General features: G+C 45.0%; 51 protein-coding genes and 1 riboswitch (2 of these 52 cut by a window edge). Of the genes, 30 read left to right on the top strand and 21 right to left on the bottom strand.

What is annotated here, in order from left to right:
- Both AC58UX_RS13070 and AC58UX_RS13065 read left to right on the top strand, forming a co-directional pair.
- Positions 1 to 391, top strand: partial view of a glycoside hydrolase family 2 protein gene (locus tag AC58UX_RS13070; protein ID WP_497253199.1) — the final stretch only. It extends 2,873 nt beyond the left edge of the window; the window shows 391 of its 3,264 coding nt (coding positions 2,874-3,264); its start codon lies beyond the left edge, outside the window; the stop codon is at positions 389 to 391.
- A complete protein-coding gene (locus AC58UX_RS13065) occupies positions 388 to 2,487 on the top strand; it encodes a glycosyl hydrolase 115 family protein (RefSeq protein WP_497253197.1) in 2,100 nt (699 codons plus the stop codon). The genes AC58UX_RS13070 and AC58UX_RS13065 overlap by 4 nt, the downstream gene beginning before the upstream one ends.
- Positions 2,488 to 2,759: 272 nt before the next feature.
- Here AC58UX_RS13065 and AC58UX_RS13060 read toward each other — a convergent pair whose 3' ends face one another.
- On the bottom strand, positions 2,760 to 3,962 hold the full coding sequence (locus tag AC58UX_RS13060) for an IS110 family RNA-guided transposase (protein WP_497253195.1): 1,203 nt from the start codon (positions 3,960 to 3,962) through the stop codon (positions 2,760 to 2,762).
- An 844-nt stretch (positions 3,963 to 4,806) separates the two neighbouring features.
- Here AC58UX_RS13060 and AC58UX_RS13055 point away from each other — a divergent pair.
- From AC58UX_RS13055 to AC58UX_RS13045, 3 genes are all read left to right on the top strand, one after another.
- Positions 4,807 to 6,093 (top strand): IS110 family RNA-guided transposase, encoded by a 1,287-nt coding sequence (locus tag AC58UX_RS13055; protein WP_497253193.1) that lies wholly within the window; start codon positions 4,807 to 4,809, stop codon positions 6,091 to 6,093.
- 475 nt (positions 6,094 to 6,568) lie between these two features.
- Positions 6,569 to 6,781: a bacteriocin immunity protein gene (locus tag AC58UX_RS13050; RefSeq protein ID WP_497253191.1), complete on the top strand. Its 213-nt coding sequence runs from the start codon at positions 6,569 to 6,571 to the stop codon at positions 6,779 to 6,781.
- 178 nt (positions 6,782 to 6,959) lie between these two features.
- Positions 6,960 to 7,229, top strand: a complete 270-nt coding sequence (locus AC58UX_RS13045) for a hypothetical protein (RefSeq protein ID WP_497253189.1) — start codon at positions 6,960 to 6,962, stop codon at positions 7,227 to 7,229.
- 162 nt (positions 7,230 to 7,391) lie between these two features.
- Here AC58UX_RS13045 and AC58UX_RS13040 read toward each other — a convergent pair whose 3' ends face one another.
- Together AC58UX_RS13040 and AC58UX_RS13035 are read right to left on the bottom strand one after the other, a co-directional pair.
- Positions 7,392 to 7,943: a hypothetical protein gene (locus tag AC58UX_RS13040; RefSeq protein ID WP_497253187.1), complete on the bottom strand. Its 552-nt coding sequence runs from the start codon at positions 7,941 to 7,943 to the stop codon at positions 7,392 to 7,394.
- A 298-nt stretch (positions 7,944 to 8,241) separates the two neighbouring features.
- The gene (locus tag AC58UX_RS13035) at positions 8,242 to 8,430 is read right to left on the bottom strand and encodes a hypothetical protein (RefSeq protein ID WP_497253185.1); all 189 of its coding nucleotides are present in this window, start codon (positions 8,428 to 8,430) and stop codon (positions 8,242 to 8,244) included.
- A gap of 393 nt (positions 8,431 to 8,823) precedes the next feature.
- Between AC58UX_RS13035 and AC58UX_RS13030 the strand changes: the two genes are divergently transcribed.
- Positions 8,824 to 12,429 (top strand): CBM96 family carbohydrate-binding protein, encoded by a 3,606-nt coding sequence (locus AC58UX_RS13030; RefSeq protein WP_497253183.1) that lies wholly within the window; start codon positions 8,824 to 8,826, stop codon positions 12,427 to 12,429.
- Positions 12,430 to 12,547: 118 nt separating this feature from the next.
- Entirely contained in the window at positions 12,548 to 14,371 is a 1,824-nt protein-coding gene (locus AC58UX_RS13025; RefSeq protein WP_497253660.1) for an RICIN domain-containing protein, read from the top strand.
- Between the two features lie 381 nt (positions 14,372 to 14,752).
- Here AC58UX_RS13025 and AC58UX_RS13020 read toward each other — a convergent pair whose 3' ends face one another.
- From AC58UX_RS13020 to AC58UX_RS13010, 3 genes are all read right to left on the bottom strand, one after another.
- Positions 14,753 to 15,466: a hypothetical protein gene (locus tag AC58UX_RS13020; protein ID WP_497253181.1), complete on the bottom strand. Its 714-nt coding sequence runs from the start codon at positions 15,464 to 15,466 to the stop codon at positions 14,753 to 14,755.
- A gap of 5 nt (positions 15,467 to 15,471) precedes the next feature.
- Entirely contained in the window at positions 15,472 to 15,804 is a 333-nt protein-coding gene (locus tag AC58UX_RS13015; protein WP_497253179.1) for a hypothetical protein, read from the bottom strand.
- Positions 15,805 to 15,922: 118 nt separating this feature from the next.
- Entirely contained in the window at positions 15,923 to 16,123 is a 201-nt protein-coding gene (locus AC58UX_RS13010) for a hypothetical protein (RefSeq protein ID WP_497253177.1), read from the bottom strand.
- 150 nt (positions 16,124 to 16,273) lie between these two features.
- On the opposite strand from AC58UX_RS13010, the gene AC58UX_RS13005 reads away from it, so the two are divergent.
- The 5 genes from AC58UX_RS13005 (at position 16,274) to AC58UX_RS12985 (ending at position 21,919) form a co-directional block, all read left to right on the top strand.
- Positions 16,274 to 16,882, top strand: coding sequence for a TetR/AcrR family transcriptional regulator (locus AC58UX_RS13005; RefSeq protein ID WP_497253175.1), 609 nt, complete (start codon positions 16,274 to 16,276; stop codon positions 16,880 to 16,882).
- Positions 16,883 to 16,894: 12 nt separating this feature from the next.
- Positions 16,895 to 17,731 carry a hypothetical protein gene (locus tag AC58UX_RS13000; protein ID WP_497253173.1) on the top strand — a complete coding sequence of 279 codons (837 nt, stop codon included), beginning with the start codon at positions 16,895 to 16,897 and terminating at the stop codon, positions 17,729 to 17,731.
- 459 nt (positions 17,732 to 18,190) lie between these two features.
- Entirely contained in the window at positions 18,191 to 19,651 is a 1,461-nt protein-coding gene (locus tag AC58UX_RS12995) for a hypothetical protein (RefSeq protein WP_497253171.1), read from the top strand.
- A 372-nt stretch (positions 19,652 to 20,023) separates the two neighbouring features.
- Positions 20,024 to 20,647 (top strand): TetR/AcrR family transcriptional regulator, encoded by a 624-nt coding sequence (locus AC58UX_RS12990; protein WP_497253169.1) that lies wholly within the window; start codon positions 20,024 to 20,026, stop codon positions 20,645 to 20,647.
- Positions 20,648 to 20,713: 66 nt separating this feature from the next.
- Complete coding sequence (locus tag AC58UX_RS12985) at positions 20,714 to 21,919, top strand: YhgE/Pip domain-containing protein (RefSeq protein ID WP_497253167.1); 1,206 nt, start codon at positions 20,714 to 20,716, stop codon at positions 21,917 to 21,919.
- Positions 21,920 to 22,162: 243 nt separating this feature from the next.
- Here AC58UX_RS12985 and AC58UX_RS12980 read toward each other — a convergent pair whose 3' ends face one another.
- The gene (locus tag AC58UX_RS12980) at positions 22,163 to 23,197 is read right to left on the bottom strand and encodes a sensor histidine kinase (RefSeq protein ID WP_497253165.1); all 1,035 of its coding nucleotides are present in this window, start codon (positions 23,195 to 23,197) and stop codon (positions 22,163 to 22,165) included.
- Positions 23,194 to 23,865: a response regulator transcription factor gene (locus AC58UX_RS12975; protein WP_497253163.1), complete on the bottom strand. Its 672-nt coding sequence runs from the start codon at positions 23,863 to 23,865 to the stop codon at positions 23,194 to 23,196. Before AC58UX_RS12975 ends, AC58UX_RS12980 begins: the two co-directional genes overlap by 4 nt.
- Before the next feature lie 168 nt (positions 23,866 to 24,033).
- Here AC58UX_RS12975 and AC58UX_RS12970 point away from each other — a divergent pair, with 168 nt between their 5' ends.
- A complete protein-coding gene (locus AC58UX_RS12970) occupies positions 24,034 to 24,801 on the top strand; it encodes an ABC transporter ATP-binding protein (protein ID WP_497253161.1) in 768 nt (255 codons plus the stop codon).
- Complete coding sequence (locus AC58UX_RS12965; protein ID WP_497253159.1) at positions 24,788 to 26,713, top strand: ABC transporter permease; 1,926 nt, start codon at positions 24,788 to 24,790, stop codon at positions 26,711 to 26,713. Before AC58UX_RS12970 ends, AC58UX_RS12965 begins: the two co-directional genes overlap by 14 nt.
- Here the strand turns inward: AC58UX_RS12965 and AC58UX_RS12960 are convergent.
- The 3 genes from AC58UX_RS12960 to AC58UX_RS12950 form a co-directional block, all read right to left on the bottom strand.
- The gene (locus AC58UX_RS12960; RefSeq protein ID WP_497253157.1) at positions 26,675 to 28,243 is read right to left on the bottom strand and encodes a sensor histidine kinase; all 1,569 of its coding nucleotides are present in this window, start codon (positions 28,241 to 28,243) and stop codon (positions 26,675 to 26,677) included. The genes AC58UX_RS12965 and AC58UX_RS12960 overlap by 39 nt on opposite strands.
- The gene (locus tag AC58UX_RS12955; protein ID WP_497253155.1) at positions 28,240 to 28,941 is read right to left on the bottom strand and encodes a response regulator transcription factor; all 702 of its coding nucleotides are present in this window, start codon (positions 28,939 to 28,941) and stop codon (positions 28,240 to 28,242) included. Before AC58UX_RS12955 ends, AC58UX_RS12960 begins: the two co-directional genes overlap by 4 nt.
- Before the next feature lie 85 nt (positions 28,942 to 29,026).
- On the bottom strand, positions 29,027 to 29,827 hold the full coding sequence (locus tag AC58UX_RS12950; protein WP_497253153.1) for a hypothetical protein: 801 nt from the start codon (positions 29,825 to 29,827) through the stop codon (positions 29,027 to 29,029).
- Between the two features lie 340 nt (positions 29,828 to 30,167).
- Here AC58UX_RS12950 and AC58UX_RS12945 point away from each other — a divergent pair, with 340 nt between their 5' ends.
- Positions 30,168 to 32,372: a sensor histidine kinase gene (locus AC58UX_RS12945; RefSeq protein WP_497253151.1), complete on the top strand. Its 2,205-nt coding sequence runs from the start codon at positions 30,168 to 30,170 to the stop codon at positions 32,370 to 32,372.
- Position 32,373: 1 nt separating this feature from the next.
- On the top strand, positions 32,374 to 33,069 hold the full coding sequence (locus AC58UX_RS12940) for a response regulator transcription factor (RefSeq protein ID WP_497253149.1): 696 nt from the start codon (positions 32,374 to 32,376) through the stop codon (positions 33,067 to 33,069).
- Here AC58UX_RS12940 and AC58UX_RS12935 read toward each other — a convergent pair.
- From AC58UX_RS12935 to AC58UX_RS12925, 3 genes are all read right to left on the bottom strand, one after another.
- Entirely contained in the window at positions 33,066 to 34,232 is a 1,167-nt protein-coding gene (locus AC58UX_RS12935; protein ID WP_497253147.1) for a beta-propeller fold lactonase family protein, read from the bottom strand. The two genes, AC58UX_RS12940 and AC58UX_RS12935, sit on opposite strands and share 4 nt — an antisense overlap.
- A gap of 449 nt (positions 34,233 to 34,681) precedes the next feature.
- Positions 34,682 to 36,157, bottom strand: coding sequence for an S-layer homology domain-containing protein (locus AC58UX_RS12930; RefSeq protein WP_497253145.1), 1,476 nt, complete (start codon positions 36,155 to 36,157; stop codon positions 34,682 to 34,684).
- Between the two features lie 223 nt (positions 36,158 to 36,380).
- Positions 36,381 to 36,986, bottom strand: coding sequence for a biotin transporter BioY (locus tag AC58UX_RS12925; RefSeq protein WP_497253143.1), 606 nt, complete (start codon positions 36,984 to 36,986; stop codon positions 36,381 to 36,383).
- 141 nt (positions 36,987 to 37,127) lie between these two features.
- Here AC58UX_RS12925 and AC58UX_RS12920 point away from each other — a divergent pair, with 141 nt between their 5' ends.
- Both AC58UX_RS12920 and AC58UX_RS12915 read left to right on the top strand, forming a co-directional pair.
- Positions 37,128 to 37,946 carry an ATP-binding cassette domain-containing protein gene (locus AC58UX_RS12920; protein WP_497253141.1) on the top strand — a complete coding sequence of 273 codons (819 nt, stop codon included), beginning with the start codon at positions 37,128 to 37,130 and terminating at the stop codon, positions 37,944 to 37,946.
- Positions 37,937 to 39,631 carry an ATP-binding cassette domain-containing protein gene (locus AC58UX_RS12915; protein WP_497253139.1) on the top strand — a complete coding sequence of 565 codons (1,695 nt, stop codon included), beginning with the start codon at positions 37,937 to 37,939 and terminating at the stop codon, positions 39,629 to 39,631. The genes AC58UX_RS12920 and AC58UX_RS12915 overlap by 10 nt, the downstream gene beginning before the upstream one ends.
- 695 nt (positions 39,632 to 40,326) lie before the next feature.
- On the opposite strand, the gene AC58UX_RS12910 is transcribed toward AC58UX_RS12915, so the two are convergent.
- A complete protein-coding gene (locus tag AC58UX_RS12910) occupies positions 40,327 to 40,605 on the bottom strand; it encodes a hypothetical protein (protein WP_497253137.1) in 279 nt (92 codons plus the stop codon).
- 43 nt (positions 40,606 to 40,648) lie between these two features.
- Here AC58UX_RS12910 and AC58UX_RS12905 point away from each other — a divergent pair, with 43 nt between their 5' ends.
- Positions 40,649 to 41,254, top strand: coding sequence for a polysaccharide deacetylase family protein (locus AC58UX_RS12905; RefSeq protein WP_497253135.1), 606 nt, complete (start codon positions 40,649 to 40,651; stop codon positions 41,252 to 41,254).
- Positions 41,255 to 41,321: 67 nt separating this feature from the next.
- Here the strand turns inward: AC58UX_RS12905 and AC58UX_RS12900 are convergent, their stop codons facing one another.
- The 3 genes from AC58UX_RS12900 to AC58UX_RS12890 all read right to left on the bottom strand — a co-directional run bounded on the left by AC58UX_RS12900 (position 41,322) and on the right by AC58UX_RS12890 (position 44,717).
- Positions 41,322 to 41,837, bottom strand: coding sequence for a hypothetical protein (locus AC58UX_RS12900; protein ID WP_497253133.1), 516 nt, complete (start codon positions 41,835 to 41,837; stop codon positions 41,322 to 41,324).
- 144 nt (positions 41,838 to 41,981) lie between these two features.
- Entirely contained in the window at positions 41,982 to 42,497 is a 516-nt protein-coding gene (locus AC58UX_RS12895) for a hypothetical protein (RefSeq protein ID WP_497253131.1), read from the bottom strand.
- 33 nt (positions 42,498 to 42,530) lie between these two features.
- Positions 42,531 to 44,717: an ABC transporter transmembrane domain-containing protein gene (locus AC58UX_RS12890; RefSeq protein ID WP_497253658.1), complete on the bottom strand. Its 2,187-nt coding sequence runs from the start codon at positions 44,715 to 44,717 to the stop codon at positions 42,531 to 42,533.
- Between the two features lie 75 nt (positions 44,718 to 44,792).
- Here AC58UX_RS12890 and AC58UX_RS12885 point away from each other — a divergent pair, with 75 nt between their 5' ends.
- The 3 genes from AC58UX_RS12885 (at position 44,793) to AC58UX_RS12875 (ending at position 47,408) form a co-directional block, all read left to right on the top strand.
- A complete protein-coding gene (locus AC58UX_RS12885; RefSeq protein ID WP_497253129.1) occupies positions 44,793 to 45,182 on the top strand; it encodes an iron chaperone in 390 nt (129 codons plus the stop codon).
- A gap of 33 nt (positions 45,183 to 45,215) precedes the next feature.
- Positions 45,216 to 45,992: an EcsC family protein gene (locus AC58UX_RS12880; protein ID WP_497253127.1), complete on the top strand. Its 777-nt coding sequence runs from the start codon at positions 45,216 to 45,218 to the stop codon at positions 45,990 to 45,992.
- A 186-nt stretch (positions 45,993 to 46,178) separates the two neighbouring features.
- On the top strand, positions 46,179 to 47,408 hold the full coding sequence (locus AC58UX_RS12875; protein ID WP_497253125.1) for an NAD(P)/FAD-dependent oxidoreductase: 1,230 nt from the start codon (positions 46,179 to 46,181) through the stop codon (positions 47,406 to 47,408).
- A gap of 73 nt (positions 47,409 to 47,481) precedes the next feature.
- On the opposite strand, the gene AC58UX_RS12870 is transcribed toward AC58UX_RS12875, so the two are convergent.
- Positions 47,482 to 48,924, bottom strand: coding sequence for an MFS transporter (locus tag AC58UX_RS12870; protein WP_497253123.1), 1,443 nt, complete (start codon positions 48,922 to 48,924; stop codon positions 47,482 to 47,484).
- 155 nt (positions 48,925 to 49,079) lie between these two features.
- Here AC58UX_RS12870 and AC58UX_RS12865 point away from each other — a divergent pair, with 155 nt between their 5' ends.
- The 5 genes from AC58UX_RS12865 to AC58UX_RS12845 all read left to right on the top strand — a co-directional run bounded on the left by AC58UX_RS12865 (position 49,080) and on the right by AC58UX_RS12845 (position 54,280).
- Positions 49,080 to 49,526 carry a GNAT family N-acetyltransferase gene (locus AC58UX_RS12865; protein ID WP_497253121.1) on the top strand — a complete coding sequence of 149 codons (447 nt, stop codon included), beginning with the start codon at positions 49,080 to 49,082 and terminating at the stop codon, positions 49,524 to 49,526.
- A 234-nt stretch (positions 49,527 to 49,760) separates the two neighbouring features.
- Positions 49,761 to 49,914, top strand: a riboswitch (cyclic di-AMP (ydaO/yuaA leader).
- A gap of 100 nt (positions 49,915 to 50,014) precedes the next feature.
- Positions 50,015 to 51,850, top strand: coding sequence for an APC family permease (locus AC58UX_RS12860; RefSeq protein ID WP_497253119.1), 1,836 nt, complete (start codon positions 50,015 to 50,017; stop codon positions 51,848 to 51,850).
- Between the two features lie 45 nt (positions 51,851 to 51,895).
- On the top strand, positions 51,896 to 52,156 hold the full coding sequence (locus tag AC58UX_RS12855) for a YqkE family protein (protein ID WP_497253117.1): 261 nt from the start codon (positions 51,896 to 51,898) through the stop codon (positions 52,154 to 52,156).
- A gap of 11 nt (positions 52,157 to 52,167) precedes the next feature.
- On the top strand, positions 52,168 to 53,136 hold the full coding sequence (locus tag AC58UX_RS12850; protein WP_497253115.1) for a polysaccharide deacetylase family protein: 969 nt from the start codon (positions 52,168 to 52,170) through the stop codon (positions 53,134 to 53,136).
- Between the two features lie 85 nt (positions 53,137 to 53,221).
- Positions 53,222 to 54,280 (top strand): polysaccharide deacetylase family protein, encoded by a 1,059-nt coding sequence (locus AC58UX_RS12845; protein ID WP_497253113.1) that lies wholly within the window; start codon positions 53,222 to 53,224, stop codon positions 54,278 to 54,280.
- A gap of 56 nt (positions 54,281 to 54,336) precedes the next feature.
- Here AC58UX_RS12845 and AC58UX_RS12840 read toward each other — a convergent pair whose 3' ends face one another.
- Both AC58UX_RS12840 and AC58UX_RS12835 read right to left on the bottom strand, forming a co-directional pair.
- A complete protein-coding gene (locus tag AC58UX_RS12840; RefSeq protein ID WP_497253111.1) occupies positions 54,337 to 54,675 on the bottom strand; it encodes a nuclear transport factor 2 family protein in 339 nt (112 codons plus the stop codon).
- Positions 54,676 to 54,696: 21 nt separating this feature from the next.
- Positions 54,697 to 54,912 carry a hypothetical protein gene (locus AC58UX_RS12835; RefSeq protein ID WP_497253109.1) on the bottom strand — a complete coding sequence of 72 codons (216 nt, stop codon included), beginning with the start codon at positions 54,910 to 54,912 and terminating at the stop codon, positions 54,697 to 54,699.
- 148 nt (positions 54,913 to 55,060) lie between these two features.
- Here AC58UX_RS12835 and AC58UX_RS12830 point away from each other — a divergent pair, with 148 nt between their 5' ends.
- From AC58UX_RS12830 to AC58UX_RS12820, 3 genes are all read left to right on the top strand, one after another.
- Complete coding sequence (locus tag AC58UX_RS12830) at positions 55,061 to 56,473, top strand: hypothetical protein (RefSeq protein WP_497253107.1); 1,413 nt, start codon at positions 55,061 to 55,063, stop codon at positions 56,471 to 56,473.
- A gap of 313 nt (positions 56,474 to 56,786) precedes the next feature.
- Entirely contained in the window at positions 56,787 to 57,362 is a 576-nt protein-coding gene (locus tag AC58UX_RS12825; protein WP_497253105.1) for an NUDIX domain-containing protein, read from the top strand.
- Positions 57,359 to 57,671, top strand: the 5' portion of a protein-coding gene (locus AC58UX_RS12820) for a DUF1284 domain-containing protein (RefSeq protein WP_497253103.1). It continues 110 nt past the right edge of the window; the window shows 313 of its 423 coding nt (coding positions 1-313); the start codon lies at positions 57,359 to 57,361; its stop codon lies beyond the right edge, outside the window. Before AC58UX_RS12825 ends, AC58UX_RS12820 begins: the two co-directional genes overlap by 4 nt.

Here is a 57,671-nt window from a genome sequence, read left to right as displayed (position 1 = left end):
AAAGGTTTATATTGACGGTGAACTAAAGGACGATGCGATTGATTTGGGTTTAAGACAAGCTGAAAAGATTGCCCGTGGGTATAAGAAGTTTTACCGCCACTTGGCATACGCTATTCAAGACTTGCCGATGGGTGAGCATACCATTCGTATTGAAGTGACTGGTGAGAAAGCTTCTGGCTCCAATAACAGTTATGTAAATATTGACTATTTTGTCATACTTGATAGCCATGAGATTGGGGACACCCGATTCATTATTAATAGTGCGTTTAATTACCCTGAGCTTTCTTGGGGGAATTATATCAAACCTCCAATTAAAGTTTCCTCGGGGTATACTGGCCGAGTATATACGAAATTAGGACGCACTAGTGATGTAGCAATAAGAGGGGAATGAATGTCGTGAGTAAATCGGTTGATTCAATGCGATTAACGGGCAATGTCAGAATTGCCGTTCCTGAGATATTAACACCACCCGTCATGCATGGATTGAGGATGTTTAGGCGTGACTTAAAGGCAGTATTGGGGAAAGAACCAGAGGTAATTGTTGCAGATGAAAAGGCAGAAATAAGAATTCGTTTCGCGACAGAGGATGATTCTGTTCCGAGACGCGATGAAGCATTCGCCTTTCAATTTCGAGTTGCGGAATCACAAAGCCAGATTGAAATCATTGGACATGATGAACTGGGCCTTGTGTATGGAATGCTATATTTTACAGAACGATATTTGGGCGTGCAACCGTTCTGGTTTTGGGCGGATCAGACGATACAAATTAGGAATGAGATATGGATTCCAGTTGAACCTTACCAATCAGAAGAAAGTAAAGTGAAATTTCGTGGTTGGTTTGTGAACGATGAGGTATGTCTAATTGGATGGAAAGAGTCATATCCGCCGTCCAGAGAGATCTGGGAGCATGTCTTTGAAGCGTTACTCCGTTGCAAAGGGAATATGGTAATACCAGGTACAGACTTACCGAAGACAGGAGTTCATTTTGATGTTGCCGCTGAGATGGGACTCTGGGTAACGCATCATCACGCAGAGCCGCTAGGTGCTGAGATGTTTCTTCGCGCGTATCCGGGCAGAATAGCTAGCTATCAGGAAGAACCAGAGCTGTTTGAGCGGTTGTGGCTCGAAGCCATTGAGAAGCAAAAAGACAAGAAGATTCTGTGGGTACTTTCCTTCCGGGGGCAGGGGGATAAACCATTCTGGGAGAATGATCCCACATTTGATACTCCTGAAAAGCGTGGTAAGATGATTAGTCATGTTATCCGCAGGCAGTATGATATAATCCGGGAATCTGTTATAAATCCTGTATACTGTGTTGCCTTATATGGTGAAATTGCTGAACTGTACAAAGGCGGTTATATCGAACTGCCGAGTGACGTCATCAAAGTTTGGGCAGATAACGGATATGGCAGGATGGTATCGCGACGGCATGGTAATTTAAACTTGCGGGTTCAAGCATTGCCGGACGCAAACGACACAGGCCAGCATGGTATTTATTATCATGTAACGTTTCATGATTTGCAGGCATCGAACCATTTAGTAATGTTCCCAGGATCAGCCAGCTTTCTTAAAAAAGAGGTGGAGCAAGCGTTCGCTGCAGGAGCTAACGCATATTTACTGCTGAATTGTGGGAATATCCGCCCCCACATCTATTCCTTGGACATTCTTCGTGTCATATGGAATGAAGGAACGATTGATACTGAGTTGCATTTGGAGAAGTTTGTTCAGTGTTATTACAACACTGAGGATCAGGAAATCATGGAGCTTTACCGAACTTACTCCGATGCCGCTATTTCGTACGGACCGAACCCCGATGATCTGGCAGGAGAGGAATATTACCATCATCCTGCACGGCAAATGATTGGCCATTGGCTGCAGGGGTTGGGGAATAAGACGGATACTCGGTTATTATGGGCGACTGGAGATGTAAGCTTTGCTGAGCAAGTACAACTATTTGAGCAAAAATGCCAAGAAGGGCTTATAAAATGGAATAGCTGGGTAGAACGATGTGATAAGGTAATTGATGGGCTTGATGAGAAGGATAAGAAACAAGTTGCGGACCATCTCCGCTTACATGGCATTCTGCATCGCTCAGGTTGTGAGGGATTTATGTGGCTATGTAGATCATATCGAGCATATGCGAAACAGGAATATCCTCAGGCTTTTGTATATGCCTCACAATCCTTATGGGGTTATGAAGCAGGCTTGCAGGCACTCCGTGATTCAGAGCATGGCAAGTGGGAGAATTTCTACCGAGCGGACTGGCTTACCAATATTGAAAGCACCATTCGTAATGTGGATACAGTTCGACGTTTTCTCCGTGTACACGGTGATAGTCCTGACTTCTTCCTTTGGTATAAAGAATATTTAATGCCTGAGACGGAAAAGCATATTTACCTTGAAAATACGCATCGAAATCCCTTGTCAGACAATGATCTAGCGTTAAAATTAAAAAACTTTTTTGAAATGACTTCATACAAGGCTTAGATCTTCAAAGGATACGTATCTGCTTACGATGAAATGGAACCTTCCATCTATGGTTGGTTCTTTTTCATTTTAGATATTTATAGAAAATAAAGTTCTAAACTGAAAATAAAGTTATAGACTGGCAGCGGGCATTAAGCTATTCCAGCTAATAGCTTGTCAATATTTAATTATTAATAATGGATTCATGAAGTGATATACTTAAAAAAGTGCATGGGAAATAACCGTCCCATAAAGCACGGAATTATATTCCATATATTTCTAGCATTCATGACTTACTCTAAACGGAACGCTTCCTTAGTAGTTAAGATGGCAAAAATCCAGTGGATGAGTTTATTCACACAAGCAATTATTGCTACTTTGAACAGCTTTCCTTCAGCACGTTTCTTATCATAATAAGCTCTTAATTTCTTATTTCTATTGCTACGGATACCACATCTTACTGCTTGATACAGGGCAGTACGAAGTCTCCTGGAGCCATGCTTAGTTATTCTATTCTGGGTTGCTGTAAACTTGCCTGAAGAAAAAACGCTTGGATCAACGCCAGCAAAGGCCACCAGTTTCTTTGCGTGATCAAACCGATCGATTTCCCCAATCTCAGCCAAAATTGTTGCAGCAATTTTAGTGCCAATACCGGGTATCGATTGCATTAAATCATATTCTAGTAACTCTTCTGCCAGGGCATCTACCGATTTAATAAGGGTTGCTAGATGCTCCTGGTATTGAAGAAGCAACTTGATGAGCAACTGCAAGGAGATCAAGTGGCTTGGAAAAGCCGTCTCCTTAAATGGATTTCGCCTTGCCGCAGCTGCCAGGCTTTGAGCACGTTCCAAACACCAGGATGCGGATTTACCACGCCCAGTGAGTCGCCCGATCGCTGTTGCAATTTCATTATTGGACATTTCTAGGACCTCTTTAGATGTTGGGTGTAATACCAGAAATCGAAGGGAAACTTTAGAATAAAGATCACCAAACACGCCATGATATTCGGGGAAAACCTGATCCAGAATTGACTGGAATTGTAGTTTTGCTTGAACATAGATACCCGTTAGAGATTCATATTGTCGTGTTAAATAGCGTAAATTCATGAGATGCTGACCCCGTTTCTTGTAGGGTTCAAACTCCTCTTTATAAAACAGTGTCCCAAGTTGATAAGCATCAGCGGCATCTGTTTTCACCCGTCGTAAATTGGTTTTCTTGGCTTCGTGTGAGATTAACGGATTAATTATGATGTACAGATACTGTTGCTCGTCCAAATACTGAACGACGGGGCTGTGATAATGGCCTGTCGCTTCCATAACAATGGTGGTAGGCATCTCTGCAGCTGATTCCAATTTTCTAATATAATTTAAAAAAGAAGCTAACCCTTCAATATCATGACTAAACCTAAAAATCTTCCCATGAGGTACTCCACGATCTAAAAAAGCTTGTGCATGGCTCTCTCCCTTTGAAACATCCAAACCAATGACTGGATTCATAACATCACTCCTGTAGTATTCTCACCGGCAACCCCTAACCTTCTTGTTTTCCATACTATCGCATGTGATACGGGATTCATGTCCCAACCAGCCTAACCATGGTTGAACAAGTAGGGGGGATGAACAGAATAGCTCTCGGGATCAAAGTCCCACGGGCAGATACGCTCGATCCCCGGCTACCGCTATCTTAAGACCACACAAAAATGAGGTCTACCAGAAATATCTGGTGACCTCATAATACGAACGGGCAGATTACGAACAAGCTCATTATTCCTAAATAAAGACTTTTAAAGTATTATTAACTAAACGTTTAATCTAATAAATAGAATAAAAAGGAGCATGAATGAAATGGAAAGAGAATGTTATCGGTGCGGGAACACAAACGAGAAAGAGATTGATTATAAGACGGTAACTACTGACGAAGGTAACGGTTGGAACGAAAAAAAGATACAACTTTGGTTATGCATAGATAACGATGATTGTGAAATGAGAGAGTATGACAAGTACTATGCTAATAAGTAAAGAAGGAACGATTCGAGCGAGCAAGGATCACAGTGGGAAGAAGTGAAATGATCGTCAAGAACTTTCAAAAGGAATTGCAAAATTACGAAACATGATAGAAATTTGGGACTAACAGACTAAGCCAACTGGGAACGTTTGTTCAATAAACACACCTATGGGAGGCTGCCGGCATGATTGGCAGCCTCCATTACGTTAACGGGGAGCATTCCTATTATGTAGAAATACGAGGTTTGAAAAACAAAAAGACTCCTTGGTATGATGGTTATGGGTCCCAGATGCTGGCCAGCGTCGGATCCAAATACAAAACCAAGGAGACTACAACATGCATTCTACTCAAAATGAAAGAATTAATCAAATCACTTCTTCTACTTTAATTATCGGTGTCGATATCGCAAAATTCAAACATGTGGCTCGTGCACAAGACTTCCGCGGAGTTGAGTTCGGGAAGCCAATTTCGTTTGAAAACAATAGAGAAGGCTTTGAGTTGTTCATGAGTTGGTTCCAGGATATTTCAATGGAACAAGGGCTCCAAGACGTTATCGTTGGCATGGAACCAACGGGCCACTACTGGCTGAACCTTGCTCATTTTCTAAAAGAAAAGCAAGTGAAATACGGTGTAGTGAATCCACTGCACGTGAAGAAAAGCAAAGAACTAGATGACAATTCTCCAACAAAGAATGACATTAAGGATGCGAAAGTGATTGCACAGCTGGTCAAAGACGGGAGATACGCCGTACCGAATCTTCCCAAAGGTATTTATGCCGAACTGAGGGAAGCGATGAAAATTCGCGAACACCTAACAACTGACCTTTGTGTTGTGCAAGCACGTGTCCATAACTGGTTAGATCGGTATTTCCCAGAGTTTTTAACGGTCTTCAAAGATTGGGAGTGCAAATCTGCCATCCAAATGCTAAGCCTTTATCTAATGCCGCACGAGCTTGTTCATGTGCCGGATACAACCTTACTACAGCACTTGAGAGAAGCTGCAAAGCGCGGGCTTGGTCTAGGTAGAATCATGAGTCTGAAGGCAGCAGCAAGCTGTTCTGTCGGCATAAGAGAAGGTTCGGAGTTAGCTAAAATGGAGTTAAAGTTACTGCTGAGCCAGTACGAATGGTTTCAAAATAAGCTTGAAGAACTGGGGTCAAAGTTGGATGATCTGCTCATGCAGATCCCACATGTGCAACTATTGTTGGCCATAAAAGGGATCGGTAGGGACACCATTGCAGGTTTTCTAGCTGAGGTAGGTGACATTACTCAGTACCGTCATCCCAAGCAGATCACGAAGCTCGCTGGGTTGAACTTAAAAACAAACTCGTCAGGTACACACACTGGACGGACGAAGATAACGAAGCGAGGCCGAAAGCGCCTTCGTGCTTTGCTTTTTCGTGTGATGATGCCGTTAGTCGCTAAAAACTCAGCCTTCCGGGCTTTGCATGAGTATTACACCAAACGACAGGTGAATCCGCTCAAGAAGATGCAATCTCTCATTGCGTTGTGTAATAAGCTTATACGAGTCTTTTTCGGCATATTAACAAAAGGTTACGAATTCAGTGAAGAAAAGATGATGCAGGATATCCCTCGATTTACAGAGTTACCACAAGCAGCTTAAATAACGAACGATACTCATGTTGATGATCTCATCAAAGGCAAGGGAACGATAACAAGAAGCACGGATGAGTCGGAAAGACACTATCCTTACGGACGAAGATCCTGTCGGGCAGCATATCTGACCTCCACCTCATGGACAGGTTGAATGAAGGAATGTGGGAGCGTAGACTCTGCGAGATGTGGGAGGGTTGACCGCCATGAGTTCATGTGGAGATCCAAAAGTGCAACCATAGATTACCATACCATCCGATTTTTACATCGGTTGGTTTAGGTGGAGAGCCTTTTGCCCCTCAGGATATCCATAAATTTCTTCCTCTACAACTTCATACCATTGAAATGTTATCTGTTAAATAGTATTGATGGTCAAAAACTGAGAAAACGAGAGTATTTAAGAGCTAAGCGTTTCTCCATAGAGGCAGGTTAACGTGGTGACTACGCAGAATTATTATTCATCATTTATAGGATGGGTGACCGTAATGAAGGCTCTAATTAAAGAGGAATTGATCGAGTTGGTACTGAAAATTATGAACGTTGAAGGCAGTGAAGAAGAAATCGATAATATGATCGAACTTCTCAAATCTAACGTCCCACATCCTGAAGTTAGTGATTTAATTTACTGGAATGAAAATGAACTCACTGCAAAGCAAGTCGTTGAACAAGCACTAAATTATAAGCCCATTCAGCAATAAAGATTGAGTAAAGCGTCGAGCTAACTGGGAACGTTACTTAAATAAGGATCACAGGCTGCCGCGCAGTCTGGACGATCCCTATTATATTGAAGTAAATGGCAGGATAGCTCAATCACATAGAGAATACTTCAAGTATGGATTTTAAGATATTTGAAACAAAAAAAGGTGTGGATAGAGTGTGTTTGAGATTAAAGTAGTTGATGTATTTAAAATAACAGGTCGAGGCTATGTGATTTCAGGAGAAATTCTTATACGTGAAAAACCACTTAAAAATGGGTCTATCTTAGTAAATAAAGATGATTTTAATCAAAAAATACATGTGAAATCAATTGCCATGATAAATAGGGGACCAGGAAATATTAAGTTAAACCATATTGATTTATTGGCAAATATTACTGATGAAGAAGCAGAGTCGTTGAATGGGAAAATACTGAAATTATTAAACTAACGAATAACGTTAGTTGAGCAAAATATAAAGTGAGGCTGCCGCGAAATTGTCGGGCAACCTTAGTAAGCTATTCCAGCTATAGCTTTTCAATATTTAATTATTAAAGTTGGATTTAAGTTACGTATGATGGCGTTGTCTTAAAATTACTTTCCTTTCTTTATGCTACTTTAATTCAATGGCAAAAACGGATGATGTGTCACCGTTTGAATACTTACCGTCTTCTGTTTTCCAGTACGCTGAAATTCCATAGTAATAAATACCTTTTGCTTTGGGAGAAACAAAATAACTTTCTTTTAAAGGAACTTCGACAATTTTATCTTCTATAAACTCCTGAACATTCAATTGACTTGGTGCAGGTTCGTAATCAAACGAAATTTTAATTTTGGCTTCAGAAGTTACAACTGTTGGTGTTTTCCCTATTAACATCGTTCTTCCTCCTGCATAATCTACACATCCCAATTTTCCCCAACAGTAACTACCTTGGGTTACAGAGATCGTTGTCTTTTCTGAAATAACATCTGGAAGAGGTGGAGTTTTATTAATTTCAATACCAAAAATCCACGTATATTGTTGATACCTTGTAGTTGATATTGTTTCAGCTAGGAGTGTTCTAATGTTTCTCCCCATTGGTGTTAAATAAATAAAAACTAATGCAATAAATAATCCTATTAAAAACATTAGGGGAATTTTCTTAAGCAAAATCGACCTTTTCACTCGAAACCTCCTGAGTAAATAAAATTGTACGTCATGTTGGGTAGGAGTCATAGTTCAATCTCCACTGCTGCCACCTGATTCATTGGGGCACTTCCACAGAGAAAGCTTGCTTCCAGACAATCCTCTCACCGACACGGAGAACAACGTTCAGCCGGTGCAGGCCAGGCACCAAGGTTCGATATGTATAAAGGCGATACCAAACCGTGGTCACTAGCTCAGAGGAATCTCGGCTATGCTATTGATCATTCCTAAAGGTCAGGATTTGACACTGTTTGGGCAGCAACAAATCGGCTACCGTTCAGATGACGGCATTATAATCAATTTGAAGCGTTGCTTCAGGGTCAAGAATTCTGTCATTGTGCGAGATTTCCACCCAAACAAAACCTTCAGCCGTTTGGATTTTTACCCATTTATCTCCGGAGGGTTCATCCCAATAAGCAAGTGCCGTTACTGACTGAACTGGCAAGTTGGGTTTTTGTACACTCAAAAAGGCAATCTACGAATGCCAGCGCTTTTATCAATTGAAGAGGACGGCGAAGCGCCTTCAAGTAGTCTAAACGCATTGCAAGAGAGATTTGGTTCCGACTTCAACTGACAATAGAAGAAACTAGTTTTTTTAAATCGTCTGTTTTTTTCAACTCTAAAATCGGTTATTTCCATTCGAGCAAATTTGGTTGAATGGTAAGATATGTATATAAGTGAGCTGGCGCCACCATCTTATAGTTTGAAATAATTAACTCTTAGGTACAAGGTAGTACTGCTTCAAATTAGTTTTGAAAGCGTTTTCTATCAATGGGGAAAGAGGTGCTAAATTGAAAAAAGCACGAAATCTATAAAAATATTAAACATTTTTAGAGAATAACAATTGGAGGTAAAAATAATGCTTAAGAGTCTAAATAAAAAAATAAGTTCAATTATTTGTTCAACGTCTCTACTTGCGGGATTGATTGCGATTCCTAATATTGTGAGTGCTGCAACTCCGATCTCCACAATCGACTCATCTTTGTCTACCTACGATAAGATCGTTATGAATGTGGATGGGAAACCATTTTTCTTCAATGGGATTCAGATCCGAGACGATAAAATTCTTGAAAGATTTAATTATACCGATGCACAGATGAAAAACGTCTACCAACTTGCTGCCGACAATGGATTTACAGTTGTCAATTCACAAATTCTGTGGTCGATGATTCAACCAGATCAGGCGTTTCCGGCGAGCGCATCGACTTACATCTCTGGCGGTACGAATGCGAATACGAACTTCTCGACTAGTAATTCCATGAAAGCAAAATACGATTCAGCAGATGCAAGCAATCAATCACTCTCATACTTCAAGTATGACTTCTCTAGTATTACTGGAACTTCTGCAGATGCAGCTAAAATTCGAATCTATGTTAACGCCATGGATAGCGGAACAGCCAATTTACATCTTTACGGACTTGCAAATGATTCATGGAACGCCTCTACGATGACATGGAATAGTGGAGCTCCTAATCATAGTGGTTATAATCTGACAGGAACTCTAGGAGTCGATTATTTTGATCTTGGCGTAACGCCTTCATACGATCCAGTAAATCAGGTGGCGGTCTATGATTTTGATGTAACTGATTTTCTGAACAATCACGCCTACGGTGACGGTAAAAAAGCAAGCTTTATTCTAAAAACAGATACAACTAATAATATTGGCGTTACGATGGATGGAGCTACGGGAACGACGCTTGCTCCTCAGCTTGTCATCTCCAGAGCGAATGTCTGGGACTATTCATGGGTTGATAAAGTTATCGGCTTTGCGGAAGCGGCTAATCTGAAACTAGAACTCCTGTGGTTCGGTTCGGATACTACGAAACATACGATAGACAGTCGAGTGCCTTATTATGTAATTCGTAATTACGAAAAAATGGTGACTGCTGCAGGACGAGTGTTACAGGAGAAGATGACAGGTATTCGACTTAACGATTACGTGTATGATTTCCACATGTCCAAAGATGATCCCAATTTAAGAGCCCAAGAATATAAAGCACTAAAGAATCTTTTTGATCATGTAGCTGTTTACAACAACGCCAATGGTAACAAGAAAACAGTAGTTGGTGCTGATGTCGCCAATGAACCAGGTAATCAAATTGGCGGTGAACGTTCCCGTTCTCCTTATAGCCAAGCGCTGTATACATCAGGAGGTTATTCTTCAGATAATATCTTTATGTGGGACTCCCTCAATACTTGGGTTCAGAATTTGGGGGCAGCCGTTAAGCAGTCAAATTATCCTGTATGGACAAGAATGAACACCCATGCGGAACAATTCTATTTTGTTTATAGGAACGAGGAATTAAAAGCAAGCGGTGGAACCAGCTATGTAGACTTCGTCGGCTATGATCCCTATGTTGGCACGACAGATGAAAGTTTCCGGTATGGGCTGGGGACCTGGAGCGATGCAGAGTATTATCCTTATAACTATGGTCGCAACCTCCCAATGATTATGGAAACGAGTGCTAGCAGATCCAATTCTGATTATTTGAACCTTGCTACGCTTGCAGGCGGATCTATCTACAATCTCTACAATATAATGGCTAATGATGGTAATGATATGTATAATAACGGCGCTGGCAATGTACCTGTTGCGAATAATAGCAATATCTTAGGTATAAAAAATACGAATATTTGGCTCAAAACAATTTGGAAGGATTTAGCAACAAAACAACCGGATGCCGCAGGTGGAACGCAGCTTAAATTCTTTAACGAGCATGCGGATGCTTCGGCGAGTGTTACTAAGAAAATACGCGGTATCGATGTTAACTACAATACCAGCAATACAGGTGTTGGAATCGCGATAGAACGAAGTGACAAAGAGATTGCACTCGCAAGTAAAACGGCTTCTACGTTCACGCTCAAAGGCCTTCAATCCTTCGGTCCTGTAACGATGACAACAGGCTATTATGATGCAAACAACAGCTGGGTTTCGACGGGAACTAAAACATTCACCACTAGTGGGACTGATATTCTTGTTAGTATGAACGCATATGAAACAGTTAGAGTATTGACAACGAACTCGATTACAGCTTTGAGTAAACCGTATTCAATAAATGATAATTTTAACAGCCAAGCTACAGGAAGCGCACCATCTGGATGGACGACTACGGGAACTACAGGAGGAACTGTAAATATCGCAGAAAAACCTGGTATTATTGATAAAAGTCTCCGGATCAATAGAACGTCTACCACTGCCGGGGTGTCTTCGGCTGAAAAATCATTTCCAGGATTAAGTGGCATTGTGAAGTTAGAGACTAGCATACGCAAAGACGCAACAACTCAATGGTTCGCTGCGCCGTATGTATATGATAGTTTGGGTAATGCAGCAATCAAAGTGGCTTTCGATGCTGCCGGAAATATTGTGTATCAAAATTCGAGTGGTGTTTGGACGACATTACAAACTTATGCAACGAGAACGTGGTTTAAGATTGATATGGAAATCAACACGAATACGGACACCTATGATTTATACATCAATGGCATAAAGAAGTTGAGCCAAGTCTCGCTGGCAGCACCTGTAGCTGATATTGCAAAGGTTAAGTTTTATACGGAGAATGCTGCAGGAGCTGCAAATTTTGATAATGTAAAGGTATATCAAGAACTATCAGCTAATACAAACTTGCCTATACGATTTGAAGGGGAAACAACCTCGTATACAGTGAGTGGCACCACAGCTTCGAGCGTGAGTGGCGATACAACAGCAAGCAGTGGAGGATATCTTGCAACGGGTTCTTCGACGACAGTCGGTAACTATGTGGAGTATACGGTAAATGTGCCTGTTGCTGGAACCTATAATGTAGATTTTGGATATAAGAAAAATACGGGTAGAGGGATTACACAACTGACAATTGATGGCGTGAATCAAGGAAATACAGTTGACCATTACGCCAGCACGGTATCGTATCCTACTACCGACTTGGGCCTAGTTAACCTATCAGCCGGCAACCACCTGTTCCGTTTCACGGTTACGGGGAAGAACGCTGCAAGCAGTAGCTACTTATTCACGGTCGATTTTTTAGAGTTAACGAAGGAAACAACTAGTATTTCAACGGTAAGATTTGAAGGGGAAGGTGTGACTGCAACGAACAGCGGTATCAATGCTGCGAATGTGAGTGGAGATACGACAGCAAGCGGAGGAGGATATCTCTACTCAGGTTCAACGACTGCTTCGGGAAGTTGGGTAGAGTTGACTATCAATGTGCCTGCTTCTGGGTCGTATAACATTGATTTCGGTTATAAGAAAAATACAGGCAGAGGAATCACGCAATTATCCATTGACGGAGTGAACCAAGGAAGTACAGTAGATCACTACGCAAGTTCTGCATCCTATCCAGTGACTGATTTGGGCAATGTCTCTCTAACAGCTGGTAACCATCTTTTCCGTTTCACGGTAACAGGAAAGAACGCATCCAGTAGTGGCTATGGCTTTACGGTCGATTATTTAGATTTGTCGGCTAACTAACATACATTTCTAACAGAATACCGGTTATCCGAAAGGATAATCGGTATTTTAATAAGAGAAATTAGGTTCGATTTCATGAGCAGCATAGTTATTAGAGGAGGTAGTTCCATTGAACCAAATGAAAAATAATAATAAACGATTCCGCAAATATAGTGTGGGCATAATCTGCACGAGCCTAATTGCTGGATCGTTATTTGTAAGTCCAGTTCATAACAATATTGCTTCTGCAGAAGTCAACTCCATTTTAATTGATGAAAATTTCTCTACTGACGGGGGGAGCTTTGAGTTTGGGGGAGGGGCTTCTGTCTCAGGAGGCGTTCTAAAATTGACACAGGGGATGGCGAATTATTCAACTTCAGTGAAAAATTTTGATGCAAATATTGTTGGACAGTCGTTAGTAAACGTAACATTTGACTGGAAGAGTTCGATAATAAGCACTGGGAAAAAGACAGGCATTGAATTCCGCGACCTCTATGGGAGACTCATTTTTGCATTCGCTGGAGCTAATGGATCCGAGTTGAGGTATTCGACTACCGGCTGGGACTCAGATTCAAGTCAATCTCAGTTCAACTGGGAGCCAACGTGGTCCAAGGTTACTTTTGATCCTTCAAAGACATATACGATTAGTCTAACCGCAGACTTTAGTCAGAAAGTTGTAAGTTACTCTGTTGTTCAGAAAGATACAGGAACCAATTTGGTTCAAGGTGTTAATGTTCCGATTCAGGCTACCGGCATGGCGAAGATGGTAGCAAGCAATTACTATACAAGTGGCGGCGATGGTACACAAACTATTGATAACTTCAAACTTGCTGCACCAACGCTACAGCTTGATTTGCCTCTCAAGGGTAAGACAATGTATGCATTCGGCGATAGCATTATTGATGGTCACAAGTACTCAAAAGCCGGTTTTACAGAGTTTGTTGCAACTCGTGAGGGCATGATAATCCAGCATAGTGGTGCGAAAAATGGTGCAACGATCATGCCGGGTGGCTCTGGCGGACAAATCCTCACTCAAATTACAAATGCGCCGACAACGGCACCTGATTATATCGTCTTTGATGGTGGCACAAATGACGCTTACGATGTAAATGATACCCGATGGGGATCTGTAAGTATTAGTAAAGACCCAACTACATTAGACAGCAACACTGTCGCTGGTTCATTTGAAAATACAATTTATCAGATGCAACAAAAATGGCCAAATGCAAAGATTGTTTATGTTGCGGTACATAGGCTTGCTGGTGGACGAACAGTTGAGCGGCAGGATATTCTACATGAAATTGAACTTTCTGCAAGTAGAAAGTGGGGGATTGCAATTGCAAACCTTTATGATGATTCTACTCTGAATACGCGCGAACAGACTGCTAGGTGGACATATAGTTTTGATAATTTAGGATATGATGGACTCCCTGGAAACACGGTCACAAGTAGTAGTTCCGCGTTTACTACAGATACCCCTTCGGGTACACACCCGAACTTCCGTGGTATCGAGACATTCTATGTGCCAATTGTTACTCAAACGTTGAGACAACTCTCAACAATGTCACCTTTACAGAATGGAACTTATAAAATAAAAAATTTGAATACTGGTAAATATCTTGATACTGATGCGAATGGTGTAGTTGTTCTTGCTCCCACAACGATCTACGATGATCAGGATTGGATTGTAAGTAAGGATTCTACAGGTTATTGGACAATTAAGAATGCAAGAACAGGACGTTATTATTTGGATACTGAATCAACGAATAATAGTGTCATTTGGAACTCGGGGGCGGTAATTAATGATTCTTTGTGGAATATTGAACCAGTACTTGGTGGGGGGGTTCGAGTAAGAAATCTAAGTTCTGGTAGAGGTTATCTATATGTAACTTCTTCTAATGAATTGAAATGGAATTCAGGGGCGACAGATGCTAGTACAGTTTGGATTTTTGAGCCAAAGTAATTTTTAAGATGTAGTGTTAGTACCTACTAATGAAGAAAGTTACTTAAACAGGGATCGTCAGCTGCTGCGCAGTCTGGACGGTCCCTGTGTTCTTTGCCCTAAATGAAGCCAGCTTTTGAGGGAATTGGCCAAGCAGAGTTCTGGAAAGGAAGGTTTTAAAGTTTATCTAGAGTTGGTCATATTAATGGACTACTACGTATTGGTATAAAAGTATTTAGCGTATATCTGACTGAGATGAAAGCGGAAAAACCCTTGTATTTTGTACAAAGGATGATCAAATATAAATAAATATTAAGGGGAATTTGATATTTGTAAGTACAACAAAAGTACTACTTCAACTCAACGGAACTATGGTACTCCTAATTCTATAAAACGAGAGTCTCAGTTTGAAATATGGACCTGATTGAAACTAACATAGTTTATAAGAAATAACAAAGCATTCGGTTTATTTATTAAAATTGGTAGATCAAAATATGTATCATTAAGTTTCATTGAATTTGTTAAGTCCAATTCTAGCCATTTAAGTAGTAATTCATCTTTTATTGTTAAATCTAAACACCATTGAGATGGTGAAGCAAATTTCAATTCAATTATTGGTTTTGAGCAATGGCACTGAAAACCTCTAATATTTCTACGTGTTAAAGTTCTAAAATCTATTTTATTTCCGCAATTAGTACAGCCGCACATTAAATCTTTTAAATGAAACGGGCATTTATGCAATAAGCTAAATTGATGTAAAAGACTATGACAACCCATGGATAAACATTCTGTACAGTATGTAAGCTCAGATCTCATAAGGCTTTTGATATGTAAGTTTTTTGGGAATATACCAATTATTTTAAATAAGTAGTGGTTTAAATGTTCAGAGATATTAAAACCTAAAGATTCGGTGAGATATTCGAGATTGAAATCTTCACTAGTAAATAAGCTATGACTTTGCCTATTTGAGTTGCCGTTAGCATTCTTTATACCGAACTCATGAACTAAATCACGAGATGTAACTACGTTTGAATATTTTATTTTTTCGAAAATCGACCAACCCGATTCATATGGATTAATCCAAGAAGGATTCCATGTGAGTTGTTGTGTTTTCATGTAACTCAACCTTTCTTCTTTTTAGTGAAAACTTGAGCTGACTTGAGCTCTAATTTCAGTTGGTTAAGCTTGATAAAGTAATCGTTTAATGCAACAGTAGGAAGCAAAGTTGTATTAGGGAGTTTGTAAGTAGACACCAGATCTCCATTTTCTAGAATTATGTATAGTGTTTCATCTTCATCTGAATAGATCGCCGGCATTTTCAATGAATAATACTGGCTATTTAATGTAAACCACTGCTCTGAAATGGCTAAGGGGCAGGAATAGTTCGTGCTTTTATAGCAAATACCTTCAGAAGTAACTTCAGCCATTGGATTTGTATCGTTAAGAAAATACATATTAATTCCTCCAATTGAATTTATCTACTTCTATGTATTACCACATTTATTATTTGTAATCATTTACGAACACAAATAGTAATCAAAAAAGATGACAACAGCCAAGTGCGGCAAGTTGTCATCTTTTTTGATTACTATCTTTAATAAACTTGGCATTTTTCATCGCATACTCAAGTGCTAAATTGATCAATTCATTTCTGGATCGATTACTAATTTTTGAAAGGTGATCGAATTTCTCTTGCAAAACTCTATCAACACGTATAGTTATTGTAACTGATTTATCTTCTTTTGGTGTGATAATAAAATCATCTTCACTCATATTAATCACCTCTACATTTCAGTATAGAAGTAAATGAATGCATAAAAATATAACACAAATTGTGTTCGTTAATGATTACATAAATATGGTTTTGGATAAGATGCTATTAAGAAATATTTCGTGATTTTGATATTAATTGGGAGGGAAGATATGAATGAATCAAATATAGAAGCAAAAATGAAAATACTTAATGCCGCTAAAAAGCTGTTTGCTCGGAACGGCTTTAAAAAGACTGGCCTCCGTGCTATTTGTAAAGAGGCTGGTTTAAATAGCATAATGACTCAATATCATTTCCGCGGGAAAGATAATTTATTGTCAGCAATATTTCAAAGTTATATTCCTATTTATAGTGATTTCTGGTGCGAAGAGAGTTGTTCAAATCCTGTACCTAGGATAATGCAAATTATTCGTGAATTTGTATCTCTAGGTATAAATGACCCTGAAATAATAACGATACTACAACAAGAGTTAGTGTTGCCTTCTAATCAAAATGAGCTATTACAGATTTTAATATCGCCTTTATGGAAAGAGTTTAGAGAATTACTTATCTTAGGTAAAGATCACGGACTCTTTTTTTACGATTCACTCGATGTGACACTAACTTTCGTTATAAGTTCAGTTCTGATGTATAGGCACTGGGATTTCTTGGGTGATTTACTTCAAAGACCAGCGTCTAGTGAATTGATTATAGACGAGATAAGTGCGCTTGTTCTTAGTGCATTAAATTACAAAGAGAAAAACCGAATTTCAGTTGTATAACTTGGAGGAAGAATGAGTTTGAAGGAACTAGAGCAATTTATTGAAGATGGGAGTTACTATAAACTAAAATGCACAATTAAAATCATAGATAATTTAAGGGGCCTAATACGTTATGACTTAAATATTAGAGGGATCAGACGTGAGGTTTGGGAAGAGTCTGGCGTTGTAGGTAAATTTAGGCTGGTTAATCGTTATAAGTACGACCATCAGAGTTTTAAGGAATATTTATTTGATCTAGGGATTTTGCCATTAGTAGTGTCAATTAAACAAGGGCATTTAACTGAGGAAGAGATAATAATGTTAAAAGAAGCAAACGGCTTTAAGAATGAAATGACATTGCAGTTTTATCCTAGGAACATTGGCAAGCCAATATTTGTAGAGGATACTGCTTTTTATAATGAGATGATTCTATCTGAACAGGTATATCATTGGAAAGAAAATAGCCAATTGAAAGATACTTTAAATAATAGATGGGATAAGATTCTAGATGAAGTGACTGTTTGGCTAAGAAAACAAGGAGTTAAGAATATTAAATTTAAGTATGGTTCTTTAGTTTTAAAGGAAAAAATGCAGTATTCTCCTTTAGTGGTATTTGAGTTATTGGGAAAAGAAGTGATGATTAGATCTAGCATCCCAGAGTTGGAAAAGGTGGAGGAGTTTGCTGCAAGGGGATTTTTAAACAAATCAGAACTTGAGGAATATAGGCAAATTATTGGTGTGAATGAGCAGTTTATTTTAATGGAAGTAGATAAGGAGGAGAATTGTAGAGAGTGGCTCGATAGAAGGAGAAAAAAATTATCGGAGCTAAGTCAATTCCTAAATTCCAAAAATTCAAATATATTGTTATAAATGATGTTGTTGAAGTACACTATTGTTACTAAATTCAAAGGACCAAATTATATTGGTAATTGATAGTGCTCACAATCATGTGACTTTGTCCAAATCCCCACTAGAATATGAATTCTATTTTTAAAAAATGATAGAGCTATCCAAGATGAACTAACTACTACCCAGATTGCTTATCCTTTAAGAAGATTTGAGCCTTCTCTTAGTTAGAAAGCTAAGTTCATCGATATAGCTTTAAACATTGAAAAAACCATTCTCGTTTAGAGATTGGTTTTTTTGTTAAACATTATAAATATAAAATGAAAATGTCGGAAATATGCTAGATTAAATTATCTTAAAATCGTGCATCGATGACCAGTTTTAGTGATATTTTGAATGGAAAAAAATTATTGCTTTATTGCACTTTGACTAAACTAGTAATGAAAAGAATGACAATGAATTCGATCTTAAGGGGGCGATACCATGATAGATTTTGAAAAGAAATTGCAATTAAATCAAATTTCCGGAACATCTTTCTGTTGGGATCCACTATGGATTAAGCAATATGAATCACCATGGTCTATTTGGGAGAAGTTTAAATACGCTAATTCAGCTACATCTCTTGATGTGCTTAGGGAATTCGGGACTTTTGATGCTTTAAGTAAAAAAGTTTTGGTGATGACTGCAACAAATGGAGATATTTGGACAATGCCTAATCTTGATGGAGATAAAATTAGAAGTGGTCTAGGTATGGATATAAAGTTAGCTTATGAGGGAATTCTGGATAATATTGAACTTTTTCCAAATGGGAATTTTAAAGGGAGACGTAATATCTTCACTTTTTGTAGAACTTGTCTCAGCCATGGTTATCATAGTATTTTCCATCAATTAAGTATTATAAATAAATGTCCCTTTCATAAACGTAATTTGGAGGATTGTTGTCCAAAGTGTAAAAGAAGTATGAATTATTCTTTGAAAAACGAGTCTAGCGGTCCTTTTCAATGTATGTGTGGACATTTATTTCTTAAGTGCAGAAAAAGTTTTTTTCATTCTTGGAAATGCTTCAAACCAGATCTAAAGACAAGCATCGTTAACAGGATAATTTCATTAAATAATAGTGAAAAGGAGATTATCCAAAATTTAATTGTTTTAGATAATTTTGATAATAATAACTATCCAAATGCGCTTAGCCAGATTATTTCAGTTATTGATTCGGATTTTTACTCTGGTGATGAGTTCCACGTTGTTAGCAGGTCTACCACTAACTTAAGAGTTTATGATAATCGCTTAAGTGAATATAAAAAGGTTCGTAAGGATCCATCTAACTTATCGGAATATTTTTATTTTATCGAGCAAATAGAAGGTGAAATTTATCGGAGTACAGTTGAGATTTTTACCTCAATTGCTAAGCACATTCGTAAGGTCTTTTTAAAAAATCATAAAACGTGTCTGAATCTGGCGAAACGAGGAGATTTGTCATGTTGTTATGCCAGTGTTTATTTGCACTGGTGTAAATTTATTCGTAAATATAAGCATTGTCGTTTAGTGGATAGCGGTAAACAACTTAAAAAGAAGGACAATGTAGAATTTATTTCTTATCAGGATTATTATCAGCTAGCTAGCCTATTAAGGAAATGGGACGGGGGAACAAATAGGATATATGAAAGTATTACGGCTACTAAATGGTTGATATCTAAATTTTTTAGTATGATGTTGTTAAATCATTTTTATAATTGGGTCAGGATAGCCTCTCGACGTGAATCAACTGACGAGATATTGAGATTACCATTTAGATACCAGCATCTTCCGTTTGGGGTAATGAAAGTTTCTAACAGTAAAAGGCATGAGTTAGAATTTCATGTATGGGATAAAATAAAGAGAAAAATACCTATTAGGGAAATAGAATTAAGATGCCCTAAGAAGAAGGTAAAACATTTTACATAATTGTTTAAGAAAGAATAGAATCACGGCTCAAGGAGTTTATTGAATTTTACGATAAATATTATAGTTAATAGATTATCTATACAAAAAAGCAGGCCAGCGAAGAATTTATATTATATATTTTGTGTTAGTCTTAATTTCTTTACTTATTATAGGTGTTTTCTTGTCGCACTTTTAGGTAAATGCACGCGTTGTAGGGATATTCTTGTCGTTAATTTCTGCAGTTTTATGATTGTAGGGACTTTCTTGTCGCTAATGATGGTATTTTCTTGTCGTTGGACTGTCATGTCATGTAAAGCCACTTGCTATTACAAAAAAACTATTCTATAATTCATTACACGATCGTTGAATGAAATGACGAAAGAGAGATCACTTATGAAAAGAGTGCCAAAAACTAGCCGCGATCTTCAAGCTGCTGAACGTAGAGAGCAAATTTTGCTTGGCGCTAAGCAATTGTTTGCCCAGCACGGCTATCATGGAACGTCGATCCGGGCGATGAATAGGCATATCGGGATTACCGATGGCTTGTTGTATCACTATTTTCCTGGGGGCAAACAGGAGATTTTGGAGACGATTTTCCACGAAGCGCAGCAAACTCGCATGGAACTCATGGATCAGTTAATTAAGGGGATTCATCCGGGCCAGCCGTTAGAAGAAGCGTTATATCTGTTTATCTCAAGATTGGTGGGTACCATGATTGGGGATCCGGATTTTATGAAAATTATGCTGCGAGATTCGGATAACATCTTATCTGAGGATAAGGATTTTATGTCCCAATTGATTTTGCAGCGGCATCTAGCGTTAACGGAGGCATTGGCGAAAAGAGCTGAGGCTGGAGAGATCCGAGAGATGGACTTCCGCTTAGCGGCCAAACAAATTATTTCTATCGGCATGATGGCCGTTCTGGGACAATTCACAGCCGTAAATTTAGTGGAGACAGATCTCGATAGCTATTTGAGAAAAATGGTCGCTTTCACCGTATCACTTTGGAGAAAGTGATTCTTTTTTGGGGATTTCGTTCACACAACGTTGAATGAATATATTTAATCAAAGGAGGTTTTACGTATGAATCATTTTTTTAAACAGAAACACCCGTATCTTGCTATTGTTGTTGTTTTTCTCGTTATTCTTCTATTAGGGCTTGCTCAGCTTGGTTCGACGGTGAACCCAACGCCTAAGAATTTGCCGGTGATCCTCGTTCAAATGGATGCAGGTGAGAAGCTCCCGACGGGTCAAGACATGAATTTCGGCAAGCTCATTCAAGAAAAAATAACTGCCGCCCCAGCTCAAGCTGACACAGTGTCTCCGCTCAAATGGACGACTTTGGGCAGTGAACAAGAAGCTATCGATGCGATGGATCGCGAGCAAGCATACGCTGCGATTGTGATTCCAGCGGACTTCAGCAAAAAGCTAGCTAGCTTATTATCCCCGCAGCCGCAGGCGTCCTCCCTAACGGTTTATGTGAACCAAGGGATGAATAACACAGCGGCTACGATGGCAAATGGCGTGCTAACTCAGATCCTTAATGGCATTAACGGTCAGGTTAGAGAGCAGCTGTTGGCGCAAGTCAGCCAAAAAAGCGGAACCCTCACCGTTGACCAAACCAAAACGTTCGCTTCACCGATCGTCGTCACGAGTAAAAACATCAATGCCGTCGGCACGAGCAGCGCGAACGGTAACGCCCCAGTTGTGCTGACGCAGCTTGCTTGGTTCGGAGCGATGGTGACGACACTTTTACTTTACATGGCAGCAGGCAAAGCGACACAAACAGGCTCTCGCTCGCACCGCTTCGGCATTCAAGTTTCTCAGCTACTTAGTGGCGTCGTGATCAACGCGGCTGCGGCTGGCAGCATCGTCCTCGTAGCAGGTAAATGGCTGGGCTTATCCATCCCGAGCTATTGGGAAGTCGGACTGTTCCTTACTTTCGTCGGATTCGCCTTCTTCCTGTTGCAAACCGCGGTTGTCAGCTGGCTTGGTTTAAAAGGTGTGCCACTATTCGTGCTCGTGTTCTTTTTCGGCGCTCCCGTACTTTCTTTGCCGCCAGAGTTATTGCCTAGCTTCAGCCATGACTGGCTCTACTCTTGGTTGCCGCTGCGCTTCGCCGCGGAAGGCCTTCGTGATTTGTTCTACTTCGGTCAAAATTTGAATTTGAGCAGCCCGATGTGGACATTAGGCGTCATTGGCGCTGTGGCGATCGTTGTCATTTTCTTATCTCTGTTGAAAAAACACGAGCAACCGGCAGCTACGGCAGCGGGCGCTCGTTCAATGTAAACGAATCTGTTGTAGATACAACAGAAAATGCTGAAGTTACGGAACGACAGGCCGCTATTCTCGTGAAATAGCGCCAAAATCTAAAGTTGCGGAACGTCAGTCCGCTATCCGAGCGAAAGTGACCGCTTTGAAGCCCTAAACGCCAAAATAGCGGATCTACGTTCCGCATCACAGGTGAGTAAGAACCCAAAACGAAAAAGCCTCTAATCTGACATCCAGGTTGGAGGCTTTTCCGCTTTAATATCATCGCAAATCATTATAATGCTGCATCTTCATGAAATGAATCGTGACCGCGGTCCCCTCACCCTCGGTTGAACTTATAGACAGATCATGCCCCAGCTTGATCGCCATTTGCTTGGCTAAGTAAAGCCCCATCCCCGTAGAGCGGCTGTGCGTTCTGCCGTTTTTGCCTGTGAAGCCTTTATCAAAAACACGTCCCAGATCTGCGGGATCAATCCCGATCCCTGTGTCCTGTATGATCAGCCGCTTCTCGGCATCCGTCTCCTCCGAGCGAAACACAATGCTGCCGCCATTGTCGGTGTACGTCAAAGCGTTTCCGACGATTTGGCCAATGATGTAGCCCAGCCACTTACTGTCACTATTCACATGGTGAGTAAGGTTTTCCATGTCTGGACGTATCCGTTTGGCGATAAACAGCTTAGCCACCTTCTTGACACTATCCTTCACAAGGGTGCTCAGCGACAATTCCGAGATGAAGTAGTCTCTGGAGAAGGAGTCTATCCTCGAATAATACAAAGCTTGCTCCACATAGCTATCGATCTTGCTAAGCTCATCTTCGAGCTTGTCTACGAGGTATTCGGCGGTTTTGCCCGCGCGGTTCTCCATGATCAGACGGCTGGCTGCGATAGGCAGCTTTACTTCATGAATCCAAGAGAGGATGAAGTCCTGATGGTTGCGGATCTCCGCATGCAGGAGCTGCGTCTCATGAGCTTGATTTTTAGACATCTGTATTAATAACTGGAGATAGAGCTCTTGCTCGTTATTTTGAGGTTCAGGCATCGCCGCGGCGACCCAATCTTGTTGTTCGCTTTTGCTCAGAAACTCATTTAGTTCCTTGTAGAAGGACTTCCGATAGAAGTAGCCAAAAATGATATATAAAGCAGCGAATAGGAAGCAACCCGCATTTGTATAGGCAATATTATTAAGGGCATCCTGCCCTTTCACGCTAACAAGCATGATCAGTGAAACGAATAGCATCGTTCCCAGATACATCCCAACGAAATATCGTTTATCCTTCAAATAGGAGAGAAAGCTCATGGGATCAAGTACCCTTGCCCTTTCTTAGTCGTGATGAAGTCATCGCGTCCAAGCTCTGCAAGCTTTTTGCGCAGGCGGGTAATATTAACGGTTAACGTGTTATCGTCGACGAAGCTTTCATCCTCCCAGAGACCGCGCATCATCTGCTCACGGCTGACAATAGCACCTTGATTTTGCAGGAGGATAGTTAATATCTTAAACTCATTTCGAGTGAGCTCGGCCTTCTGGTCTCCGCAAGCGACGTCGCCATCTTTTAAATTCAGGACGACACCATTATGCGCCATCACATTGGCCGCGGTTTCCATGTAGGAGTACGTTCTGCGCAGCAGGGCATTGATTTTAGCCACGAGAACGTCGGTGTAGAAGGGCTTCTGAATAAAATCATCCCCGCCCATATTCATCGACATGACCATATCCATAGGCGTATTACGCGAGGAGAGGAAGAGAATCGGCACGTTGGATAACTCCCTAATCTGGCGACACCAATAGAAGCCGTCGAACGCAGGCAAGTTAATGTCCATCAGCACGAGATGGGGATTCTCCTTCACATATATGGTGAGTACGGCATCGAATTGTTCGACAATGACCGTTTCAAACCCCCAGCGGCCCAGTGCTTCAGCTACCGTATCCCGTATCGTTTTATCATCTTCTACGATCATAATTTTCACCGAAAATCGATACCTCCTAAAACCTGACAAACGTATTATCAGAAATGGTAGCACAATCATGACAAAATTGTAAGGTACGTCGAGGAGTTGTAAGTTACTTCGATGGTTGCGTGGCTGCGGAGATAGTAGGATAGAGGTATAAAGAAAACATTTGGAGGAATAACCGATATGAAAATCATTGCCCAAGCCAAACAACTGAAGAAGGTATATGGTTCCAAAGGAAATGTATTTACAGCGTTGCAGGATATCGATTTAACGATTACTCAGGGAGAGTTCGTGGGGATTATGGGCCCGTCCGGATCAGGCAAAACGACACTGCTGAACATGTTAGCAACCATCGACCAACCAACCTCGGGTGAAATCGTTGTGGACGGCATGAGTCTGATGAAGATGAAGGAGGCAGAGCTGGCGGCTTTCCGTCGTGAGAAGCTGGGGTTCATTTTCCAAGATTATAACCTGCTCGATACATTGACGGTGAAGGAGAACATTATACTTCCGCTTGCTCTGGCAAGAATGAATGTGGCGGAATTGGAGAACCGCGTAGCGGTGATCAGCAAGAAGTTCGGCATCGATGCGCTGTTAGATAAGTACCCGTATCAAATATCTGGCGGGCAAAAACAGCGTACAGCCGCGTGCCGCGCCATCGTGTCCCGTCCCAGTCTCGTGCTTGCTGATGAGCCAACGGGGGCATTGGATTCTAAGTCAGCGACGGAGCTGCTGGAAAGCTTGCAGAGCTTGAATATGCAAGATCAATCGACCATTCTTATCGTGACGCATGATGCTTTTGCAGCTAGTTATTGTACACGTGTTGTTTTTATTAAAGATGGTCAATTATTTACGGAGTTAAATAAAGGGACGTCTTCGCGCAAGGAGTTTTTCAATAAGGTGATGGATGTGCTCTCGGTACTAGGGGGTGGAGCAAGTGACCTTATTTAGTCTGGCGAGAAGGAATGTTCTCGGCAATTTGAAAAACTATTTGATCTATTTCATTTCGATGATTTTTAGTGTCGTCATCTACTATACGTTCGTTTCTTTACGATATAGCCAAGAAATTGCAGCGAACGTGCAGAAATGGGAGGGTATGAAGTCGGTCTTCACACAAGCATCGATCATCCTGATCCTATTCGCGGCTGTGTTTATCTGGTATTCTAATTCATTTTTCACCAAAAAGCGGAAGAAAGAAGTAGGCCTGTACGCCTTACTTGGCGTGAGGAAACGTAAGATTGGTACGATGTTATTTTACGAAAATATGATGATGGGCATTGGCGCCGTTGCTGTGGGCATCGTGCTGGGCACGCTGTTGTCTAAGCTATTTGCGATGATGTTCCTTAAGCTGTTGGATTCCACCGTTGAAGTCAGCTTCAGCGTTTCAACTGAGGCGATTGTGAACACACTGATCGTGTTTGCCATCATCATTGTGATCACCTCGATCCACAGCTATCGTTTGATTTATCGTTTTCAGCTTGTGGAATTGTTCAAAGCGGAGCAAGAAGGGGAGCAGGTACCGAAGCCGAAGGCTTTTTCAGCAGTGTTGGCCATTATTTTGTTGATAGTCGGCTATTGGACGGTGTTCCAACCGATGACGACAGGGGCGCAAATGGGGCGGAATTTCCTCATTATCTTCGGTACTTTGATCGCCGGAACGTATCTGCTATTTCGGTATGCACTCATTTATATGTTGAAAATGGCTCAAAACACGAAGTCTCGCTACTACAAAGGTATGAATATGATCTCGACAGCTCAATTGATTTATCGTATCCGTGGGAATACGCGAATGTTTACGATGATTGCGCTGCTCAGTGCGTTAACACTTTGTGCGGTTACGGTCGGTTCAAGCGCTTATTTTTCAGTAACGAAGGATGCGGAGGACGAAGCTCCTTTCAGCTACATGCACATTTCGCAAGGAGCCAGCTTTGATGGGCAAGTGAATACCCTATTGGAGCAGGATAAAGAGCACCCGATCAAGACGAAGCTTGATGTGCCCATTATCCGAGTAACGGCGGATGTGACGAATTTCTTTTATCATCCATCCAGTCATTCACCGACGGCTGTTCCCATAAAACTTGTGTCTTCCGCCATGTACAATCGTACCTCAGAGGTGTTAGATCGAGAGGGTAAAGTAGATCTCAAAGATAACAATATTGCGGTCATTCAGCCGAGATATTCGACGTTTACCTTGGAGGATGTGAAGGGAGACACGATTTCGTTTGAAGCTCAGGCAGGCAAACAAACGCTAACGGTTCAGCAGCGAATCGTAGGAAGAATATTGCCGTGGGGCTTCCCCGATCTGGTCTTTATTGTGAGCGACAGCTTATATGCCAAGCTGCTCCCAGGTGCCGAAGAAGTAACGTATAAAGGCTACGTTGTCAAAGATCAAGGCTCTACGAAGCTGACGTCAGATACGTTGATGAAACTGAAAACAGATCAAAACGGTCTGTCCACGTACTACTTCCAATATCGCCAAAACATGGAGGGGGCAGGCTTGGATATTTTCACACTAGGATTCCTGGGGCTTGTCTTCCTGGCCGCGACAGGCTGTATGATTTACTTCAAACAGCTGACGGATGCGAACGAAGATAAAGAGCGCTACGCCATGCTGCGCAAAATCGGTGTAAGCCGCAAGGAAATCCGGACGACGATTGCCAAGCAGACGCTGTTCGTGTTCATGCTGCCGCTTTGCCTAGGCGTTGTACACAGCATCATGGTTATAAAGGCTTTGACGACGATTCAGCTCATTACTGGAAATCTGCTTGTCCCTATCGCATCGACAATCATCTTATATGCGGCCATATATTTTTGCTACTATGTGCTATGCCTCGGAGCTTCTAACCGAATTGTTAGCAGGTAAAATGGTAAAAGCGACGCCATCGCTCTCATTTGCAGCATGAACGCTCATCCCATGATGATCCATAATTTGTTTGACGATGGCTAAGCCGAGACCAAATTGCCCTTTGCCGCCAGTGCGGAAAGGCTCAAACAGATGATCCGCGATGTCCTGATCCAGCTTCGGACCGTCGTTACTCATCCGAACTTCAAAGTGTGGTGCGGGATTCACGCGGATCCGAATACAACTTTCGGCATAGCGAAGCTGGTTATCCAACATATTTTCCAAGGCGATCTTCCATTGCTCTTGGTCACCGATCAGGGTATGTGCGTCGATCTCCGTCTCCCATTGGATTTCAGGACGGCGGTAGCGGAGGCGTTCAACGACATCTTCGATCACGGTTTTGATCTCAAAGGCATGGAAAGGTTTTTCCTTCGCCGTAAAATAATTCAATTTATTCAGCAGCAACAGATCGCGGATGCGCTTCTCTAGGCGTTCGCCTTCTTTCATAATGACGTCAATACTGGCACGCAGGGTGCCCTTCGGAAAAACACCGTCTTGGATCGATTGCGCATAGCTGCGTATCACCATGACCGGTGTTTTTAATTCGTGTGACGTGTGCTGCAGGAAAAATTGCTGCGCGCGGTCTTGCTTCACAAGACGCTGCCGCATCAATTCGATCGCTTTGCCGAGGCGGCCAATCTCATCCTTGCGGCGTCCTGTGTCGATCGGCTCGTGCCAATCGCGCTCGGCCATCCGTCCCACGTGCTGCTCCATCTGGACGAGCGGGCGAGTGAAATAGCGAGCAAGCAACAGACAGGGTAGCCAGCTGACGACAATCAGGCCAACCATCAATAGCATCAGTCTGAAGAACATCGACATGATCAAATCGTTGCGGTAGTTGCCCCACGCATAGGAAACGATGAAGTTAGGCGCTCCTTGAACCATTTCTTTGCGAATCACATAAAAGATACTGTTGTTATCGATATTGCGCGTATATTTCGCCACAGGCTGCATCTGGGCTAGCGCATCTTTCTCCATCGCCGCCATGAAGGGCTGTGCGGTATGGATCGTTGTTGTCGTTGCCGATATGGCCTCCGCTGCTTGTGTGCCACTGATCGTGAAATGCCGAATGGAAGGGCCTGTCAGCGTACCTTCAAGCGGAGCAGTTAACTGAGCAGATAGCATCGGGGCTTCGGTCAATGTGGGAACAGAAGCAGCGGATGAAGTTCCCATTTGTACGATATTGCTGCCTTCACCGTTAGGAACAACGAGGACACGACTTCCAAGGGATTGAGTGGCTTTTGTAGTCGTTGTCACGTCTACAGGCTGTTGAGATAGTGGGATGGCAAAAGTGGGAGTCGTAGGCTGTATGGCTTCTACCTGGAGTCCGCTTTGGGTATCCATCAAAATATTGTAAAGCTGCTCCGTGAAAAATCCTTTTAACGTCCAAGGTAATAACACCGCCAGCAGGGTGAAAATGAGTAAGGATAGCGCAGCGAAGGCTCCCCATAATTTCAGAGCGAGCGGCCACTGGCCTAGTCGGATTCTCATGCTTTCACCATCCTATACCCGTATCCGTATACGGTTTCTAAACGCATGTCTGGCAGCTTGCGGCGCAGTCTGCGTACTAAATCGTCGACGACGCGGTCGGTGCCGAAGTAGTCGATGCCCCAAACCGCGGAAAGTACTTGTTCGCGTTCCAGCACTTGCCCTTGATGTTGAACGAAGTAGAGCAGCAGCTCGTACTCCTTCGAGGTCAGATCGAGCGTGGTGCCATCGTTATCGGTTACTGTGCGCGCAGGTTCGTCGATCGTATAGGAGGCGAGCGTGGTTAGATGCGCGCGTCGCTCCATAGCTACTGATGACAGCGCACCATTCGCTTGTCTTGCGTAGACCCGCTCAAGCAGCTTGCGACAGCGAATGACCAGCTCGCGCGGCAAAAATGGCTTCGCCAAGTAGTCGTCGCTGCCGAGCTCGAGACCGATGATGCGATCGATATCGGCATCGCGGGCCGAGATGAAGATCACCGGCTGAGACGGCTGATCGGCTTTAATCTCCCGCATGAGCTGGAAGCCATCTACGCCGGGGAGCATAATGTCGAGGACCCACAAGTCCGGACGCTCCGAGATTGCTTCTCTGGCTGAGGTTCCATCGGGGAACGAACGCACTTGCCACCCCTCTTTCTCCAAATAGGCTGCAAGTACGCCTCTTAAATGTTCTTCGTCTTCTACTAAAAAGATGCTATACATCGTATATCACGCCTTCCATGCCTATGAAATGGGGAAAAAGTGGAGCCGAATCGCTTGTCGCGCTCGGATCCACCTTACATAATGCTTATTTTTTCTCAGCTTCTGTTGCTTGCTGTTCTTTGATTTTTGCAGTCATATCGCGCATGTCTTCTGTTCCCTTTACAAAATCCTTAAACAAATCCGGCAGGATAGCGCGGATCGCTTCTGCATCATCTGCTTCTACGGCTTCGGTTAATTTTTGTTGAAGCTTCATCGATTCAGACTCGACAGGCTTAGCTACCATTATATCACTCGCAACTCCAGCCTCAACTGGAAGAAGTCGGGTAGTTAGCTCTGGCGTCGTTCCATCGGCCTTTGTAGCGCGTGTGACAAACACTCTTTGAGGAGCGTCTGCTCCTTGCGGGAGGTTTGCGATCTCCTCAGGTGTTAGCTCAGGTAGAGGAGGTAAAGCTTCCATTGCTTTTCCACCTTCAAATGTCGTAGTGAAAGTTGCATCTGAAGCTGGGAATACTTGCACAGCACCTTTCAAATCATCTTTGGAGATCGATATCGTCTTTGCGAAAGTAGGCTTGGGCAGATCCGCTTCTGCTTGCTTCCGATCGTCTAGCGCTTTCTTCCAGTCAGCTAGCGTATCCGGTGCATATGTAGTGACAAGCAGCTTCAAATAGTTGCGCTCATGAGCAGGTTGATTAAGCAAGCCTGCACTCGAAGAGCGGAAGTGAAGAGCTGGCGTTGCTCCAACAGACTTTACCATTTGTATCGTTTTACCAGGAGTCGCTTCCGTTGTTGTATCCGCTGCAGATGCACTTACAGCACCGAATGCGATTGTTGTCATAAGAGCGAGCATGCCTGTTTGGATGGCGCGTTTTTTCCATGTTGGTTTCATAAAGAGAAAACTCCTTTCGATTTGTGTAGCGTGCAAAGGATGGTTGATTTCCTTTACACCCTTACTGTACCGAAAGATTATGGACATCCTATCGCAACATTATGGGAAATTGTGTGTGGATGGGACAATATGCCAAAAAAAATAACCCACAGCAACGGGCTGTGGGTCTAAGTTTATATATTTTAAAGGGGGGTTGGTCTTTATTATAGGCATTGTACATTAAAACAACATGAAAGTTAGATTTCATTTTCATTACAAATTTGTCAGTGGTAAAATAAGTGGAAAGCTAGCAAAAGCTTGCGATAGAGAGCGGGGAATACTCATAGTGAAGCATTACTCCATGAGGTCACATTTAACGATTACATTTGCCTTAATGGCCTTGATTCCGATTCTGATTCTAGGCGGTTTTCAGGTCTCGCAAATTAAACATATTACGCAGGAAACGAACCAAAACCAACGGCAGACGACGTATCGACTCGGAGACGCAGTAGAAGCGTATATGTCTTATCATCGCAACGCAGTTGAAACCTTGGCGGCTACGATCTCGGCTTCGGATGCGGCTTTTAGGAACCGTGAGAGCCTGACGTTGAAGCTGCAATCACTCCAAGAGAATTTGGAGGGTTTTACGGGCATTTATGTGGTGGATGATCAAGGGATGATCAAAGCTACACACCAGATGTCGACGAACTTGATCGGCACGAATGTCAACGATCGGGACTATACTGCGCGTGTGAAGGCTGGACAGAAAGCGATTATTTCTTCGTTATTTAAGGCGCCCGAAAGTTTGAATACACCGGCAATAGCCATCGCCGTACCGATTTATAAGGGTAGCAAGCAGGTGGATGGTTTCGTCTTAGCTGTGCTCGAGTTAGCGCCAATCAAAACACTTGTTACCAAATATGATTATGGTACAGAAGCGTATCCCGTCGTATTGGATCATGCGGGCAAGCCTATTTATCATCCGAATGCAGCATTGACGGACTCCATGGCGGATTTATCCAAGGAGCCTGTCGCAGCGGATGCCAAACTACATAAACAAGGCGAAGGCACCTACACGTTAAGCACCTCAGCGCATAAAGAGCTTATTACCTATAAGCTCATTCCAGATTTGAATCTTATTGTCTGGGTCAGCAGGTCAACCGCGGCTGTGAATGCGGCATTCACAGAATCTTTAAGGATCACGCTGCTCTTGTTAGTGTTCACGCTCATTTTAACCGTGCTGTTGGGCAGTCTGTTGGCCAAACGATTGAATGGCACGATCCACGCGTTAGTCGGCTATACCCAGCGATTAGCTGGAGGCTCGTTCGCGCAGCCCGATCAGAAGGTTGTCCCGCGCGGAGCGCCAACGGAGCTGCATCAGCTCGCGGATCATTTTTTCCGGATGGCGGCGCAGATCAAGGAGAACCAAAACGCGCTGCTCCAATTGAATAGCGAGCTTGAGCATCGCGTTGAAGAACGAACCCAACGTTTGCAAGACGAGCATGCCACGTTAAATGCCGTATTAGAAAGCATGTCGGATGCGATCGTGCTCATCGATGTGCAGCATAATGTCCTGTATGCCAATCACCAAATGGCCGAAAGCTTCGCCATTCCGATGGGGGAGCTTTCCCATATGCGAGAAACTGAATTATTTGAGCGTATCACCGCGCTTATGACAGGAGCTCAGGATGAACTCCAGTTGAGCAAGTTGACGGCAGAGCCAAGGGTACAAAGTGCGGTGACAGTTAAAACAGAGCAGGGCAAGCCCCGCTTTATGATGGTATCCGCGTTTCAAGTCGCGCGGGAGGGACGAGTATTCGGCCGCGGCTACGTGTGGCGGGATCGGACGAAGGAGCATGAAATCGACGCGCTCAAAAATGATCTTATCTCCCTAGCCTCGCACGAATTCAAAACACCGATTACGAGCATCCGTGGCGGCGTAGAAACACTGCTGCGCAGTGATGCGAACTGGGATGAAGAGTTCAAACTGGAGCTGCTCGAGGGCATACATGAAGATATTGGCCGTATCCAAGATCTCATCGACGAGTGGCTGGATATATCCAAAATTGAATCGGGTGCCATGGGGATTCATCCTCAACCCGTAAGGCTTGGGGCGATTATCGAGAGCGCCAAAAGCAGACTGCCCGATCAAGTGCTGGCTACTGGGCTTCAGTTCGAGGTGGATATCCCTTCAGATACACCTAGCGTTTATGCAGATAAACTTCGGATGGAGCAGGTTTTCTTGAACCTGTTCATCAATGCAGCCCGCTATAATGAGCGGCAGCCGATCATAAGGGTCACTGCCTATTCTGATGAGCACGATGTGTACGTTCGCGTACAGGATAACGGGATCGGGATTGCGGCGGAGCATTTGGCTAAAATATTTGATCGCTTCTATCGCGTGGATGTGTCATCCTCCCGTCAAACAGGGGGGACAGGCCTTGGCTTGGCGATTTGCAAAGGCATTATGGATGCACATGGCGGCACGATCACCGTTGAAAGTACGCCTGGCGAGGGAAGCAGCTTCACATTGACGATTCCACGGTTTAAGGAGGCGAAAAGCTAGCATGAACACGAAAAAAATCATGATCGTCGACGACGAACCCAAAATCATTCGTTTCATCGCGGCGAATTTGAAATCCCTAGGCTTCGAGACCGTCGTCTGCCAAAGCGGAGCCGAAGCGTTAGAGAAGGCGGAAGCCGTGGTTCCGGATTTGATTTTGCTGGATCTGATGATGCCAGGGATGGATGGCTTTGAAGTATTACGAAGACTGCGCACCTATTCCAGTGTGCCAGTCATAATGTTAACAGCAAGGAGCAATGGCGCAGATAAAGTGCAGGGGTTGAATCTCGGTGCGGATGACTATTTGACTAAGCCGTTCTCGTTGGACGAGCTGTTCGCCAGAGTCAATGCCGTCCTTCGCCGCTTGGATGGGCGCATGCCAGCACCCAGCACGGTCAGCGAATTGACCGTCGGACCGGTTAGCGTTAATTTAGCGCAGCGACGTATACGACTGGGTGGAACGGAAGTCAAATTTACCGAGACGGAATATAATTTGTTCATTCTTTTATTGCAGCATGTAGGCAAGGTGATGACGCATGAACAGCTGTTGAGTGAGATTTGGGGAAGCGAATATCGCGATGAAGTGGAATATTTGCGCGTAACAATTGCGCGGATTCGGCAAAAGCTGAAGGCACACACCGAAGGGCAGGAGCTGATTGTGACCTACCCTGGTGTTGGTTATATGGCGAAGGGGGATTAGGGGGTTGTGTTCGTCAAAGTCTGCACATCAAGCGGATAATCTGGCACATCGAATTCACGGGTCGTGCCTGCTGTCAGGTCAACCACGGTCATGCCATTCCAGCCGGTATCGGCAAAGGTTACGCCTCCTGTGAGGTAGGCGTAACGACCATCTGCGCTGCTGGCGACCATTTGGTGCATGCGATTTAACGGGAGGATCTTCTCGTTAAACGTGTTCACGTCGAGGATGGTCAAGTTAGGCTTACCCGTTGCGCTGCCTGCCGAGCCGATGCCAACGATGAGCAGCTGCTTACCGTCAGGTGTAAGCGCAACGCCTTCTTGATGTGTGTTGCCCGTCAAGGGTTCAGTCTTGTAGCTGCCGCTTCTCGGGTCAAGCACGACAAGTCCGCGTCCTTGATACGGAAGAAGCAAGCGGCCATCTGCGCGCACTGCGGCATAGTGCGGCTTCTCGAAGCCGCCTTTCCCGAATGGAGCAGCCTCTAGGGTGCGGCTTTTCAAGCTTTTAGGATCCACAGCCGTTACAGTGTAGCCGTCGTGGTCAATACTGTACACCTCTGTGCCGTCCAAGCTAGTCACGACATCAAAAGGCCGAACGCCAACAAGGACATGCCCTGTCATCGAAAGCTTTTCCGTATCCAAGATTTCTAATTGACTCTTGCCGCCACTTAGATAAACGCCGACATAAGCCCATTTACCGTCCGGGGATACTGCAATGCCCATGCCTCCTGAACGATATTCGCCGTAGCTGGGTTTGCCCACATTGGTTTGGTAAGGAACAAGCGCAACTCGTTTACGGAGTTTGGTATCTACCACAGCAACACCTTCAGCAGTCGATACATATGCGCGATGGTTTGGCCCCTCTGCGATGGCAAAAGGGGCTTTTCCTACGATAAGCTTCTCGAAGCGGCCTGAAGCGGGATCGAGGAAGGACATATAGTCACTCTTCGAATGTGTGACCATTAAAGTTGTAGCTACGGATGACGATGGAGTTGGTGCGGGCGTCTGAGCTGCCGTTGTTGCTGCTGCGGTAGGTAATGGTGTAGCTGAATTTGTCGGAGAGATACTCGCACCGAGATTCGGCTGCTGGCTGCTGCATCCAATTAAGATTAGCAATATCGTTAGCGGTGTTAACCTTGCGAATAGTGAATGAGTGCTCAGTAACATAGGTGATCACCTCGGAAATGGGAATTTTGGCGGAATTACAGTACCTGTGGATAAGTTTAAGTTTAACAAACGAAGGTAAGGAAGAGAACCTGATCGCAGGTCATCTTCCTTATTTTTTTGACCACAATAGAAAAAGCATAAGCAATGCTTAGCCTCTATTCGGTTTCCGGATGGCAAAAATGCAAAAGAGCATCTTTTTCAGAGGAATTCTCTTCAACGCTGTAAATAAATGCAAAAAGGCACCTTTTTAGGACGGAAATGTCTAACCAGAGCATAAAATGCAGAAATTGATGCCTATTTGCATCAATTTTAGCTGAAACCGTCTATTTAATAGAGAAAGGTTGCACTATTGCATTTCTCAGCAGATGGAGAGGGAGTTGTCGATCATACCTTCCTCTAACCGAGGTCGCTCGTCCTCGAAGGACCTCGATAGAGGTGTTCTTATAATCTTACTTTTTCAAGCTTAAGGTAACGCCTGTTGAAGTCGCCCATGCACCCACTGGCGCAACTGTATAAGTCGTATCTGGAACAAGCTGTGCATTATTCAAAAGCGTGAACGTACCGACAGCGCCTTTGCGCGTCGTCAGGCTGTATTCAGCCGTCAAAACGGTGCCATCAGCAGCAGTTAAAGATACGCGGCGTGAAACGAAGATTTCGTCCTTCGGATCTTGCGCTAGCGTAACCGTAATCGTCTTCGCATCAACTGCGGCAGCGGATTGAAGCTGGAGCGGAGCCATTTCTTTTGCTGTAAAATTAGGGTTCTTCAGGGTTGCCCAGTCAGCAGAAACCGTATATGTCACACCAGGGCGGAAAGTCTCGCCGTTAGGTAAAATGAACTTAGGCGCTTGGCGACCATCGGTTGCTTGCGTGAATGGCAAGTAATTCGCCGTCATTGTGGCACCACCTTCAGGGGTGATCTGCACTTGGCGATTCCGCATGGAGGAAAGAATTTGATACGTCGTTCCATTGTAACGATTATTCTCGTCTACAATAAATGAACCAGGACGTCCTTTGCTGTAAGCAGCAATGACATAACCGTAATCGGCAACACCGTCAGCTAGATGGGATTCAACTTCAAATAAATCATTGGCAACCTGAGCCGTGGAATCCAAACGGATTTTCTCTGTGCTAGCTATGAAAGTGACAGCTGGTTGACCTTTATACGTTAGGGAGTACGTTGTACCCGCTTTTTGAGTAGGGACTGGAACGATATATGTGGATACAGCGCCAGTTTTTAGGCGTGGAACATTATTGATGGCAAGACCATTGTCAAAAACAAAGTTTTTGGACGCAGGCTCAAGCTCTAATTCCGCCGCAGGAATCGGTGCCGAGAATGTCACCTGAAGGGATATGGCATTCAAAACCTCCAGCTTTGTCACGCGAACTGGTGCTACTTTTTGCGCTTCAACAAGGAGTAAAGCAGCTTGACCGCGGGTTACTTGGCTGCTTAGTGCCGCATAGCTTGGCAATTGACGGATCGTTGCAGCGTCTACCTTAAGCACGGTTGCAAGGATGCTGCTCAACTGTTCGGAAGTGATCGTTTGTGCGCCAGCAAATTGTTGGTTGCCAACGCCATTCATCGCGCCGAGTGCCTGCATGGCAACTGCGTAGCTATAGTACCAATCTTTTGAAGTCACATCTAGAAAAGGACTAGCTGCATCTGTCTCCAAATTGACGTGGAAAGCGAGGGCTACCATTTTAGCAATCTCACTGCGTGTGATGGCTTGATCTGGTTTGAATGTATGGTTCTCATAGCCAGACACTACTTGCTGCCCAGCTAGTTGCTCAATTGCGGCCTGAATTTGAGTAGCATTGGCTGAATCCGCGAAAGGATTAGCTGCTAGGGCATGGTAAGGAAGAAGAGCGGATAATCCGACAGTTGCTGAAATAGTGAGAGCGGCTAACACTTTATTGTTATTTTTCATCGAGAAACACTCCTCAAGTTTATTGGATTTGTTTGTTGCGCTGTTGTCTACAGGACTAAGCTTACCTGTTCGCACATAACAATCGCATAAAAATGAGGGGCGAGACATTACAATTTCGTAAAAATGATAATGAGATCCCGCATAGATAAAAAAGAGCTTTCCTTAAGCAGCCGCAGCTGCTTTGAAGAAAGCTCTCAGATAGGTTAAGCAAAAAGGATGAAGCTTAGTTGATGAGTGTTTTATTTTCATTTTGAACGATGTTATGTGAAGAAGAACCTGTCAAACGTTGTGGAGGGAACACTTGGCGAACTGGTGCAATGATGAGTGCAGCGACCACAGCTTTAATGGCATCTCCCGCAAGGAAGGGATAGCAACCAGCGGCCATGGCATCTGCAAACGAATAAGCAGGAACTTTATACATTAACCAAGGTACACCGGCCAAATATAGAAACAGAGAGCCGAAAACTTCAAGAACAAGGAACGCCGCGACATAGCTCATGATGCCATTTAAACGAATACGAGGTAAAATAAGACCAATAAGCATCGCAGATATCGGCCAAATCATGATAAAGCCACCGCTAGGTCCGAGGACTTTGGCAATACCGCCGGTTCCAGCTAGCAGGGGAAAGCCCAAAGCAGTAAGCACAACGACAAGGGCCATACTTAGGAATCCGTAGCGCGCGCCTAGTAAACCTCCAGCGAGCATTACAGCTAAAGTTTGTAGAGTAATCGGTATTTCGGAGCCAACTGAAATTTTTAGGAAGCTGAATAAAACAAGAATTGCTGCAAATAAAGCACTAAAAATAACACCACGTAACGTAAGTTTCATATTGTTGACCACTCCTATTTCTGGTATTGTTAACTTATTGTCAACTAAATTGGCGACAATCAGGTTTACAATGATGATAATAGCACAACATTTGAAAAAGTGAAAGGAACTTTTTTACATATGCCTACGAGAGAAAAATTAATGTCATTAAGCAAAGCGTCTATCGTCTATCGCATGGAGTCGGGGGAAGGGCGGCGCGTGTGGTCAGGCGTATCACTAGACATTCATAGAGGTGATTGGCTGGCTGTTGTAGGCCCCAATGGCAGCGGGAAGAGTACACTTGCTAGTGTATTGCTAGGCTTGAACCCGTTGTCGGATGGACAAATTCAGCGCAGAACGAACGAAGGCGCTTCGATCGTACGCGGCGTGCTCCAGTTGCCTGAAGCACAGTTTATAGGAGAAACGATAGCGGAGGAGCTAGATTTTTTGCCGCAAGCGCAGCATTTATCGGCTGAGGAACGTAGGGGCTGGTATGTGGAAGTACTAGACGCAGTAGGACTATCACTTTCGCCAGAACGCACGATGGCAACGTTATCTGGTGGGCAGAAGCAGCTGGTGAATCTAGCTGTAGCATTAGCGGCTCGGCCAGAGATGCTAATTTTGGATGAACCGACGGCAATGCTGGATCCTGCCTCCCGGAAGGAAGTTCGCGAAGTTGTACGTCAGGCGCATCAACGTGGCACGACGATTGTTTGGATTTCGCATCGGTTGGAAGAGGTGGCGGATGCGACCCGTGTGGTCGGTTTTGGTGCGGGGAGAATTACTTTCGATGGGGAGCCGCGTACGTTTTTTTATGGAGAAGCCGAAGGGACTGGGCAGAAGACTTCACCTTGTGTGGAGCTTGGCTTTGATCCGCCTTTTGTGATTCAAACGGCTATGAATCTATTAGAACAAGGTATCAAGTTACAACCTCTTCCGCTGCATATGGAAGAACTGGCGGAGGCGATCTCATGTCGATAGTATTAAAAGAAGTTAGGGTAACGGCGCCAGACTCGCAAGATGTGACATTGCTTCAGGATATAAGCTTCACCCTGCAAGAGGGTACCATTACCTTGTTGATCGGTCATGCAGGATCAGGGAAATCTTCCTTACTGCAGGTTATGTCCGGTCTACTCAAGCCGCAAGCTGGCATGATTACGTTGGACGATCAGCCCGTTTGGCTAAAACCTACAAAGGTTGATCCCAAGCAGCTGCTTCGGTTCGGCTTAACGTTCCAATTTCCAGAACAGCAGTTGTTTGCACGCAGCATACGCCAAGAATTTGCCTATTCGCTTAAGCCGTATAAATTGGAAAAGGAAGAGCGCGAACGCCGCATCCGCGAGGCGACCCTCGCGCTGGATCCCCATGGCGTATTCGCCATGGATCGCTCGCCCTTCGCGCTCAGCGGCGGCGAGCAGCGCCGACTCGCGCTGGCGACGACCTTCGCCACGGCGCCGGGTTGGCTGCTCATGGATGAGCCAACCGCCGGCCTCGAGGCGGCCGCCGTCCGCGAGCTGCTGCGCATGCTGCGCGAACGCAGCGGTCGTGGCGGACTCGTCATCGCCACGCACGACCTGGACACGTTCTTTCCGCTAGCGGACCGTGTCCTCGTTCTAGATCATGGCGAGCTCGTCTTCGACGGCTCACCTCAAGAGCTCTGCCGCGCGCCAGAAGTGCTGGCGCGCGCCGGGGTTGGCCTCCCGAGCTGCGCGGAGGCCTCGCAAGAGCTGGCGCGCGTGGGCATCGCCATCGCGCCGGATCTGCTGACGCCGGCGGATGCCGCGGCGGCGATTGTGGCTGCGCTGCGCGAAGGCGGCAGCGCCAGCACTTCGGCGCCTGCGGAAGCGGCGCCGGCAGTGGTTGTGGCCACGTGCGAAGCGAGCGTGGCAGTAGAGCAGCAGCAGCTGGCGAAGCCGCTGCTGTCGCAGCCACCCAAGCCGCAGGCGGGGTGGCTGCGGCTGGACCCGCGCGCGAAGTGGCTGCTCTACCTGCTGCTCGCCTTCGGGACGATGGGGCAGCAGGGGTGGGGCGGCCTCGCGATAGCCGCAGGGCTCCTCGGCTGCGCGTTTCTCGGCCTCCCGCGCGGCGTCGTGCGCGGAATCGTCAAAATCGTAGCGTCATATGCGATTTTCGTGATCTTTTCCGTCGCGCTGTCGGGGCTTGAATTCTCTCCGCTAGGCTTCGCAGTCGAAAGCGGCTGGAGCACAACCTTTATCCTGATTCGTTTATTTATCGTCTTGATCGCAGGCTACTGGCTGGCCATGTCGACCCCTTACGGTCAGCTTGTGCAAGGGCTTAACTGGGCATTGCAATATTTGCACAAGGTGAGGATCCCAGTGGCCTCATTCTCCTTGGCGGTCTCGTTTATTTTTCGCTTCATCCCGCTTATCCTGCGGGAGTGGCAGCAATTCGCAACAATCGTAAGAGCCAGGGGCAAAGCCTCGGTGCGCCAAGGCACTGTCCGGGTGCGCGACATTCCTGCACTGGTCGTTCCACTATTACTAGGCATGTTCCACAAAGCAGAGCAAATGACCATCGCGATGGAAATGAAACGCATCGACGGCAAAACGCTGCTCCTAAGAAAAAACACATTGCAATGGCAGCTAGCGGACACGTTCTTAGTGGTGGGCGCTCTTCTCGCATGGGGAATATTGCTGTATACGTAAGGCTAACGGACATAGGAGAAGTTATTTGGCACCATTCGGTCGTTTTCATAACTTAACGGACACGCTGGACGCTAATCGCCTTCATTTGGAGAGTTATAGGCTAGCTAGGCCAAATAATTGCCGTGGTGTCCGTTAGTTCCAAAAAAGAACTAATCTAGCGAATATAACGTCTTCCTTGTCCGTTATGAGAGGATGATGACGTCTATGATTGCTGGCGGAGATAGCTCTTTCTAGTAATCATTGTTCTCATAAAGGTGCCTGTCGCCACTATCCCACTCGCTCAGGTTCAGCAAGCGTCGATCCATAACCTGAGCCAAGGGGTAGTGCCTAGAAGCTTGGATGATTAATTATTCCCCCCGCGCAAGCCTTGCCGTAGCAAGCCTTGCGCTCTTTTCATTGCGCTCTTTTCCTTGCGCTCTTTTCCTTGCGCTCTTTTCCTTGCGCTCTTTTCCTTGCCTCTTTTCCTTGCTTCTTTCCCTTGTCTCTTTTCCCTTGTCTTTTCTTCTATCGCAATTCTTCCTTGTATCTATTCCTCACTATTAATCCGAATCTAGGTATATTTCTCTCAACTATGGATTACACATAGAGTAATAGACAATTACTCTGGGAAATGGTTGGTGAGCTATGAATATCCCAAGAAAGAGAATCCTAGTTTTCTCGGCACTTGCTGGGCTTTTTACTTTACTTTTTTTCCTCTACATGAGTGGTCTAAACCCCTCATCCGCGCCAATTCTCATAGAAGCACAAGCCGAGGAGTTGATGGCATCCTCAACGCCGCCGCCATCTCCAATAGCGTCTCCAGTAGTTACACCGGACATAGTCACCACGCAGCCATCTTCCGTTCCAGAAGACGTAACCCCAGCCCAAGGGGATACACCTGTAATTTCACCTACAACTGAACTTGCACCATCACCACCAACCCAAACAACATCCGTTACAGCAGTTACATACGTTCCTTCATCAAAAATCAGCATTCCCGTCCTCAACTACCATAGCGTAACGATTGACCCAGGCAATGTGGTCGTCATTTCCCCAGCGAAGCTGGAGCAGCAGATGAAATATCTACATGATAATGGCTACACACCCATTTCGCTGTCTACCTTCATTGGCCTTATGGAAAATGAAAGCGGGCTCACAGCCCCCAAGAATCCAGTACTACTCACGTTTGATGACGGTTATGCGGATAATGTGGAGGAGGCTATGCCTATTTTGGCTAAATACAAATTCCCCGCGACACTCTTCATGTCTCCAGGCATGGTCGAGGACGCTTATTACTTGAATTGGGATCAGGTCAAGCAGCTGCAGGAAGCCGGCTGGGACATTCAACCGCATGGTATGACACACCCACATCTTCCCCAGCTAACAGCGGAGCAACAAGCATTCGAGATCACAGAAGCCAGAAAGCTAATCGAGGAAAAGCTAGGCACACAAGCCGACGTATTCTGCTATCCCTATGGGGAATATAACAAAGCGACTTTAAAGCTTTTAAAAGATCTCGGCTTTCGTTACGCTTTCACCATTGACCAAGGCTACACGACCAATCAACAGAACCCTTACCTGCTCAAAAGGCTGTTTATTAACGGCGAAGAAGGCCTGAACGCCTTTATAAATAAGCTTCCTTAAGAGCTCCAAGGTTCACACAATACAAAAAGGACTAGCCCCTAAATGTGGCTAGCTCCTTTTTATCTCGTTATGATCTCAAACGGTGACAATAAGCCTCAAGTTGGTGGAAAGGTATCGTAAAGAGGTCCAAGGTGTTAACGATGGATTTTGTGGAGCCGGGAAGAGCGAGGAATTTGGCAAAGAGCCGATCGTGCTCTTCATCGGCCGCGGAAGCCCAGAACTGAACCTGCCGGACGTCGGGATTGCCTGTTTTGATGGCTTGTACCAGCGCACGCAGTCCTTGTACGAATAATGTTGATTTTCGCAGCTCTTTGACAATAAAAGCAACCTCAATCTGACAAATATGCTGATCCTCGTAGTCGCCAGGACCGGTGCCATAACCGTAACCAGCCGCGCCGACCATGTCGTAGGACTCTTCGCTGAAAATGAGCAAGGCTTTACCTAGAAAGAGAGGACTGCTGATAAAACTGAGCTTCATGCCGAACGTATAAGGCAAGTTTAGTTCGTCGTGATGGCGCAGCAGGAAGTTCATATAAGCTTCATGATCCATTTCAAATTCGCTTACTCGGAATTCAAAAGACATTATTGTGGCTGTACGCGTAGCGAATCGTTTACCTTAACGATTTTACCGAAGCCGCTTCCTTTAGTAATTTCTTTGGGACTATTCGGGGGTACTGGAAACATACGGATTGCCTCCTTTATGTCGTAATTTGTCTACCTTTTTCCATTATATCCTAGTAAATTTCTTTAGGGTATCCCTGAGATTGTTAATTTTCTCACAAAACACGACTTCTTTGCCGTGTGTGCCCTCGCGAACGGAGCGTGCGCTGGTAAATTTGGCATACAGTCGACAGATATATTCGTTCTCAGCTAGTGCCGCTAGCCTTAGTTCCTGGACTTCTGGACCACCCTGAACGATCTCATTTACCATGTACAGCAATCCTCGAATAAATAAGCGTGAACCGCGGAGAGCTTTATCAGCAATGGCTACGTCCACTAAGGCAATAACCTTATCTTGAAAATCCTGCTCAGGCGTGCCGTAATAATAAGCAGCAATGCCAACCACACGGTCATCGATATCTTTAGCAACGATAAGGTGACCCTGCGTCACGTAGGAGTAAATGAGAGTAACCATTTCCAAGGTAGAATACGCAGGATGTAGATCGCGCTTACGGGCTAACATAAATAAACTGGCCTTAGCGAAATCGTCATCACTGACGCACTTGTGGTAACTTATCGTCATCGTGTGTGTACCTCCTGCCTGGACTTCTGATCATCATCCGATTCGTTTCTGAAGTGTTTGTTCCAAAGATTGTAGAATTTGCGGGTGTTCGGCCATTAAACGGTGAAAAGCTTCTTGTCTAACGGACAATAGTACCGAGGGCACCATTGCCCTTACGGTAGCGTTTCGGGGTACATTGTGAAGTAAAGCAATTTCGCCGAAATGATCCCCATCTTGGAGCACGGCGACCCGTCGTTCCCCACCGTCAGGCATACGTTTTATAATCTCAAATTTACCACGGACAATAATGTAAAACTTGTTGCCCTCATCGCCCTCGCTTACAACATCCTCGCCTTCTTTGCAGGTTTCGGTTGTAAATAACATAGCAATGTTCTTAAGCAACGGTGGTGCAATGCCTTCGAAGAAGGGTAGCTTGGCAAGCCTATCCCTATCTACCGTCGCGTAGAGTCCGTCCTCGGATAGGTTAAATCCGAACTGCTTATCCCAGAGGCTGCGGTATAAATTGCTTTTATATAGGAGCTCTTGGTGGGTACCAGAGTCTACGATTCGGCCGTCTTGGAATACATAAATGCAGTCGGCGTTCTTAACTGAGGATAAACGATGTGTCACGGATACAATGGTCTTGTTGGATCTAAGCCGATCAACAAGCTGATTAATGCCCGCCTCGGTAGCTGGATCCAAAGCTGATGTCACTTCATCTAGCAGCAAAAGGTTCGGTTTCCTTAGAAGCGCTCTCGCAATCGATAACCGTTGACGTTCGCCGCCGGACAGCGATCCTCCTTCATGATGCACCTGTGTATCATAACCGAGAGGCCAGTTTACAATGGTATCATGGATGTTCGCCTGCATAGCCGCCTCAATCATTTCATCTTCCGAAGCACCACTATCTAGCAGCAGGTTATCTCGAATTGTGGTATTAAATAAAAACGTATCCTGGGTAATGAGTGTGGACTGCTTTCGTAAAGAGGCCTCGCTTAAAGTACGTATGTCGTATTCATCAATAGAAACAGCGCCTTGTTTTGGGTCATAGAAGCGGGACAGCAACTGTAGCGCAGTACTTTTACCAGAGCCACTAGGCCCAATGAAAGCGACATAGCTCCCAGCCTCAATTTGCAGGTTAACATTCCGTAATTGGTCGGTCTCCTCACTATATCCGAAGGTGACGTCATCCATCCGAATGGAGGGAAGAGAAGAAGGGAGCTCTAGCGGACGAGGATTCTCTGGAACGCTGGGCTTGTGGTCAAAAATTTCCCGTATCCGCTGAAAACTAGTACTTGAATCGATAAGGCTTGGAACTAAGGAAGATAAATTCGAGCCGGACTGTCCTACACTTAAGAATAAGGTGAAAAAGGCCATGAAACCACCTATGCTCATCATGTCGTGGAAGATGAGATAACCGCCGAAGCCGATCATAATCCCATTTAAAATCAGAAGTGAGATAAGCGGCAGCCGCTCCATCATAGAACCGGCAAGTTGCAATTTTAGGCCGAAAGTAAAGAGTTCATGAACCTGTTTACGGGCTCTTTCTTGAAACCTAGCTTGCAGATGCAAGCTTTTAATCGTTTTATGTCCCTTCACCATTTCATCAATCGTATTCGTGAAGCGTTCCTGCGATTCTTTGAAGTTGACATTGGCAACTTCCGCATGCCCTTGAAGAAGTCTTGGCCCGATCAGCATGATCGTGGAGCCGACAAGCATGGCCAGTGTGAGTTTCCATTCAATAGTGAATAGGAGAAATAGCCCGAGCAGAACGCTTAAAGCCTCCCTCAGAAAAAAAGGGAATACGATGCGAACTACTCTTTCCAAAGAGGTCATATCGGTTGAGAATCGGGCGACAAGATCGCCGACTCGGTATTTTTGATGAAATGGCAGCGATTGCCGCTGGAGGTGTGTAAACAGCTCGATCCGCAGCTTCTTGATGATCTGACCGCCGAGATTTCCGAGTGCGTATTCTCCGCAAATACTTGCAATAATGTTAAGAAGGCCGCTGCAAAGCAGTATGGTCAGGATGATTGCGAAGTTATGGAGATTTTTAGGTGTAAAAGCCTCATCGACCAGATACTTCAGGCTCACAGGAGCAGCTACCGAATATCCGACTTCTACGAGGAGGCAAAATAAAAAAATGCTAGTTAATCGCTTATGGGAAATCCAAAGGGATAGCAGGGTTCTTAGAAAATACAGGGAAAATCGCCACCTTTCAATAAAATAAGAGTACAGCACTTTATTTTGGTTGTAAACGACTACCACCAGACGTGTATAATACAACTAAACGTCCTCATAAAGGAGATACCATGTATGAAAGAAACCAAAACAGCTTTCGAATCCATCGACGCTTACATAGCAACATTTACTCCCGAGCTTCAGGAGAAGCTTCAAACGATGAGAACGGTCATTAAAGAGTCCGCGCCAGAGGCGACGGAGAAGATTAGCTACCAAATGCCTACCTTTGACCTGCATGGCAATCTAGTGCATTTTGCGGCATTTAAAAATCATATTGGCTTTTATCCCACTCCAAATGGTATTGATGAATTTGAGGCGGAGTTGGCGCAGTATCCGAGGTCTAAAGGAGCCGTTCAATTTCCGCATGATCGACCGCTGCCTTTGGCGTTAATTAGCCGAATCGTGAAGTTTCGAGTAGAGAGGAATATTGAAAAAGCTCAGACGAAATCACCGAAAAAGAAATGAAAATTAAGCTATCTAGCCAAAGGAGGTGAAGCCATGGATCAAGCGTATACCATCTATGAGCAGCAAATGCAGAAAAAGCTTAAGCGCTGGGAAATACGTCTGCAAAAGCAGCCCAACCTGATTGAGCGAGCGTCCAAATCCGTCCAAAACCGAATCAATCAAGTGATTCCAGAGAAAATCCACAATACGATCACGGCAACGGTCAAAGGGATTGTGCAAACGACTTTGTTTGGCATCAATTATATGCCTACAACGGAACCGCTGAAGGGTGTATCCATGGCCGATCGCGATGCGAAGGCTGAAGAGTTGCTGTCTCTGTACAAAAAAATCGCTGCCGCCGAGGGCGCTGGAGCAGGAGCGGGCGGTATTCTGCTTGGGCTGGCTGATTTCCCGATTCTGATCGGGATTAAGCTGAAATTCCTTTTTGAATTAGCGCATATTTACGGGTATTCAACCAGGGACTATCGAGAAAGATTGTTCATTCTGTATGTGTTTCAGTTGGCGTTCTCGAGCGCGAAGAAGAAGCCGGAGTTGCTTCACACGGTTAAGAATTGGCCGACCATCTCACAGACGTTGCCTCCCGCGGCAGATTTCACGAATCAAGTGAATTGGCTGCAGCTGCAGCAGGAGTATCGGGATACGATCGATTTTCGTAAAATGCTCCAGCTCATCCCCGGCATTGGGGCTGTGGTTGGCGCTTGGGCTAACTTTGGCTTGTTGGAGGAGCTCGGCGTGGCGGGTATGAACTGCTATCGGCTGCGCAATTTGCAAGACAAAGCGGCGGAGCTGGACGCAAGCACCAAGGCGTAGAGGGCACGGTTGATCGTAGCTCTTTCACGCCTTATTTTCATTAATTAGACATCTCTAAGTTATTTCTGATGCAAATCGCGCATACACTGTAAGAGAGTCGGTTACCGGCTCAGCTTGCGAGAATTTGTGATTATTTTCACAAGCATATATGTGATTAATTTCACAAACGGAGGAGTGTTGAGGCAAATGAATAAACCCAGAATTGTCATCCTAGGGGCAGGCTACGGCGGACTTGTCACAGCGATAAGGCTGCAGAAGAAGATGAAAAGAAATGAGATGGACGTCACACTGGTCAACAAGCATGATTATCATTTTATTACGACACATCTGCATATGCCGGCTGCCGGTACAGATCACCATGATAACGCGCGCGTAACCATTTCCGATTTGATTGATGAACGGAAGATTCGGTTCATGAAGTCGACGGTTCGAGAGATTAGGCCTAGCGAGAAAAAGATTATACTGGAAGAGGCTACGCTCGACTATGACTATCTTGTGGTTGGATTAGGAAGTGAGACGGAGACCTTCGGTATTCCGGGTATGAACGAATATGCGATGTCCATCAAAAGCATTAATAGTGTCCGCTTTATTCGGCAGCACATTGAATATATGTTTGCCAAGTCGAAGGTGGCTCCGAAGCGCAAGGATTATTTGACCTTCGTCGTTGGCGGAGCGGGCTTCACCGGCACGGAATTCGTCGGAGAACTAGCTGACCGCGTTCCCGTTCTGTGTAAAACCTATGATGTCGACCCTGCGGATGTCCGTATTTATAATGTGGAAGCTTCTCCGTCGGCGCTGCCTCCCGGGCTTCCGGAGGATTTGATCGCATATGGGATGGAAGTGATGCGCCGCAAAGGGGTGCAGTATAAGCTATCCACGGCCATTAAGGCTTGTACAGCAGAAGGAGTCATTCTAAGCAACGGCGAGTTCATTCGCGCAGGTACGGTAGTCTGGTCCGGAGGGATACGCGGCAATTCCTTGCTGCAGGAAGCAGGGTTCGATGTTCAGCGAGGCCGGGTTAAAGTGGATAGCTGCCTGCGCTCCTATCAGTTCCCGGAGATTTTCATTACCGGTGATTGCTCGATTGTGATAAGTCCAGAAGGTACGCCGTATCCGGCGAATGCGCAGATTGCTGTCCAACAAGGCTATAATGCAGCTAGGAATTTGATTCAGACAGTTCGAGGCAGAGAGTTGAAGCCGTTTGTGTATGATTTTAAAGGCACGGTAGCAACCTTGGGTCGAGGTGAAGCCGTTGGTTTACTCAAAGTAAAGAAAGTGAAAGGCCGTTTGGCCCTATTTATCAAAAAAATGATCGATGCCCGTTATCTATTTCTCATCGGCGGCCTACCACTCATTTGGAAGAAAATGATTTGGAAGCAAAGGTCCACGACCCGCAATTATCATGTGCCTAATTAATGTCTAACGAACTAAAAAAGCTGAAATGAGATGGCAGTGGCAGAAAACACTGTTCTCATTTCAGCTTTTTTATTTATTCGGCCGCAGCCTTAGGCATAGCCGTTCTTCCTACCGTCTCCGAAGTTGAGTGCCCCTTTTGCTGTTTCTTTGCATAATTGCTATACAAGATGGAGCTGCCAATGGTTAAGAACGCAATGACCGCCATCCCCCAGATGAGGTTATCAAAAGCACGTTCAAGCGGCAGTGATTTCTGCCAAACCAGCGCACTGCCCGAGAGCGCCACGGCGAAGGCACCGCTGAAAAACTGCAGCAATTGGAATAAGCCCATGCCCGAGCCGACGCGATCTTTAGTCAATTGCCGGGACAGCTCATTGGATACAGCGCTGGATAGTGTCGTAAAGCTGATACTCACGAAGATGTACAGCGCTGCGATCCAGTAATAAGAATAGCTTGCAGTTAAGGCAAGCAGTACGGTTGAAAGGAGCATCAACCATGGCACGTAGCGCAGCAAAGCGGTATTGCCATATCGGTCAATGATGCGCCCCACACGGTTGGACGCAAGCATGGCAATCAGCGCACCTGGGAAGAGCAAGAGTCCGGAAGTGAGCGGCGCTAAGCCGAATACCCGAGCAAGCATCTGCGGCGCCAAGAACAGGAAGCCGAAGCTGATCATGTAAGAGGTAACGCCAATTGCGCTAAGCGCCATATAAGGTCTGTCGCTGAACAGTGCGGGCAGCACGAACGGTTGCGAAGCTTTGCGAATGCGCAGCGCGAACAGGGCAATCGCAATTGCCCCTGCTAAGAGGGCAACGATACTCTTGGATGTCAGGAAGAGCAGCAAACCCGTGGTCCCGATTCCGAGCAGGACAGCGCCGATGAAATCGAACGAGCCGCTTTCTGCTTTTTCTTTTGGCAGCAGGATGAGGAAAATAGGGGTAAGCAAAAGGGTCACACCTGTAATGACGAACAGGAAGTGCCAGCCCAAATACTGCACGATGGAGCCGCCGGCGACCGGACCGAGTCCTAGGCCTAATGAAGCCGCGGATAGGATGAGCGACATGGCTCTGCCTCTACGTGATAATGGAATGTAGCGAGTGACGAGAACGATACCGAGCGAAGGGATCGCACCCGCGCCGGACGCCTGAATTAGTCTCGTCAGCAGCAACAGTCCGAAGCTGTCCGTGAAAAGTCCTAGGACCGATGCGCCGCCGAGCGAAAGCAGGGCAATGACATAGAGCCTCCGCATAGGGACAAAGTCGGACAAACGGCTATAGGTGATTGAAGATATCGCAAAAATGATCGAATAGCCCGTGACAATCCACGATGCCGTTGAGGGGCTGAGCTCGAACTGGACGGCAATTTTGGGTAGAGCGAGATTGAACATCATCGTGTTCATGATCACAAGTACTATAGTAAAACAGAGCAGCCAAGAGACCGGGGTTTCCCGCAAGCGGCTATTTACCTCGGTTTGATCATGCGTTGTTTCTATATTAGAAGTGGTTGCGTTGTTTGACATAGTACACCTTCCGATCTATAACTATAATATAATTTGTTACAGTTTAGCATAGTGAATTCGGTGTGTCAATGAATTGGTAGTGGATAAATAATTTGCAATTGAATATTTATTCTTTAATATGTATTATTATTCATGAAATGATGGAGGGGAATCATATGGATCATATAATAAGAAGAGCTGAAATGAAGGATGTAGAGGCATTAACAGAGCTTATGGTTGCCTATATTGTAGGTTTTTATAAGAAGCCGCGGCCTGAGTCGGCAGATCTTCATCGACTGATCAGCACCTTGCTCCAGGAGCAAGGGGGTATCCAGTTTGTAGCCGTCAAAGATGGCGATCTTATTGGCTTTGCAACGCTATATTTTGCCTGGAGTTCGATGAAAGCTAGTCCTATCACGATCATGAATGACCTCTTCTTTCTCGAACCATTTCGGGAAACTGCTGCAGAAGAAGACTTATTCCGGAAGTGCCAAACGTATTCCAAAGAAAACGGCTTTGCCTACATGTCATGGATCACAGCACCGGACAATTATCGTGCACAACAGTTTTTTGATAAAATGGGCGGCACTCGCATAGATTGGGTGAATTACACGATTGTATAAAAGTGTATAAGGGATGCCGACATCCATTAGCTGGCGTGATTTCAATTGTCGGTATGTCCTCCTTCATTTTTGCGAAATACCCAGAGTACCTACGAAAATGGAAGATAATCAACGAATCATATAATTGTAAGCGAATTATTGGAGCAATCGCGAGGTGGAAGAGAGCTTTTTACGTTTATTCCCACCTTTACTATGTGAGTAGAAGAGAGTAGTATTCAACACGTACATGAACAGTTGAATATTTCGCTTAATTTTCTGTTTAAGAAAAGCGGGGGAACCACGAGTAACATGGGGTGAATAACGGTACGGATTTGTAAGTACCTTTTAGGGCAGATTTCTCGCGGCCCGAACCCGACAGCTAACCTCGTAAGCGATCGTGAGAAAGGAGAACATGTGTTTAAAACACAAGGTCATTCCTTGTGTTTTTTTGCGTCCATTTTTCAAATGAGAACGTTGAGATTAGCAATTTATTGGAGGAACGACCACGAATGACAAGTGATTCATTAAAAAAAATTGTGTTTGGTAAGCCGCTAAAGTCGAGCGAGATTGAGTCGGAGAAAATGCCCGTCTGGAAAGCTCTCCCCATCCTTTCATCGGATGCCTTATCCTCTGTATCGTATGGGACAGAGCAAATTCTGTTAGAACTCGCGACGGTAGGGATTGCTGCATTTGCATTCTCCTTGCCGATTGCGATTTCCATCATCGCCTTGATTTTATTGCTCGTGCTGAGCTATAGACAAGTGATTGAAGCCTACCCCATGGGTGGCGGCGCTTATATGGTTACCAAAGAGAATTTAGGCATGGTATGGGGACGTCTTACTGGTGTCTCACTGCTAATCGATTATACCTTGACCGTGGCCGTTTCGATCTCAGCCGGTGTGCAGGCGATTACTTCGGCTTTTCCTTCGGCGGTGCCGTATATCGTACCACTTACAATCTTTCTAGTTTGGATTATGGTTTGGATTAATTTACGAGGTACATCTGAATCAGGAACCGTATTTGCGATTCCAACGTACTTTTTTATTTTTTGTATCCTGTTGTTAGTAGGGAAAGGTATCTTCGATATGATGACCGGCTCCCTCAATACGCATGCCATTGAATTCGTACCAAGTGCTGCGACGAACTCATTAACGTTATTCGTACTTCTCAAAGCATTCTCTTCCGGTTGTTCAGCCGTGACGGGAATCGAAGCAATTTCTGATGCTGTCCCGCATTTCCGAACGCCTTCTGTCAAAAATGCTAAACGTACGCTCATCTCCTTAGGCGGCCTATTGGCCATCGTGTTCGGGGGCGTAACCCTTATTGCCTTAGGATACGGGATTGCCCCGGATCATAACGGGCATACTTCCGTGCTATCGATGGTGACGGAGCAAGCTTTTGGCCGTGGCGTGATGTATTATGCGACGCAAATCGCTACGATGCTTATTCTCGTGCTCGCTGCCAATACGAGCTTTAACGGCTTTCCGATTTTGGCATCGATCATGGCTCAGGACAAAAACTTTCCGCGTATGTTCTCCTTCCGTGGAGATCGTCTTTCGTATCATTACGGCATCGTCACGCTTGGTGTGCTGGCGAGTCTGCTTCTGATCGGCTTTAAAGGGAAGACCGATGCACTTATTCCGTTGTATGCGATCGGCGTATTTTTATCTTTTACACTAGCTCAAGCAGGTTTGGTTCGTAAATGGTTAAAGGAGCGCGTAGCCGGTTGGGTCTGGAAATTGATCATCAATGGACTAGGCGGCATCGTTTCTTTTGCAGTTCTTATCATTTTCTCTGTGACAAAATTTAGCGAGGGTGCTTGGATCGTCATTATCGTGACACCGATTCTTCTCTGGTTAATTACGAAAATCAGTCACCATTACGATGATGTAGCCAACCAGCTGCGCATTGATATCACACAAGACCGCGTTTGTACGAAAGAACCCGTCATTATCGTACCCGTGGCCGGGATTCATAAAGCTGTTGAGCAAACCCTGAACTATGCCAAATCGCTCTCGCCTAACGTCATCGCGTTCTATGTTTCTTTCTCCGATGAGGACGAAGAATCGATGCAGGAGAAGTGGCAGATTTGGGACCCGGGTGTTCGACTGGTTGTGTTCAAATCGCGGTATAGAACGATCCTGAAGCCGCTGGCCGAATTCATTGACCGCATCGACACACACGTGTCGGAGAAGCAGTCGATCATGGTTATTCTTCCACAATTCATGCCGAAAAAATGGTGGCACCGTCTGCTCCACAATCAGTCTGCGGCGCGTATCCGTTCGAAGCTGCAAGCCGACAAGGATATCGTTGTTGCAACAGTGCCGTATCATTTACATCAATAGACGTGTACAATAATAGGGAGAACATGCAGACGAGGTGACCTTATTATGGTGAAAAAGAAAGCAAAAATGACGCCAGCTGCGGCTAGCGTGCAAGATAAACCCGCAACACTCAAGGACTTGCTGCGTCCTGAGATTTTGGAAGGCCTCAAAGCCCAGGCTGACGCGATGAAAGCGGAAGAGCAAGCGAAGAAGGACGCAGAGAGAGCTCGTGTAGAAGCGGCTCGTAAGGCAGAAGAGAAACGTCTTGAAAATGATTTTGCTTATCAGCTAGAGAAAAGCAAATTAGACTGGCGGAAACACAAATGAGGGGGCGCACGATGTGCCTCCTTTTCTTTGTTGTTGCATTGGTAGCGCTTCCAGGGTGTGCGAGTCCTACGACTTCGCTAACGGCCTCGTCGGAGCCTGGAATTGTGACGGCGACAGAAACTGCGACGGAAAAACCAGCAGTAATGGAAACGCCAACGCCAATAGCAACAGAAACACCGAAACCAGCAGAAACACCGACTAACGTATCGCCTGCGCCTAGTGCTGACACGACAGCTCCCGCGTCCGTTCTGGCCTTTGCATCGCTGGACAAGGCGCTGATCGACCGTTATGCAGCCAGCATCCCAACGAAGTGGGGCGAGAATCTCTCAGGCGTGCGCACGCACTTCGTTACCAAGGAACGAGTCATGGCTCTGACCTTCGATGCTTGCGGGGGCAAAGATGGCAGTGGTTACGATGAGAAGCTCATCGATTACTTGATCAAGGAAAACATCCCAGCGACGCTATTTATCAATGCAAGATGGATTGCTGCTAATCCGGGTACCTTTGCCTTTTTGGCATCAAATCCCTTATTTGAAATCGAAAATCACGGAACTGAGCATCGCCCCTTGTCTGTGACAGGCAAGCCCGCATACGGTATTGCAGGAACGAAGAATGTCGCGGATGTCATTCGTGAAGTGAAGGACAATGCTGATCAGATTGAAAAGCTGACGGGGAAACGTCCTTTATTTTTCCGCTCAGGTACAGCCTTCTATGATGAAGTTGCAGCGTCTGTGGTTCATGACCTAGGCTTCGATATTGCAGGCTACAATGTGCTCGGCGATGCAGGCGCAACCTACAACACGGAGCAGGTGTATAAGGCGCTGATAAAGGCCCAAAATGGAGCCATCGTTCTCGCTCATATGAACCATCCAGAGAAGGATACCGCCGAAGGCGTCATCAAAGCGATACCGGAGCTGCGTAAGGCAGGATTCAGTTTTGTACAGCTTGCTTCTATAGAACTAGTATCCCGTAATAAATAGTTTACAAGAAAGCGCTTTCGTGGTACTATCTTCCTAATTTATATATTCTCATCTACGGGGTTGTTGCAGCATGAATAGACTAAAATTGGAAAATCCAACGAATTTGGCGTTTACTGTTCTATTAGCTTCTTGCGTTATCTATGGTCTCTTGGCTCTATGGCCAATGATATCACCAAAGTCCCTGGATCAGACAATAACACCAGAGCAAGTAGTGGTTGAAGAACATCCTGTTCCTTCTATTGAGGAAGCGGTTCTACAGGAAGTAAAACAAGAAGAACAAGTCGTACAACAAGTACAACAACAACTGGAACTAGAAACGCAACAACCCTATCAGCGTCAAGTCAATGCGCTCAATTTTAATCAAGTCGATTATAGTAAACAAAAGGTTCATTATAAAGATAAAGTCATTGTTCTGACCTATCATCACATTGATGAAAAGGAAAACGGGATTACCATATCCCCTAAACGTTTTAGAAGTCACTTGCAAAGATTGAAAAAAGAAGATTACAACGTCATCTCCATGGAGCATTTTCTTCATTTCATGAAGGATGGAGCTCAGGTTCCTCAAAATGCGGTTTTAATCACGTTTGATGATGGTTATGAATCTTTTTATACCTATGCGTATCCGGAATTACTTAGCGTAGGTTTCCCTGCTACCAAATTTATTGTTGTGGACTCCATCGATCATCCCAAAGCACCGCGGCTTAAATGGGATCAGATGAGAGAAATGAAGCAGAACGGGATGAGTTTTTATTCGCATACCTACGATCATCATGATAAAGTCAAGGTGAATGCCAACGGTACACTCATGCCGATGCTTACGAATCCTATCTATTTGGAAGCTGAAAAGAGAGTAGAAACCGACGCCGAGTATCGCAAAAGAATTAAAAGCGATCTGCTGAAGGCAGAGAATCGTATAGAGGAAGAGCTTGGACCTCAGTATCGTCTGCTTGCGTTCCCTTTTGGTGCTTATAATGACACCGTAATTGAGGTAGGAAAGGAATTGGGATTTGACCTTTTCTTTACGACCAAAGAGGGGATCAATGCCAAGGGAAGTAATGAGATTTTTAGAGTCCATGCAGGCGCGTCGTATGTATCAGAAGATGATTTAATGTGGAAAATGAAGCAATTTCATAAAAAGTAAAATGATAAAAGCTGCCGGTAATGATACCGAGCAGCTTTTTCAAATGAAGATTACGACTACTGATTCTTCCTAAGAAACCACACCTTCGTAATGATGTCATCCTGGACTTCATACACAGCAACGGCTTCTAGAATGGCACCTTCTAATCGGCCGGTTATTTCTTCATGGTCGATGACATACTGGCCGTGAAAAATTCGTTTATCCACGGTTGCATGCATATTCGGATATGTTTCAAACAATTTTCGATAACGCTCTCTCATAGCCGCTTGGCCTTCCATGGTGAGTGTGTTAGGGAAATCATATATTTGAATATCTTCACTATAACATCCCATGAATTCATCAATATTTTTATTGTTATAAGCTTGTAATTGTCTTTCTACGACAGGTGCACGCATCTTGCTCCCTCCAGTATCTTGTTACTTTTTCTTCATCTCAAAAAACTCACACGCCGCCCGGTCATAATAGGTCAAATCGCTGACACGTGTTTGCACGACGACTGTCGTATCACTGAAGCGGAGTACAACCGCATTGGAATCGACGATATGGTCATCTTTGAAAATCCGAACAACCCCTTGCCGATCAATAACCTCTTGAAAATCTGAATCCGTATGTAAACGTTGATTCCTTGCCATGTAGATTCTCCCCTTACTTCGTTAAAATCGCTTTTAATATTGTACCACAAGGTGACAAAATGCCCGAATTTAGACGAACGCCTACGCTAAGCCGAGCATAGAATGTAGCACCAATTGCTGCTTGGGCTGAGAGGGTGTGTGGTGCAGGATGGATATTCAACTTTTACCGATTCATTGGGTCTATTTAGTGTTCATTGGTTTTATTCTTACGCTTCTTGTTAAACGCAGAGATACGACGATGATTTGTGTGGTGGGTATTTTTACATTAGGGTTGTTAGCGACGGAAACGTTGAGCGGCTCTGTATCGGGTGTGTTTAACAGCTTTATTTATGCGACCAAAGAGTTGATGGGGACGATCATGATCATCTCGATTATCGTGGCCATGAGCCGAGTCCTCATTCGGACGGGGATTAATGAAACGATGGTGGCGCCGCTGACCAAATTTTTAAGAACGCCAGCATTAGCTTTCTGGGGTATCGGCATCATTATGATGGTGACGTCCTGGTTTTTTTGGCCTTCACCTGCGGTTGCGTTGATTGGGGCAGTGCTTTTGCCTGTGGCTGTTCGGGTTGGCTTGCCGGCGCTTGGTGCCGCTATGGCGATGAACCTCTTCGGACATGGGATTGCGCTATCTGGCGATTACATTATTCAAGGGGCACCTAAATTGACAGCGGATGCAGCCGGAATTCCGGTATCCTCCGTGATGGAAGCGAGCATTCCACTCGTTATCGTGATGGGGCTTGTGACGACGATAACAGCTTTTTGGTTAATGAAGCGCGATATGAAAAATGGAAAATGGCGCAGCGGGCTGATTGATAGCCGATTAGAGGAAAGCGGCGGGCTTGTTTCTGTTGACGAAGAGAGCAAAGTGCTGATCGGAGAGCGTTTAAAGCGGAGTCTAGCCATCGCAATTCCTGTGCTGTTTGCTTTAGATGTCGTTGCTTTGTTTGTCTTGAATTTGCAAGGTGGCGATGCAACCGCTCTCGTAGGCGGTACAGCGGTATTTATCTTAATCGCGGTCACCTTGATCGCGCATCGCAATGCAGGCGTAGAGAAAATCACCTCGTATTTAATCGAAGGCTTTGTGTTTGGGTTCAAAGTCTTCGGCCCCGTCATCCCGATTGCGGCGTTCTTCTATTTAGGAGACTCCGCGATCACGGATCTATTTGGTAAAATATTACCAGAAGGTTCACACGGTATCGTGAACGACCTTGGCGTGGCTCTCGCAGGCGTCGTGCCGCTGAATGGAGCCATCGGTGCCGTGACGTTAACCGTCGTCGGCGCTATTACCGGCCTCGACGGTTCCGGCTTCTCGGGCATTTCCTTGGCGGGCTCCATCGCGCAGCTCTTCGCGACCGCCATTGGCTCTGGCGCAGCGGTGCTGACTGCGCTAGGGCAAGTTGCCGCCATCTGGGTCGGCGGCGGCACCTTGATCCCGTGGGCGCTCATTCCGGCCGCGGCCATCTGCGGTGTGAGTCCGTTCGAGCTCGCGCGACGGAATCTGAAGCCCGTGCTCATCGGCTTAGCGGTGACGACGATTGTGGCGATGTTTTTGGTGTAAGTAGTTAAAATGTAAAAAGGCATCCTTCTATTAGGGATAGACCTCTCCATCTGAAATAAATGCAAAAGAGCATCCATTTTGCCGGCATTCAGCCAGTTGCTACCTTTTCGGCTCAAATTGATGCCTTTTTGCACGAATTCGGCTAGTTTTAGCTGTAATCGCTGAAAATGGATGCCTTTTAGCATTTTTGGTCGTCATTCCACCCCAAATGACCAGCTAGCGCGACTATACGGAGTTGCCTATTGTCCATCATTCGCAGTAAGCTTGCATATAGATGATTTAGATGATGGATGACCAAAGGGAGCTGGGACAGATGGAAGTTAAATTTTGCAGCAGCTGTGGAGCTGCCATGGAGACGCGTGATGTGGATGGAACGGAGAGAAGAGCCTGCACATCATGCAGTTTTGTTCATTGGGGGAACTACAGCATCGGTGTCGGCGCACTGGTGATGAAGGATGAGAAAATTTTGCTTGTGCGCAGAGCACAAGAGCCAGGGAAGGGACGCTGGACGAACCCGGGTGGATATATTGAGCAGCATGAGCTGATTCAAGATACCATTGTGCGTGAAGTTCTGGAAGAGTGCGGAGTTGAAGCGTCCGTCTCGCGGTTGGTAGCGTTACGTGATCTGCCGAGAAGCATACATAATGTATATATCGCTTTCGAAATGTCCTACATTGGCGGAACACCTCAGCCAGATGGCGTAGAGGTAGATGCAGCAGGCTTTTATAGCTTAGAAGAAATGGCTGACATGCCAGTCGCCGATTTCACCAAATGGCTCATTGATGTTGCCTTGCATTCCAAAGGGGATGGCCTCATCGAGGACAAAGAACCCGTCATTACGATGGCTGGATACGGATTGTATCGTGTGCCGCGGGTTAACAACGTATGATTCAACTTCGCGGACATCATCTGCTCTGTTTGTTAGGTTACCGAGGTATGGGGTATTCCCCAGCGTTTTGTGAAAATATGACGACGGTCTACGAACAACTGCGCACAGAGCCTGAGACGATGATTCGCGTTGTTCTTGGACCTGATGATCTTTGCGCTGCATTCCCACAGGATCAAGTTGCGCATTGCGAGAACCGTACGGTCTATCAGCGTGACGCGGAGATCGTTGCCAAGCTTGGGTTGGAGATAGGGATGGAGCGCACTTGGTCCACTATCTGCGGGCAAGTTGCCCTAGAAGTGAAGCCGGTTG

This window comes from Paenibacillus sp. J22P90, assembly GCF_059692195.1.
The sequence above is the reverse complement of the archived record's forward strand: the minus strand, read 5'-3'. Positions and strand labels throughout refer to the sequence as shown.

Excerpts from the sequence above, each read along its gene's own strand:
- AC58UX_RS12960 (WP_497253157.1), bottom strand. The coding sequence starts at position 28,243 with ATGAGAATCCGACTAGGCCAGTGGCCGCTCGCTCTGAAATTATGGGGA.
- AC58UX_RS12915 (WP_497253139.1), top strand. The coding sequence starts at position 37,937 with ATGTCGATAGTATTAAAAGAAGTTAGGGTAACGGCGCCAGACTCGCAA.
- AC58UX_RS13010 (WP_497253177.1), bottom strand. The coding sequence starts at position 16,123 with ATGAGTGAAGATGATTTTATTATCACACCAAAAGAAGATAAATCAGTT.
- AC58UX_RS12865 (WP_497253121.1), top strand. The coding sequence starts at position 49,080 with ATGGATCATATAATAAGAAGAGCTGAAATGAAGGATGTAGAGGCATTA.
- AC58UX_RS12950 (WP_497253153.1), bottom strand. The coding sequence starts at position 29,827 with ATGAAACCAACATGGAAAAAACGCGCCATCCAAACAGGCATGCTCGCT.
- AC58UX_RS12990 (WP_497253169.1), top strand. The coding sequence starts at position 20,024 with ATGAAAAGAGTGCCAAAAACTAGCCGCGATCTTCAAGCTGCTGAACGT.
- AC58UX_RS13025 (WP_497253660.1), top strand. The coding sequence starts at position 12,548 with ATGAAAAATAATAATAAACGATTCCGCAAATATAGTGTGGGCATAATC.
- AC58UX_RS12835 (WP_497253109.1), bottom strand. The coding sequence starts at position 54,912 with ATGGCAAGGAATCAACGTTTACATACGGATTCAGATTTTCAAGAGGTT.
- AC58UX_RS13050 (WP_497253191.1), top strand. The coding sequence starts at position 6,569 with ATGAAGGCTCTAATTAAAGAGGAATTGATCGAGTTGGTACTGAAAATT.
- AC58UX_RS12945 (WP_497253151.1), top strand. The coding sequence starts at position 30,168 with ATGAGGTCACATTTAACGATTACATTTGCCTTAATGGCCTTGATTCCG.
- AC58UX_RS12825 (WP_497253105.1), top strand. The coding sequence starts at position 56,787 with ATGGAAGTTAAATTTTGCAGCAGCTGTGGAGCTGCCATGGAGACGCGT.
- AC58UX_RS12850 (WP_497253115.1), top strand. The coding sequence starts at position 52,168 with ATGTGCCTCCTTTTCTTTGTTGTTGCATTGGTAGCGCTTCCAGGGTGT.
- AC58UX_RS13000 (WP_497253173.1), top strand. The coding sequence starts at position 16,895 with ATGAGTTTGAAGGAACTAGAGCAATTTATTGAAGATGGGAGTTACTAT.
- AC58UX_RS12940 (WP_497253149.1), top strand. The coding sequence starts at position 32,374 with ATGAACACGAAAAAAATCATGATCGTCGACGACGAACCCAAAATCATT.
- AC58UX_RS12955 (WP_497253155.1), bottom strand. The coding sequence starts at position 28,941 with ATGTATAGCATCTTTTTAGTAGAAGACGAAGAACATTTAAGAGGCGTA.
- AC58UX_RS13005 (WP_497253175.1), top strand. The coding sequence starts at position 16,274 with ATGAATGAATCAAATATAGAAGCAAAAATGAAAATACTTAATGCCGCT.
- AC58UX_RS12830 (WP_497253107.1), top strand. The coding sequence starts at position 55,061 with ATGGATATTCAACTTTTACCGATTCATTGGGTCTATTTAGTGTTCATT.
- AC58UX_RS13030 (WP_497253183.1), top strand. The coding sequence starts at position 8,824 with ATGCTTAAGAGTCTAAATAAAAAAATAAGTTCAATTATTTGTTCAACG.
- AC58UX_RS12885 (WP_497253129.1), top strand. The coding sequence starts at position 44,793 with ATGAAAGAAACCAAAACAGCTTTCGAATCCATCGACGCTTACATAGCA.
- AC58UX_RS12875 (WP_497253125.1), top strand. The coding sequence starts at position 46,179 with ATGAATAAACCCAGAATTGTCATCCTAGGGGCAGGCTACGGCGGACTT.
- AC58UX_RS12895 (WP_497253131.1), bottom strand. The coding sequence starts at position 42,497 with ATGACGATAAGTTACCACAAGTGCGTCAGTGATGACGATTTCGCTAAG.
- AC58UX_RS12900 (WP_497253133.1), bottom strand. The coding sequence starts at position 41,837 with ATGTCTTTTGAATTCCGAGTAAGCGAATTTGAAATGGATCATGAAGCT.
- AC58UX_RS12870 (WP_497253123.1), bottom strand. The coding sequence starts at position 48,924 with ATGTCAAACAACGCAACCACTTCTAATATAGAAACAACGCATGATCAA.
- AC58UX_RS13020 (WP_497253181.1), bottom strand. The coding sequence starts at position 15,466 with ATGAAAACACAACAACTCACATGGAATCCTTCTTGGATTAATCCATAT.
- AC58UX_RS12930 (WP_497253145.1), bottom strand. The coding sequence starts at position 36,157 with ATGAAAAATAACAATAAAGTGTTAGCCGCTCTCACTATTTCAGCAACT.
- AC58UX_RS13065 (WP_497253197.1), top strand. The coding sequence starts at position 388 with ATGAATGTCGTGAGTAAATCGGTTGATTCAATGCGATTAACGGGCAAT.
- AC58UX_RS12970 (WP_497253161.1), top strand. The coding sequence starts at position 24,034 with ATGAAAATCATTGCCCAAGCCAAACAACTGAAGAAGGTATATGGTTCC.
- AC58UX_RS12925 (WP_497253143.1), bottom strand. The coding sequence starts at position 36,986 with ATGAAACTTACGTTACGTGGTGTTATTTTTAGTGCTTTATTTGCAGCA.
- AC58UX_RS12995 (WP_497253171.1), top strand. The coding sequence starts at position 18,191 with ATGATAGATTTTGAAAAGAAATTGCAATTAAATCAAATTTCCGGAACA.
- AC58UX_RS12910 (WP_497253137.1), bottom strand. The coding sequence starts at position 40,605 with ATGCTGATTTTTGATGAAGGAACGTATGTAACTGCTGTAACGGATGTT.
- AC58UX_RS12935 (WP_497253147.1), bottom strand. The coding sequence starts at position 34,232 with ATGTTACTGAGCACTCATTCACTATTCGCAAGGTTAACACCGCTAACG.
- AC58UX_RS13055 (WP_497253193.1), top strand. The coding sequence starts at position 4,807 with ATGCATTCTACTCAAAATGAAAGAATTAATCAAATCACTTCTTCTACT.
- AC58UX_RS12860 (WP_497253119.1), top strand. The coding sequence starts at position 50,015 with ATGACAAGTGATTCATTAAAAAAAATTGTGTTTGGTAAGCCGCTAAAG.
- AC58UX_RS12840 (WP_497253111.1), bottom strand. The coding sequence starts at position 54,675 with ATGCGTGCACCTGTCGTAGAAAGACAATTACAAGCTTATAACAATAAA.
- AC58UX_RS12980 (WP_497253165.1), bottom strand. The coding sequence starts at position 23,197 with ATGAGCTTTCTCTCCTATTTGAAGGATAAACGATATTTCGTTGGGATG.
- AC58UX_RS12985 (WP_497253167.1), top strand. The coding sequence starts at position 20,714 with ATGAATCATTTTTTTAAACAGAAACACCCGTATCTTGCTATTGTTGTT.
- AC58UX_RS12920 (WP_497253141.1), top strand. The coding sequence starts at position 37,128 with ATGTCATTAAGCAAAGCGTCTATCGTCTATCGCATGGAGTCGGGGGAA.
- AC58UX_RS12855 (WP_497253117.1), top strand. The coding sequence starts at position 51,896 with ATGGTGAAAAAGAAAGCAAAAATGACGCCAGCTGCGGCTAGCGTGCAA.
- AC58UX_RS12880 (WP_497253127.1), top strand. The coding sequence starts at position 45,216 with ATGGATCAAGCGTATACCATCTATGAGCAGCAAATGCAGAAAAAGCTT.
- AC58UX_RS13060 (WP_497253195.1), bottom strand. The coding sequence starts at position 3,962 with ATGAATCCAGTCATTGGTTTGGATGTTTCAAAGGGAGAGAGCCATGCA.
- AC58UX_RS13015 (WP_497253179.1), bottom strand. The coding sequence starts at position 15,804 with ATGTATTTTCTTAACGATACAAATCCAATGGCTGAAGTTACTTCTGAA.